Source organism: Dongia sp. (assembly GCF_041910485.1).
Classification (GTDB): domain Bacteria; phylum Pseudomonadota; class Alphaproteobacteria; order Dongiales; family Dongiaceae; genus Dongia.
This window is the reverse complement of record NZ_JAYRQR010000003.1, coordinates 167827-222871: the sequence shown is the minus strand read 5'-3', so window position 1 is coordinate 222871 and position 55045 is coordinate 167827. Positions and strand designations below refer to the sequence as shown.

Annotated in this window: 57 protein-coding genes, 1 tRNA gene, 1 other RNA gene and 1 pseudogene (2 of these 60 running past the window's edge); 39 read left to right on the top strand and 21 right to left on the bottom strand. The window is 61.2% G+C overall.

Annotated elements, in window-relative coordinates; genetic code table 11:
- A protein-coding gene (locus ACE3PP_RS01170) for a nicotinate-nucleotide adenylyltransferase (RefSeq protein WP_374377335.1) crosses the window boundary here: on the top strand, positions 1 to 3 show its final stretch. It extends 621 nt beyond the left edge of the window; only the last 3 of its 624 coding nucleotides appear in the window; its start codon lies beyond the left edge, outside the window; the stop codon is at positions 1 to 3.
- A gap of 20 nt (positions 4 to 23) precedes the next feature.
- On the opposite strand, the gene ACE3PP_RS01165 is transcribed toward ACE3PP_RS01170, so the two are convergent.
- The gene (locus tag ACE3PP_RS01165; RefSeq protein WP_374377334.1) at positions 24 to 275 is read right to left on the bottom strand and encodes a hypothetical protein; all 252 of its coding nucleotides are present in this window, start codon (positions 273 to 275) and stop codon (positions 24 to 26) included.
- Between the two features lie 70 nt (positions 276 to 345).
- Here ACE3PP_RS01165 and rsfS point away from each other — a divergent pair, with 70 nt between their 5' ends.
- The gene (rsfS, locus tag ACE3PP_RS01160; protein ID WP_374377333.1) at positions 346 to 675 is read left to right on the top strand and encodes a ribosome silencing factor; all 330 of its coding nucleotides are present in this window, start codon (positions 346 to 348) and stop codon (positions 673 to 675) included.
- 22 nt (positions 676 to 697) lie between these two features.
- On the opposite strand, the gene ybaL is transcribed toward rsfS, so the two are convergent.
- The gene (gene ybaL, locus ACE3PP_RS01155) at positions 698 to 2347 is read right to left on the bottom strand and encodes a YbaL family putative K(+) efflux transporter (protein ID WP_374377332.1); all 1650 of its coding nucleotides are present in this window, start codon (positions 2345 to 2347) and stop codon (positions 698 to 700) included.
- Between the two features lie 206 nt (positions 2348 to 2553).
- Here ybaL and ACE3PP_RS01150 point away from each other — a divergent pair, with 206 nt between their 5' ends.
- The 3 genes from ACE3PP_RS01150 to ACE3PP_RS01140 all read left to right on the top strand — a co-directional run bounded on the left by ACE3PP_RS01150 (position 2554) and on the right by ACE3PP_RS01140 (position 6671).
- Positions 2554 to 3444, top strand: coding sequence for a DMT family transporter (locus ACE3PP_RS01150; RefSeq protein ID WP_374377331.1), 891 nt, complete (start codon positions 2554 to 2556; stop codon positions 3442 to 3444).
- A 94-nt stretch (positions 3445 to 3538) separates the two neighbouring features.
- Positions 3539 to 5125 carry a peptide chain release factor 3 gene (locus ACE3PP_RS01145; RefSeq protein WP_374377330.1) on the top strand — a complete coding sequence of 529 codons (1587 nt, stop codon included), beginning with the start codon at positions 3539 to 3541 and terminating at the stop codon, positions 5123 to 5125.
- Positions 5126 to 5150: 25 nt separating this feature from the next.
- On the top strand, positions 5151 to 6671 hold the full coding sequence (locus tag ACE3PP_RS01140; RefSeq protein WP_374377329.1) for an acetyl-CoA hydrolase/transferase family protein: 1521 nt from the start codon (positions 5151 to 5153) through the stop codon (positions 6669 to 6671).
- Between the two features lie 12 nt (positions 6672 to 6683).
- Here the strand turns inward: ACE3PP_RS01140 and ACE3PP_RS01135 are convergent, their stop codons facing one another.
- On the bottom strand, positions 6684 to 7208 hold the full coding sequence (locus ACE3PP_RS01135; RefSeq protein WP_374377328.1) for a DinB family protein: 525 nt from the start codon (positions 7206 to 7208) through the stop codon (positions 6684 to 6686).
- Positions 7209 to 7274: 66 nt separating this feature from the next.
- On the opposite strand from ACE3PP_RS01135, the gene ACE3PP_RS01130 reads away from it, so the two are divergent.
- Complete coding sequence (locus tag ACE3PP_RS01130; RefSeq protein WP_374377327.1) at positions 7275 to 7895, top strand: TetR/AcrR family transcriptional regulator; 621 nt, start codon at positions 7275 to 7277, stop codon at positions 7893 to 7895.
- A 139-nt stretch (positions 7896 to 8034) separates the two neighbouring features.
- Here the strand turns inward: ACE3PP_RS01130 and ACE3PP_RS01125 are convergent, their stop codons facing one another.
- The 6 genes and pseudogenes from ACE3PP_RS01125 to ACE3PP_RS01100 all read right to left on the bottom strand — a co-directional run bounded on the left by ACE3PP_RS01125 (position 8035) and on the right by ACE3PP_RS01100 (position 12056).
- Entirely contained in the window at positions 8035 to 8238 is a 204-nt protein-coding gene (locus tag ACE3PP_RS01125) for a hypothetical protein (protein ID WP_374377326.1), read from the bottom strand.
- Positions 8239 to 8542: 304 nt separating this feature from the next.
- Positions 8543 to 9352, bottom strand: a complete 810-nt coding sequence (locus tag ACE3PP_RS01120) for a DUF2927 domain-containing protein (RefSeq protein ID WP_374377325.1) — start codon at positions 9350 to 9352, stop codon at positions 8543 to 8545.
- 132 nt (positions 9353 to 9484) lie between these two features.
- Positions 9485 to 9745, bottom strand: a pseudogene (locus tag ACE3PP_RS01115) (integrase core domain-containing protein); the annotation flags it as partial.
- Positions 9746 to 10051: 306 nt separating this feature from the next.
- Positions 10052 to 11008 (bottom strand): iron exporter MbfA, encoded by a 957-nt coding sequence (mbfA, locus tag ACE3PP_RS01110; protein ID WP_374377324.1) that lies wholly within the window; start codon positions 11006 to 11008, stop codon positions 10052 to 10054.
- An 80-nt stretch (positions 11009 to 11088) separates the two neighbouring features.
- Positions 11089 to 11433, bottom strand: a complete 345-nt coding sequence (locus ACE3PP_RS01105; protein ID WP_374377323.1) for a DUF2218 domain-containing protein — start codon at positions 11431 to 11433, stop codon at positions 11089 to 11091.
- Positions 11434 to 11447: 14 nt separating this feature from the next.
- On the bottom strand, positions 11448 to 12056 hold the full coding sequence (locus ACE3PP_RS01100) for a PadR family transcriptional regulator (RefSeq protein ID WP_374377322.1): 609 nt from the start codon (positions 12054 to 12056) through the stop codon (positions 11448 to 11450).
- 158 nt (positions 12057 to 12214) lie between these two features.
- Between ACE3PP_RS01100 and ACE3PP_RS01095 the strand changes: the two genes are divergently transcribed.
- Genes ACE3PP_RS01095 through ACE3PP_RS01075 form a run of 5 tightly spaced genes read left to right on the top strand, consistent with a single transcriptional unit; the run spans position 12215 to position 15042 of the window.
- Positions 12215 to 12418, top strand: coding sequence for a heavy-metal-associated domain-containing protein (locus ACE3PP_RS01095; protein ID WP_374377321.1), 204 nt, complete (start codon positions 12215 to 12217; stop codon positions 12416 to 12418).
- Positions 12419 to 12424: 6 nt separating this feature from the next.
- A complete protein-coding gene (locus ACE3PP_RS01090; RefSeq protein WP_374377320.1) occupies positions 12425 to 13213 on the top strand; it encodes a prolipoprotein diacylglyceryl transferase in 789 nt (262 codons plus the stop codon).
- On the top strand, positions 13122 to 14531 hold the full coding sequence (locus ACE3PP_RS01085; RefSeq protein ID WP_374377319.1) for a radical SAM protein: 1410 nt from the start codon (positions 13122 to 13124) through the stop codon (positions 14529 to 14531). The genes ACE3PP_RS01090 and ACE3PP_RS01085 overlap by 92 nt, the downstream gene beginning before the upstream one ends.
- Positions 14532 to 14542: 11 nt before the next feature.
- Positions 14543 to 14773: a hypothetical protein gene (locus tag ACE3PP_RS01080; protein ID WP_374377318.1), complete on the top strand. Its 231-nt coding sequence runs from the start codon at positions 14543 to 14545 to the stop codon at positions 14771 to 14773.
- Positions 14774 to 14775: 2 nt separating this feature from the next.
- A complete protein-coding gene (locus ACE3PP_RS01075) occupies positions 14776 to 15042 on the top strand; it encodes a hypothetical protein (RefSeq protein WP_374377317.1) in 267 nt (88 codons plus the stop codon).
- A 1-nt stretch (position 15043) separates the two neighbouring features.
- Here the strand turns inward: ACE3PP_RS01075 and ACE3PP_RS01070 are convergent, their stop codons facing one another.
- Both ACE3PP_RS01070 and mtgA read right to left on the bottom strand, forming a co-directional pair.
- On the bottom strand, positions 15044 to 15661 hold the full coding sequence (locus tag ACE3PP_RS01070; RefSeq protein WP_374377316.1) for a putative metalloprotease CJM1_0395 family protein: 618 nt from the start codon (positions 15659 to 15661) through the stop codon (positions 15044 to 15046).
- 39 nt (positions 15662 to 15700) lie between these two features.
- Positions 15701 to 16387 carry a monofunctional biosynthetic peptidoglycan transglycosylase gene (gene mtgA / locus ACE3PP_RS01065; RefSeq protein WP_374377315.1) on the bottom strand — a complete coding sequence of 229 codons (687 nt, stop codon included), beginning with the start codon at positions 16385 to 16387 and terminating at the stop codon, positions 15701 to 15703.
- A gap of 156 nt (positions 16388 to 16543) precedes the next feature.
- On the opposite strand from mtgA, the gene ACE3PP_RS01060 reads away from it, so the two are divergent.
- Entirely contained in the window at positions 16544 to 17008 is a 465-nt protein-coding gene (locus tag ACE3PP_RS01060; protein ID WP_374377314.1) for an MmcB family DNA repair protein, read from the top strand.
- A 63-nt stretch (positions 17009 to 17071) separates the two neighbouring features.
- Here ACE3PP_RS01060 and ACE3PP_RS01055 read toward each other — a convergent pair whose 3' ends face one another.
- The 3 genes from ACE3PP_RS01055 to ssrA all read right to left on the bottom strand — a co-directional run bounded on the left by ACE3PP_RS01055 (position 17072) and on the right by ssrA (position 18772).
- A complete protein-coding gene (locus tag ACE3PP_RS01055) occupies positions 17072 to 17290 on the bottom strand; it encodes a hypothetical protein (RefSeq protein WP_374377313.1) in 219 nt (72 codons plus the stop codon).
- A 495-nt stretch (positions 17291 to 17785) separates the two neighbouring features.
- On the bottom strand, positions 17786 to 18337 hold the full coding sequence (locus ACE3PP_RS01050; protein WP_374377312.1) for an SspB family protein: 552 nt from the start codon (positions 18335 to 18337) through the stop codon (positions 17786 to 17788).
- A 77-nt stretch (positions 18338 to 18414) separates the two neighbouring features.
- Positions 18415 to 18772, bottom strand: a transfer-messenger RNA (tmRNA) gene (ssrA, locus tag ACE3PP_RS01045).
- A 167-nt stretch (positions 18773 to 18939) separates the two neighbouring features.
- Between ssrA and thyX the strand changes: the two genes are divergently transcribed.
- On the top strand, positions 18940 to 19875 hold the full coding sequence (gene thyX, locus ACE3PP_RS01040) for an FAD-dependent thymidylate synthase (protein ID WP_374377311.1): 936 nt from the start codon (positions 18940 to 18942) through the stop codon (positions 19873 to 19875).
- Entirely contained in the window at positions 19872 to 20432 is a 561-nt protein-coding gene (locus tag ACE3PP_RS01035) for a murein L,D-transpeptidase family protein (RefSeq protein WP_374377310.1), read from the top strand. Before thyX ends, ACE3PP_RS01035 begins: the two co-directional genes overlap by 4 nt.
- A gap of 115 nt (positions 20433 to 20547) precedes the next feature.
- Here ACE3PP_RS01035 and ACE3PP_RS01030 read toward each other — a convergent pair whose 3' ends face one another.
- Together ACE3PP_RS01030 and ACE3PP_RS01025 are read right to left on the bottom strand one after the other, a co-directional pair.
- Positions 20548 to 21732 (bottom strand): aminotransferase, encoded by a 1185-nt coding sequence (locus ACE3PP_RS01030; RefSeq protein WP_374377309.1) that lies wholly within the window; start codon positions 21730 to 21732, stop codon positions 20548 to 20550.
- A gap of 13 nt (positions 21733 to 21745) precedes the next feature.
- Positions 21746 to 23707 carry an acetoacetate--CoA ligase gene (locus ACE3PP_RS01025; RefSeq protein WP_374377308.1) on the bottom strand — a complete coding sequence of 654 codons (1962 nt, stop codon included), beginning with the start codon at positions 23705 to 23707 and terminating at the stop codon, positions 21746 to 21748.
- 202 nt (positions 23708 to 23909) lie between these two features.
- Here ACE3PP_RS01025 and ACE3PP_RS01020 point away from each other — a divergent pair, with 202 nt between their 5' ends.
- Together ACE3PP_RS01020 and ACE3PP_RS01015 are read left to right on the top strand one after the other, a co-directional pair.
- Entirely contained in the window at positions 23910 to 24899 is a 990-nt protein-coding gene (locus ACE3PP_RS01020) for a DMT family transporter (protein ID WP_374377307.1), read from the top strand.
- Entirely contained in the window at positions 24896 to 25780 is an 885-nt protein-coding gene (locus tag ACE3PP_RS01015) for a DMT family transporter (RefSeq protein WP_374377306.1), read from the top strand. Before ACE3PP_RS01020 ends, ACE3PP_RS01015 begins: the two co-directional genes overlap by 4 nt.
- Here ACE3PP_RS01015 and ACE3PP_RS01010 read toward each other — a convergent pair.
- Positions 25777 to 26148 (bottom strand): YkvA family protein, encoded by a 372-nt coding sequence (locus tag ACE3PP_RS01010; RefSeq protein ID WP_374377305.1) that lies wholly within the window; start codon positions 26146 to 26148, stop codon positions 25777 to 25779. The two genes, ACE3PP_RS01015 and ACE3PP_RS01010, sit on opposite strands and share 4 nt — an antisense overlap.
- A gap of 353 nt (positions 26149 to 26501) precedes the next feature.
- Between ACE3PP_RS01010 and ACE3PP_RS01005 the strand changes: the two genes are divergently transcribed.
- Positions 26502 to 27065, top strand: a complete 564-nt coding sequence (locus tag ACE3PP_RS01005) for a tetratricopeptide repeat protein (protein ID WP_374377304.1) — start codon at positions 26502 to 26504, stop codon at positions 27063 to 27065.
- On the opposite strand, the gene ACE3PP_RS01000 is transcribed toward ACE3PP_RS01005, so the two are convergent.
- From ACE3PP_RS01000 to ACE3PP_RS00990, 3 genes are all read right to left on the bottom strand, one after another.
- The gene (locus ACE3PP_RS01000; RefSeq protein ID WP_374377303.1) at positions 27052 to 28989 is read right to left on the bottom strand and encodes an ATP-binding protein; all 1938 of its coding nucleotides are present in this window, start codon (positions 28987 to 28989) and stop codon (positions 27052 to 27054) included. The genes ACE3PP_RS01005 and ACE3PP_RS01000 overlap by 14 nt on opposite strands.
- A gap of 141 nt (positions 28990 to 29130) precedes the next feature.
- Positions 29131 to 29550 (bottom strand): OsmC family protein, encoded by a 420-nt coding sequence (locus ACE3PP_RS00995; RefSeq protein ID WP_374377302.1) that lies wholly within the window; start codon positions 29548 to 29550, stop codon positions 29131 to 29133.
- 15 nt (positions 29551 to 29565) lie between these two features.
- Positions 29566 to 30681 carry an Mrp/NBP35 family ATP-binding protein gene (locus ACE3PP_RS00990; protein ID WP_374377301.1) on the bottom strand — a complete coding sequence of 372 codons (1116 nt, stop codon included), beginning with the start codon at positions 30679 to 30681 and terminating at the stop codon, positions 29566 to 29568.
- 189 nt (positions 30682 to 30870) lie between these two features.
- Between ACE3PP_RS00990 and hflK the strand changes: the two genes are divergently transcribed.
- From hflK to ACE3PP_RS00975, 3 genes are all read left to right on the top strand, one after another.
- Positions 30871 to 32019 carry an FtsH protease activity modulator HflK gene (gene hflK, locus ACE3PP_RS00985; RefSeq protein ID WP_374377300.1) on the top strand — a complete coding sequence of 383 codons (1149 nt, stop codon included), beginning with the start codon at positions 30871 to 30873 and terminating at the stop codon, positions 32017 to 32019.
- Complete coding sequence (gene hflC / locus ACE3PP_RS00980) at positions 32016 to 32903, top strand: protease modulator HflC (protein ID WP_374377299.1); 888 nt, start codon at positions 32016 to 32018, stop codon at positions 32901 to 32903. Before hflK ends, hflC begins: the two co-directional genes overlap by 4 nt.
- 179 nt (positions 32904 to 33082) lie before the next feature.
- Positions 33083 to 34576, top strand: coding sequence for a DegQ family serine endoprotease (locus ACE3PP_RS00975; RefSeq protein ID WP_374377298.1), 1494 nt, complete (start codon positions 33083 to 33085; stop codon positions 34574 to 34576).
- 69 nt (positions 34577 to 34645) lie between these two features.
- Here the strand turns inward: ACE3PP_RS00975 and serB are convergent, their stop codons facing one another.
- Positions 34646 to 35548: a phosphoserine phosphatase SerB gene (gene serB / locus ACE3PP_RS00970; protein WP_374377297.1), complete on the bottom strand. Its 903-nt coding sequence runs from the start codon at positions 35546 to 35548 to the stop codon at positions 34646 to 34648.
- A 21-nt stretch (positions 35549 to 35569) separates the two neighbouring features.
- Between serB and miaA the strand changes: the two genes are divergently transcribed.
- The 19 genes from miaA to ACE3PP_RS00875 all read left to right on the top strand — a co-directional run.
- Positions 35570 to 36535: a tRNA (adenosine(37)-N6)-dimethylallyltransferase MiaA gene (miaA, locus tag ACE3PP_RS00965; RefSeq protein ID WP_374377296.1), complete on the top strand. Its 966-nt coding sequence runs from the start codon at positions 35570 to 35572 to the stop codon at positions 36533 to 36535.
- Positions 36536 to 36630: 95 nt separating this feature from the next.
- The gene (locus ACE3PP_RS00960) at positions 36631 to 38391 is read left to right on the top strand and encodes an acetolactate synthase 3 large subunit (RefSeq protein WP_374377295.1); all 1761 of its coding nucleotides are present in this window, start codon (positions 36631 to 36633) and stop codon (positions 38389 to 38391) included.
- A gap of 98 nt (positions 38392 to 38489) precedes the next feature.
- A complete protein-coding gene (gene ilvN / locus ACE3PP_RS00955) occupies positions 38490 to 38990 on the top strand; it encodes an acetolactate synthase small subunit (RefSeq protein WP_374377350.1) in 501 nt (166 codons plus the stop codon).
- A 58-nt stretch (positions 38991 to 39048) separates the two neighbouring features.
- Positions 39049 to 40068 carry a ketol-acid reductoisomerase gene (gene ilvC / locus ACE3PP_RS00950; RefSeq protein WP_374377349.1) on the top strand — a complete coding sequence of 340 codons (1020 nt, stop codon included), beginning with the start codon at positions 39049 to 39051 and terminating at the stop codon, positions 40066 to 40068.
- A gap of 498 nt (positions 40069 to 40566) precedes the next feature.
- Positions 40567 to 41610: a rod shape-determining protein gene (locus tag ACE3PP_RS00945; RefSeq protein WP_374377294.1), complete on the top strand. Its 1044-nt coding sequence runs from the start codon at positions 40567 to 40569 to the stop codon at positions 41608 to 41610.
- A 153-nt stretch (positions 41611 to 41763) separates the two neighbouring features.
- On the top strand, positions 41764 to 42672 hold the full coding sequence (mreC, locus tag ACE3PP_RS00940) for a rod shape-determining protein MreC (RefSeq protein ID WP_374377348.1): 909 nt from the start codon (positions 41764 to 41766) through the stop codon (positions 42670 to 42672).
- Positions 42669 to 43187: a hypothetical protein gene (locus tag ACE3PP_RS00935; RefSeq protein WP_374377293.1), complete on the top strand. Its 519-nt coding sequence runs from the start codon at positions 42669 to 42671 to the stop codon at positions 43185 to 43187. Before mreC ends, ACE3PP_RS00935 begins: the two co-directional genes overlap by 4 nt.
- Positions 43188 to 43195: 8 nt before the next feature.
- Positions 43196 to 45115 (top strand): penicillin-binding protein 2, encoded by a 1920-nt coding sequence (mrdA, locus tag ACE3PP_RS00930; protein WP_374377292.1) that lies wholly within the window; start codon positions 43196 to 43198, stop codon positions 45113 to 45115.
- Position 45116: 1 nt separating this feature from the next.
- A complete protein-coding gene (gene rodA / locus ACE3PP_RS00925) occupies positions 45117 to 46277 on the top strand; it encodes a rod shape-determining protein RodA (RefSeq protein ID WP_374377291.1) in 1161 nt (386 codons plus the stop codon).
- 105 nt (positions 46278 to 46382) lie between these two features.
- Positions 46383 to 46458 (top strand) — tRNA-Lys (locus ACE3PP_RS00920).
- Positions 46459 to 46629: 171 nt separating this feature from the next.
- A complete protein-coding gene (locus ACE3PP_RS00915) occupies positions 46630 to 47442 on the top strand; it encodes a hypothetical protein (protein ID WP_374377290.1) in 813 nt (270 codons plus the stop codon).
- Positions 47443 to 47459: 17 nt separating this feature from the next.
- On the top strand, positions 47460 to 48218 hold the full coding sequence (locus tag ACE3PP_RS00910) for a response regulator transcription factor (protein ID WP_374377289.1): 759 nt from the start codon (positions 47460 to 47462) through the stop codon (positions 48216 to 48218).
- Between the two features lie 27 nt (positions 48219 to 48245).
- Complete coding sequence (locus tag ACE3PP_RS00905; RefSeq protein WP_374377288.1) at positions 48246 to 49727, top strand: sensor histidine kinase; 1482 nt, start codon at positions 48246 to 48248, stop codon at positions 49725 to 49727.
- Positions 49728 to 49888: 161 nt separating this feature from the next.
- Positions 49889 to 50881 carry a BMP family protein gene (locus ACE3PP_RS00900; RefSeq protein ID WP_374377287.1) on the top strand — a complete coding sequence of 331 codons (993 nt, stop codon included), beginning with the start codon at positions 49889 to 49891 and terminating at the stop codon, positions 50879 to 50881.
- Between the two features lie 5 nt (positions 50882 to 50886).
- Complete coding sequence (locus tag ACE3PP_RS00895; protein WP_374377286.1) at positions 50887 to 52470, top strand: ABC transporter ATP-binding protein; 1584 nt, start codon at positions 50887 to 50889, stop codon at positions 52468 to 52470.
- Positions 52467 to 53600, top strand: coding sequence for an ABC transporter permease (locus ACE3PP_RS00890; RefSeq protein WP_374377285.1), 1134 nt, complete (start codon positions 52467 to 52469; stop codon positions 53598 to 53600). The genes ACE3PP_RS00895 and ACE3PP_RS00890 overlap by 4 nt, the downstream gene beginning before the upstream one ends.
- A complete protein-coding gene (locus tag ACE3PP_RS00885) occupies positions 53593 to 54567 on the top strand; it encodes an ABC transporter permease (protein WP_374377284.1) in 975 nt (324 codons plus the stop codon). Before ACE3PP_RS00890 ends, ACE3PP_RS00885 begins: the two co-directional genes overlap by 8 nt.
- 3 nt (positions 54568 to 54570) lie before the next feature.
- Positions 54571 to 54963 (top strand): cytidine deaminase, encoded by a 393-nt coding sequence (gene cdd, locus ACE3PP_RS00880; protein ID WP_374377283.1) that lies wholly within the window; start codon positions 54571 to 54573, stop codon positions 54961 to 54963.
- Positions 54960 to 55045, top strand: the beginning of a protein-coding gene (locus tag ACE3PP_RS00875; RefSeq protein ID WP_374377282.1) for a purine-nucleoside phosphorylase. The gene runs 712 nt beyond the window's last position; 86 of the gene's 798 nt are visible here — the first part of the coding sequence; the start codon lies at positions 54960 to 54962; the stop codon falls past the right edge of the window. The genes cdd and ACE3PP_RS00875 overlap by 4 nt, the downstream gene beginning before the upstream one ends.

Here is a 55045-nt window from a genome sequence, read left to right as displayed (position 1 = left end):
TGATCGTTTCGTCGTGACGCCGGCTAGAGGAGGAAGAAGGCCATTTCCGAAAAGAACACCGCGGTTCGCCGGAAGACCGCTCTCAAATCCGCCGGCACAGCGAAATCCGCCGCCAAGAAGGCTGCTCCCAAGGTAGCCAAGAAGAGCGCGGCGAAACCGAAAGCGGCCCCGAAGCCGAAGGCAGCTGCCAAGGCCAAGGTCGCGACGAAGCCCAAGGCCGCTGCCAAGTCGAAGAGCGCCGCGCCGAAAGCCGCCGCAAAGGCGAAGACTCCCAAGAAGCCGAGTGCGAAACCTGTTGAAGCCGCGAACGCGGCCGATGCGTTCTCGCGTCAGCTCCTGAAGCTGGTGACCAAGTCGCTCGACGACGACAAGGCCGAAGACATCGTCTCGGTCGATCTCGCCGGCAAATCGGCCATTGCCGATTTCATGGTCATCGCCACCGGTCGCAACACCCGCCAATTGGCGGCGATGGCGCATCGCGTGGCCGAGAAGCTGGCCAAGGCGGGCGCCAAGCCGATCAATATCGAGGGCATGAGCCAGGGCGATTGGGTGCTGGTCGACGGCAACGATATCATCGTCCATCTCTTCCGGCCGGATGTGCGCAAGCTCTACAGCTTGGAAAAGATGTGGGGCCTCGAACTGCCCGAACCGGAAAAGCTGCAAGCCGTCGGCTGAAAGGCCGGTTCGCTCACTCCCGTTAGGCCGTACCGGTCTGGGCGGGGAAGGCTTTTGACAGCATGCCCTGGGCGATCGCTTCTGCGCCGACGACGATGCGGTCGGCGCCCAGGCGTTTGAGGTGGTCGGTCTCGTCGCTTGAAAAGGCGCGTGCGATGATCTCCACCGCCGGATTGGCCTTGCGCGCCTGTTCGACGGCTTGGCCCGCTTCGAACGCATTGTCGATGGCGACCAGCAGGCGCTTGGCCCCGGCGACATTGGCCGCTTGGATCGCCCGCGGATCGGCCGCGTTGGCGGCGATCACCTCGATGCCGTCGCCCCTCAAATGCTTCAGCGCATTCTCCCGGTCCTCGATGACGAGGAACGGCAAGCTCTCCTGCTTCAGATAGTTGATCAGTTCCTTGCCGACCCGGCCGCCGCCGACGATCACCGTATGATTGCTGAGGCTGGTCTTCACCAGCTGGTCCTCGTTGGCGTTTTCGGTCGCTGTCGTGTCGGCCTTCTTCGCCTTCAGGCGGTCGATGGCGGCGAAGAGCAGCGGGTTGGCGAGGATGGAGAGGATGGCGCCGGCCAGGATCAGGTCGCGGCCTTCTTCCGGCAGCAGGTTGAGATCGACACCCAAGGCCGCGAGGATGAAAGAAAATTCACCGATCTGCGCGAGGCTTGCCGAGATGATGAGGGCCGTCCCGCTCGGGTGGCGGAAGGCCCGCACGATGAGGAAGGCCGCCACCGATTTGCCGAAGATGATGATGCCGCAGGTGGCGAGCACCAGCAGCGGACTGGTGACCAGGATCATCGGGTCGAACAGCATGCCGACCGAAACGAAGAACAGCACCGCGAACGCATCGCGCAAGGGCAGCGACTCTTCCGCCGCCCGGTGGCTGAGTTCGGATTCCGCCAGCACCATGCCGGCGAAGAAGGCGCCGAGGGCAAACGAAACGCCGAACAGCATCGCCGATCCGAAGGCGACACCCAGGGCGATCGCGAGGACGGCAAGTCGGAACAGCTCCCGCGATCCGGTATGCGCGATGTAGTGCAGCACCCACGGAATGACGCGCCGTCCCACAACCAGCATGAAGACGATGAAGGCCGTCACTTTCCCCAGCGTGATGAGGAGCGGCATCACGATGTCGCCCTCGCCGCCGGTCAGAATCGCCGCGAAGGGGGGGAGGAGGACCAGGACGAGGACCATCACCAGATCCTCGACGATGAGCCAGCCAACCGCGATGCGGCCGCGATCGGTCTCCAGCGCATGGCGTTCCTGTAGCGCGCGCAGCAGCACCACGGTGCTCGCGACCGAGAGGGCGAGGCCGAAGACGAGGCCGCCCGCCATCGACCAGCCGAGACCCCAGGCCAGCGCCCAGCCGAGCAGGGTCGCAAAGGCAATCTGCAGCACTGCGCCCGGGATCGCTATCGCCTTGACCGATAACAGATCTTTCAACGAGAAGTGCAGCCCGACCCCGAACATCAGCAGGATGACGCCGATTTCGGACAGCTCCAGCGCCAGCCCCTGATCGGCCACATAGCCGGGGGTGAAGGGGCCGACGGCGACGCCGGCCAACAGGTATCCGACCAGCGGCGAGATCCTAAGGCGCTGGGCGATGGCGCCCAGGATGAAGGCCAAAGCGAGGCTGCCGACGATGGTGGCGATGAGCGGCGTGGCGTGGGGCATTGGGCTCCGACGTCGCAAAAGGTGAAAGATTTGACGGAAAAAGGCTACCGAAACTGCTCCTTAAATGGCCCTTGGCGCCGCCCTTTTCAACCGTTTTGCCCTCGGGGGAGACGCATTTTGGCAGAGCTGCATGACGCAATCGCACTACTCAGGCGGTGAGGGGCTGGATAGGGTGCAACCTTCAAGTCCCGATGGGTCCCACCAACATGCTTGCCAATCGCGGCGTCCTCCTGGCGTTCGTCGCCTCCGCCGCCTTCTCGCTGAAAGCCATCTTCGTGAAGCTCGCCTACCACTATGGGGTGGATGCGGTGTTGCTGCTGGCGCTGCGCATGGCCTTCTCGCTGCCGGTTCTGCTTGGTACGGCCTGGTGGTCGGCGCGCAAATCCGAAGCCCGCCTGGCGCCCCGCGACTGGCTCAGCATCCTGTTCCTAGGCTTCGTCGGCTATTACCTGTCGAGCCTCCTCGACTTCATGGGGCTTGCCTATATCTCGGCGGGGCTGGAACGGCTGATCCTCTTCCTCTATCCGACCGTCGTGGTGCTGATCTCGGTCTTCATGTTCGGGAAGAGCATCACCAAGCGCACCATTTTCGCAATGGCCCTGTCCTATGTCGGGATCGGCATCGCCTTCCTGCACGATATCGAGATGACCGGCGATCAGCGGGCGACGGCGATCGGCGGGACACTCATCTTCTTGTGCATGATTACCTACGCGATCTACCTGGTGGGCAGCGGGCAGATGACCCAGCGCATGGGCTCGGTGCAGTTCGCCGGGCTTGCGACCAGTGTCGCGGCCATCGCCTGCCTCATCCATTTCACGATCGCGAGCCCGCTCGTCGCTGCGGTGAGTCAGCCCTGGCAGGTCTATGCCTATGCGGCGGCGATGGCGGGGCTGTCGACCATCCTGCCCATCTTCCTCACGGCCAAGGCGATCCAACTGGTGGGAGCGTCCAAGGTCTCGATCGTGGGGTCGATCGGCCCGGTCGCCACCATCTTCTTCGGCTGGCTGATCCTGGGGGAGAGTGTCTCCATCGAACAGATGGTGGGCGCTGCCTTCGTGCTGGGCGGCGTCATGCTGGTGAGCTCGAAAAAAGCTTAAAAACCAGAATGTTGCGTCCAATCTTTTTGGCTGGAAAAAAGGTGCGAATTGCTTAGATTGCGCCTCGACCACCGCATTCTCCCCGAGTGACCTCATGGCCAATCTGCCGAACGAAGTTTCCCGGCGCCGCACGTTCGCGATCATCGCGCACCCGGACGCCGGCAAGACCACGCTCACTGAAAAGCTGCTGCTGTTCGGCGGTGCCATTCAGCTGGCCGGCGCCGTCAAGGCGCGCGGCGAACAGCGGCGCGCGCGGTCGGACTGGATGAAGGTCGAGCGCGAGCGCGGCATTTCGGTCACCGCCTCGGTCATGAGCTTCGACTATAAGGGCTGTGCGTTCAATCTCTTGGACACGCCGGGCCACGAGGATTTCTCGGAAGACACCTACCGGACGCTGACCGCCGTCGACAGCGCGGTGATGGTGATCGATGCCGCCAAGGGTATCGAAGCCCAGACCCGCAAGCTGTTCGAAGCCTGCCGCCTGCGCGACGTGCCGATCGTCACTTTCATCAACAAGATGGACCGCGAGAGCCGTGAGCCGATCGATCTGTTGAGTGAGATCGAGGACCAGCTGGCGCTCGACGTGACGCCGGCCTCCTGGCCGATCGGCATGGGGAAGACCTTCCGCGGCTGCTACGACCTCATGAAGGATCGCCTGATCCTGTTCGAGCGCGGCGGCAAGCAGGACGAGGATGTCGTTGAAATTAAAGGAATCGACGACCCGGCCCTTGAGCAAAATCTGAAGAGTGACGAAGTGCAGCGCCTGCGCGACGATGTCGAAATGGCGCGCGGGTTGATGAAGCCCTACGACCTCGAAGCCTATCGCGAGGGGCATTTGTCGCCGGTCTATTTCGGATCGGCCGTCAACAATTTCGGTGTCGGCGAACTGCTTGCGGGGCTCGCCGAGATGGCGCCGCCGCCCCGTCCGCAGAAGACGCTGACCCGCATCGTTGAGCCTACGGAGGAGAAGACGACCGCTTTCGTCTTCAAGATCCAGGCGAACATGGACCCCAAACACCGTGACCGTATTGCTTTTACGCGCCTCGTCTCGGGCCGCTATCAGCGCGGCATGAAGATGCTGCATGTCCGGTCCGGCAAGCAGCTGACGCTCCACAATCCGGTCGTCTTCCTGGCCCAGGACCGCGAGATCGCGGAAGAGGGTTATGCCGGCGACATTCTGGGTATCCCCAACCACGGCAACCTGAGGATCGGCGATACGCTGACCGAGGGCGAGGCGCTCCAATTCGTCGGCATCCCCAGCTTCGCGCCGGAATATCTGCAGTCGGTTCGTGCCGACGATCCGTTGCGGGCCAAGCATTTGGGGAAGGCTCTTGAGCAATTGGCGGAAGAGGGTGCCGCCCGCGTCTTCCGCCCCGAGATCGGCACCGACTATATCGTCGGCGTGGTGGGCGCGCTGCAGTTCGAAATTCTCGCCGACCGTATCCGCACGGAATACGGCCTGCCGGTGAAGTTCGAACAGACCAGCCTCCACACCGCGCGCTGGGTCGAAAGCGACGATCCCGTGGCGCTGAAGGCCTTGGTCGACGAGACGCGGGCCAGCATGGCGAAGGACCATAATGGCGATCCCGTGTTCCTGGCCCGCAATGCCTGGCACCTGGACCGCGCGCAACAGGACCACCCCAAGGTCAAATTCCTGAAGGTCAAGGAACAGCCGCACTAAGGGGCGGCCCCGGAGAAGGATCAAGATGACGGATCGATCACGCATCGCCCATGCGGGCCTCGCCAAGAAAATCATGTCGGCGGAGGCCGCAGCGGCGCTGATCGCCCCGGGCAGCATCGTCGGCATGAGCGGCTTCACCGGGTCCGGCTATCCGAAGGCGGTGCCGCAGGCGCTGGCGAAGCGGATCGAAGCGGCCCATGCGGCGGGCGACAAATTCCGGGTCAGCATTTGGACCGGCGCCTCGACCGGGCCGGAACTCGATGGGGCGCTCGCCAAGGTCGACGGGATCGAGCTCAGGCTCCCCTACAATTCGGACCCCGCCTGCCGCGAGAAGATCAACCGCGGCGAAATGCAATATCTGGACATGCACCTTTCCCAGGTGGCGCCGATGGCCTGGGAGGGTTTCCTGGGCGATCTCGACACGGCGGTCATCGAGATTTCGGCTATCCGCGCCGATGGGACCCTGGTGCCGTCCTCCTCGGTCGGCAACAACAAGACCTGGCTCGACCGGGCGCGGCGGGTGATCCTGGAGGTCAATTCCTGGCAGAACGCCGCCCTCGATGGCATGCACGACATCTATTACGGCACGGCGCTGCCACCCAACCGGGTGCCGATCCCGCTCACCAAGCCCGACGACCGGATCGGTGAGCCGCATTTCCGCTGCGACCCCGAGAAGATCATTGCTATCGTCGAGACCGATGCACCGGACCGCAACGCCCCCTTCGAGGCGCCGGACGAAACCGCCCATGCCATCGCCGGGCACCTGCTGGAATTCTTCGGGCATGAGGTGAAGAAGGGGCGCTTGCCGCAATCCCTGCTGCCCTTGCAATCGGGTGTCGGCAATGTCGCCAATGCGGTGCTGGGCGGGCTGGTCAAGGGACCGTTCCACGACCTGACCGCCTTTACCGAGGTGATGCAGGACGGGATGCTGGATCTGCTGGAGAGCGGGCGGTTGCGCATGGCCTCGGCCACCGCGATGTCGCTGAGCCCGGACGCGGCGGCAGCCCTCAACCGCGACATGGCCCGTTTCCGCGACAAAATCATCCTGCGCCCGCAGGAAATCAGCAACCATCCGGAACTCATCCGGCGCCTGGGCTGTCTCGCCATGAACGGCGCCATCGAGGCGGATATCTATGGCAACATCAATTCGACCCATCTGATGGGATCGCGCATCATGAACGGGATCGGCGGGTCGGGCGATTTCGCGCGCAACGCCTTCATCTCGATTTTCATGATGCCCTCCATCAAGAAGGGCGGGAAGATTTCGGCGATCGTGCCGCATGCCTCGCATGTTGATCACATCACGCAGGACGTCCAGGTGATCGTGACCGACCAGGGTCTCGCCGATCTGCGCGGCCTTGCGCCCAAGCAGCGGGCCAAGGTGATCATGGAGAAGTGCGCCCACCCCACCTTCCGTCCGGCCCTGGAGGATTATTTCAACCGCGCGCTCAAGAGCTCGTATGGGCTGCAGACGCCGGTCATCCTGCCGGAGGCGCTGTCCTGGCATCAGCGCTTCGTCGAAACGGGATCGATGCTGGCGAAGTGAGGCGGGGGCCGGTCAAGAAACCGGGGCCGGCGTTGATTCCTGCCGGCGCCGAGACGGCTCAGTCTGGTGCAGAAACACGGCGTAGGTATCCCAAGGCAAGGGGATGTTCAGCCTTTTGAGGATTTGGCCGACTTCACCGCGGTGATAGCCGCCGTGGAGCGTCACATGCGTCACCATTTCAGCGCGTGACATCAGTCCCCTGTCACCGTCGGTGAACGTGAAGGCGATGCGTTCGGCGGCAACGTCCGGGGTCAGTGTTCCGGCATAATCCACAAACCAGCGATCACATGCGAGTAGATCGGTGCGTAGCGCGGCCAGCGCCGGCGTGCCGTCCGTATTGGTCGCGGTGTATCCATGTGCCCGGCCCGCGAGGTGGGCGGCGAAGATGCGACCCACGATATGATAGTGATTAACCAGCCTGATCGCCGCATCGACCTCGGTCGCGTGCAGGACCGGATCGACCTGCGCCAACGTGTCGAGCAGATCGCGATTGGCCCAGGCATTGTAGCCGGCGAGGGTTCGCAATGGGTCGTTCATTCTCATTTCCTTTCCCGCCCGGCAGAATGTGAGTAGTGTCTTCACATTCTTTCCGGAGGTGCCGTTTTGTCTACTCGCATTGCCAAATCCAAGTCCGTGATGCGGAAGGCGCCGAGCCAGTCGCGTTCCAGGGCGACCGTCGCGGCGATCGTCGAGGCGGCTACTCGCATTTTGGCGGCGCAGGGCTGGGCCGCCTTCACCACAAACAAGGTCGCGGAGGCGGCGGGGGTCAGTATCGGCTCGCTCTATCAATACTTCCCGGACAAGCTTTCGCTGATCGAAGCCATCCGCAAACAGCATCTCGACGATTGCCTCGCGGTCCTCAGGCGGGCCGCGGCGGGCGGCAAGACGCAGAGCCAGCTTCTCGAGGATCTGGTCGGCAGCATCATCGCCATTCACAGCATCCATCCTGGGCTGCACCGCGTATTGCTGGACGAGGCGCCGAGTGCCGAGACATTCAGAAATCCGCAGGACGCGTTCGAGCAGGAGTATCTCGCCTGCTACCGCACTTGGGTTGCGGCGTTTCGTGGCGGCAAGGCCCGCGCATCGGACGAAGCGATCGCCATCGTTCTTTCCGACGCGATCGATGGAATCGTCCACAATGCCGCGCGGCGCGGGACGTTGCAGAGCGCCGCAGTGAAGACGGAGTTGATGCGGTTAGTGCGGGGGTATTTGGAGAGCGAGTGAACATTCGCGCCCTGTTGTCATCCTCCGCCGTCGGCGAATGCCGACAGTCGTCGGCTGTGGCGGAGGATCCACGAACTGCTTCTTCTTGTTGCTGACAAACGCGTGGATGGCCCGCCTGCGCGGACCATGACAATTGAGGCTACGCACTGCCGATAAAGATGCCGGCGGCGAAGACAAGGAGGCCGCCGATGAGTGTCTCGGGTACTGGGGCTGGCTGAGCCATGAGCGGCCAAAGAAAAGCATCAATAGCCAAAGCCTTATCCATTGCCTCCCAAATGTCGATGGTTGGCACCGTATCCAGACTCACCAGGTGAGAAACTCGCTCCGGATGATCAAGGGTCAAGCGATAAGCGCCCCCCCGTCTGCGCCAAAAAGTTTAAGCAGCTTTAAAGTTATAGCAAAGCTATCTTACCGACTGTCGGTGCCCTGCCCATGACATCAATATATCTGAATGAGGGCGACGGATTACTTGCGGCGTGAAATTCCAATCCGCTACCGCCAACGACGTAATGCAGCTGGCCGAACCGGCCAGCATTAATGGTGAAAACACCATTGAAGACCGAAAACCCTCTACAATAGTCAGTCACTGCTCGCCCCTACTAGCCGTTGTCTCTTTTCTGCAGCCAAAAACCGTTCAGGCGATCCAGTCAGTTCAGGAGATTCTTGACTATATCGAGAGAAGTTCCTGCCCGGATATTTTTGCCATAAATCGCGTGCACAACCTCGATAAACCATGGTGAAAAGTCCGTGCCTCTCGCCGGAGTCGATGAAAGTGAGAATGCATAGCACTTCGCAAATCGCAACTGAGGAAGCAGCGCTATAGACAGCCCCACTTGAGTTGATGCCATTTGCTCAAGTTCTGACAATGCAGAGATATCAATTGCAACCAGACTACCGGCTACAGCGCCATGATTGTCATACTTCACGTCAATGTATGAGCTAGTTCCTTCCTTTATCATAGCTGATAAAGGCTCTTCAGCACGCACCACTCCATTTATATTGACGGCACTTAGAAACTGATCAAGGTGAGAGATTTCGGCGGCCGTCGATCTTGAATCAACAAAGACCAGAAGAACGTTCCTACGCTGTTCATCATATGAGAGATCGTTAGCCTCGACAGCCTCAATATCTAGTCCTGTGATCTTCGACAAATAGCGAACCTGTTGCTCTGTAACGTACAACCTATCCTCACTCCTTTTGCTCGAGAGGTCGACTACCGCGACACGAATTGGCGATTCCCACCTCATCACGCCGCGCGAATAGAATTCTGAGGCTTTAAATTCTGGCGTTAGAAAGCAATTCCGCGCTTCCTCACGATGCGTATCATCCGCAAGCGCGAATGAGGCCAAGAGCGAGCACACTACCGTTAGCAGCGCGGCGACCGATTTATATGCTCGACGTAGGAGCCGACTATATTTCTCCTCCGATGAATTCAACTCAGTGGAACCGCTCAACATTGATCAACTCCCATCTGATTGAGGCTCTCACAGAAGAAATGGATATTGTCGGAACTGCTTCGCATGTTACATCTAAGGAGTAAGTGGCAAACTGTCCGTCGGCAGAATATTTGAGACACGAGGGGCCGAGGTTTAACAGAGGATCTGGCTCATCTGTTGTTGAGTTTCAGCGGCGGCGTTCAGGTGTTGCAAACGTCGTTGGGCGATGGTGTCGCCTTTGATCCTTTCGCGTTGTTCGATGATAGCTTGATCGCAACCGAAGTAGATATCAGCGGGCGTCAGGTTGTTGATGCTCTCGTGATAACGCTGGTGATTGTAGTGATCGACGAAGGCATCGATTTTGGCTTCGAGTGCTCCCGGCAGACAATAGTTCTCCAGCACGATCCGAATCTTCTCCTCGGCCGAATAGTGCTTCCGGGTGGCCCGCCGGATATCCCTGACCAGCTTCTCTGATGGAGTCTTAGGGTTATTGGGTTTTGGTCGTATCTTCACTCCTAGGTCGTTACGATGAAACCAAACCCCTCCATTCCTCAAGCCCTGCAAAGTGTCTCAACGGCGCTGACGCCGGACAGTTCGGGTGCAATTCACAACCAATTGGCATCCTCGGCCCTCGGCTGTGGAGGAGAATCCAAGACTTGCTTCTTCTTGTTGCTGGCAAACGCGTGGATGGTCCGCCTGCGCGGACCATGACAATTGAGGCTATGCGCTGCCGATGAAGATGCCGGCGGCGAAGACGAGGAGGCCGCCGATGATCACCTGGAGAGCGGCTTTGAGGAAAGGCGTGTCCATATAGCGTTTGCGGATCCAGGAGATGGTGAAGAGTTCCAGGGCGACGACGATGCTGGCGACGGTCGTCGCCACCGCGAAATCGGGGATGAGGTAGGGGAGGGCGTGCCCCAAGCCACCCAGTGTCGTCATGATGCCGCTTGCCAATCCACGCAGCCAGGGCGAACCGCGCCCGGTCAGCGATCCGTCATCGGAGAGTGCCTCGGCAAAGCCCATGCTGATGCCGGCGCCCACCGATGCGGCGACACCGACGAGGAAGGTTTCCCACGTATCATGCGTTGCGAAGGCTGCCGCGAAGAGCGGCGCCAAGGTCGAAACCGATCCGTCCATGAGGCCGGCAAGGCCCGGCTGCACGATCTGCAGAAGAAAGAGACGCCGTTCCGCTTCATGTTCGGCATGGCGCGAGTCGGGCGAAACGAAAGTGGCCTCAAGCTGTTCGGCCTTGGCTTCGTGGCGCCGTTCCTCGGCCGCGAGGTCGCCCAGCAATTGCCGGATCGCGGCATCGGTCGAGCGGCCGGCGGCGCGGGTATAGAAGCGCTTGGTCTCGGCTTCCATGAGTTCCGCCTGCGCCCGCACGGTCTCCAGCCCCAATGGCCGCGACAGCCAGACCGGCTTCCTGGTCACGAAGCCACGTACATCCTGGCGCCGGATGAGCGGGATGCGGTCGCCGAATTTTTCGCGATAGAGGGTCAGCAGCCGGTGGCGGTGCCCGGTTTCCTCCTCCGACATGGCTGCGAACATTTTGGCTGTGTCGGGGTAGGTCTCGCGGAGTTCTTCCGCGAACGCGTCATAGATGCGCGAATCTTCCTCTTCCAACGAGATGGCGAGGGCGAGGAGTTCGCGCTCCGAGAGTTTGGAAAAATCCAACATGCGTGCTCATCGGGTCCGTTGCTTCACCCCGAAAGGTAAAGGCGATCACGGATGAGCACAATCGGACCTTTCGCGGCGGTTCAGGCACCGCGCTGCCAGTTCACGACCAGCTCGTCGCGGAAGCCGAAGCGCACGAGGTGGCGGGCAACTACGTCTTCCATCTGGGCGAGGGTTTCCTCGTCGGCAGCCGAGACATGGATGGCCAGTGCATCCTTGGCTGCCGCGAGTTCGCACACGCCGATGGAGAATTCGATGCGGCCCGTCTCCGCATCGAAGGTCGCCGGGATCTTGTGGGCGAAATGCTTGCACAACTGGCCCATATAGCGCGCCGCCTTGTCGGTCGGCACGCGGGCAACGGAACTGAAGGCCAAGGTGTTTGTGTTGGTCTTGGCGGGCGCGGAAGTGGTGGGTTGGTTCGCGGACATGATCATCCCTATCATCATTTCAAATTCTCGATTTTCTGCGCGGCTTCATCGAGCGCCGCCGCGATGGCGCGGATCTGTTCCTCGGTGAGCGGACCTTGCGACATGCGCAGGCGTGCCGCGATCTTGAGGTTTTCCATCGCCCGCACGAGCTGCGGGGCCGGACCACCGCCATGCGCGGTATGGGTCTCGCTGATGCGGTCGAAGATCGCCGAGATGATCGACTTGTTCTCGGCCAGGAAGGCCTTGCCGGCCTCGGTGATGGCATAGAGCTTCTTGTTGCCCTCGGCCTCGCTCACCGTCGCATAGCCGGTTTCTTCGAGCAGCGTCAGGGTGGGGTAGATGACGCCGGGGCTGGGCGTATAGGCGCCGCCGAGCTTTTCCTCGATCGCCTTGATCACCTCATAGCCATAGCGGGGCTTCTCGGCGATCATCTGCAGCACCACATAGCGCAGGTCGCCATGTTCGAAGATGCGCCCGAAGCGCCGACCGTGGCGACCGAATCCGTGGCGCCCGAAGCCGCCGCGGCCGAAGAAGCCGCCACCGCCGAACTCGTCCCGGGCAAAACGGCGGTCGCCATCGCCCCGGTGGTTATCGCAGTGTTCACGTAAGTGTTTGAAAAACATATATCTGTCCTTTCTGTTTCGATATATCGAAATACAAGATATATCGAAATACAGTTTCGTCAAGTGGTGTGCCGCTGATTTGTTGGGGCTGGGCGCTTGACCTTCCCATCATGGGAGACCCCATATTCGGGTCATCGGATTTGGAGAGGACGTCCCCCATGTTGAATTTGAAGGTCGAAGGCATCCATTGCGGCGGCTGCGCCAGCTCGATCAAGAAGGCGCTGGCCGTGGCCGCACCCGGCGCCGAGGTCGAGGTCGATATCGACAATGGCAAGGTGAAAGTGGGCGGCACCCCCGACCGCGCCAAGGTCGTCGCCGCGATCGAGGATGCGGGCTATGACGTGGCGGGCGATGCGGCGTAAGCCGCCTTGCCGTTCAATCTGCATTTCGTCTCGGACCTGCTGTCGGCAGCGCTCGGCAGTTCTGCCGGCTGGTGGCTTTACCGGCGCTATCTGATGCCGGTGGGGCTCGCGGGCGGCACCCGGCGGGGTCTTTCCTATTGGATGGTGCTGATCGTCTCGGCCGCACTCGGCGCCTATTGGCTGGGGACGCTCAATCTCATCGTCTCGAGTCATCCGGGGATCGGGCGCAGTGTCTTCGGCGCGGTGCTGGGGGCCGTCGTCGGGATCGAGCTTTACAAACTGATCCGCGGCCAGCGCGGCTCGACAGGTGCCGTCTTTGTGCTGCCGCTGGCTTTGGGCCTGGGTATCGGGCGCATCGGCTGCTTTCTCGCGGGCATGGACGACTTTACCTTCGGCACGCCGACCTCCCTCCCTTGGGCGCATGATTTCGGCGACGGCATCCCGCGCCATCCGGTGCAGCTTTACGAGAGCGCCGTTATGCTGGCTTTTGCCGCGTTCTTTTTCTTTTGGGCGAAGGCGCGGCCGGCGCTGGCTTCGGCCTATGGCTTCCACATTTTCATGCTGGTCTTCGCCGCCGACCGCTTTGCGCTGGAGTTCCTGAAACCCTATGGGCGCATTGTGAACGAGTTTACCGTATTCCAGATTGGCGCGGTTCTGCTGTTCCTCTACGCTGCCCTCATGCTTTGGGGGAACAGGCGAGACCATGCGCGATATCAGACCCTATCACTTCTTCGGCCAGACGACGTCACTCTGCGAGACCTGCCTGCTGCCGGTCCCGGCCAAGATCCTCATTGAAGGTGACGCGGTCTATTACCAGAAACGCTGCGGCCAGCACGGCGTGCAGAAGACGCTGGTTTCGACCGATGCCGCCTATTGGCGCCAGCAGCGGGACTGGCTGAAGCCCGGCGACGTTCCGCTCGCCTTCCAATCGCGCACCGATTACGGCTGCCCGTTCGATTGCGGCCTCTGCCCCGATCATGAACAGCATTCGTGCCTCGCCCTCATCGAGATCAACGAGCATTGCAACCTGACCTGCCCGGTCTGCTTTGCCGATTCAGCGCCCGCGCGCTCAAAACAGCTCGATCTCGCCACCATCGAGAAGATGCTGGATGCGCTGGTCGCCAGCGAAGGCGAGCCGGACCTGCTGCAAATCAGTGGCGGCGAACCGACTTTGCACCCCGACATCATCGAGATCCTGCGCGCCGCCAAGCGCCGGCCGATCCGCCATCTGATGATGAACACGAACGGGCTGCGTATTGCCAAGGAACCGGATTTCGTCGCCGCCTTGCAGGAATTCACGCCGGGCTTCGAGGTCTATCTGCAATTCGATTCACTTAACCGCGAGGCCCTGATGGATATTCGCGGCGCCGATTTGCGATCGGTGCGCGCGCAGGCGCTCGACAATCTGGAGCGGTACAATATCGCCACGACCCTCGTCGTCGTGCTGAAGCGCGGGGTCAACGATCATGAGATCGGCGACATCATCCGGCACGCGCTCAAATATCGCTGTGTGCGCGGCGTCACCTTCCAGCCGGTGCAGGATGCCGGCCGCAATGAAGGCTTCGATGTCAAGCGCAACCGCATCGTTCTCTCCGACATTCGCCGGGGTATCCTCGATCAATTCGACCAGTTCGCGCCCGACGACATCATCCCGCTGCCCTGCAACCCGGAATCGATCACCATCGGCTATGCGCTGCGCGACGGCGAGAAGCTGACGCCGATCACGCGCCTGCTGCCGAAGGAGGAGATCCTGCGCGAGGGGCCGAACACCATCGCCTATGAGAAGCATCCGGCGTTGAAGCAGCGGCTGTTCGAATTGATGTCGCTCTCGACCGCCGGCAACAATGCGGCACCGGCCCTGCAATCGCTGCTCTGCTGCCTGCCCGATATCGCCCTGCCGCAGGCGCTGGCCTATGACCGCGTCTTTCGCGTGCTCGGCATCCAGTTTCTCGACCGCTTCAATTTCTGCACGGGGCAGGTGAAGCGCTCCTGCATCCATTTCGTGACGCCGGAGGGGAAGATCATTCCCTTCGACACCTACAATCTTTTCTACCGGCCGGGCCTCGAGGGGCGTCTGGCCACCGGCCGCGCCTGGGCCAAGCGACAAGGATGAAGGGGGGGAAGATGAGCGAGGATCAGAACAATCAGCCGGCCGGCAATGACGGCTTTGCCATGTTCGTCAGCTGGGCGGTCATCATCGGCGGGACCCTAGTGGTGCTCGGTGCCGGCGGCTGCATCCTGGTCTCGATGCCGAACGATGGCGGCCTCGCCATGCTGCTGGGCGGTCCGCCCCTCCTGTTCGGCATCGGCGCCGTCTATGTCGCCTGGCAATTACTGAAGCGGTTGGGGAAGTAGTTTTGGAGCAAGCCCCGAAATCTTCACTACCGGATGGCGGCAATCCCATCTACTGGCTGGTCTTTGCAATCAGTGCTCTGGTAACAGGGATATCTGGCCTGTTCCTGATCTTCGCTGGCAGCTGTGTGCTGGTGACTGGCGATGGCCACTATAGTCTAGACACCCTGATATTTCTCCTCGCCCTGATAGGTATTCCGCTGATCCTCACACTAGGTGGGCTCAAGCTCTGTCAGTGGCTGTGGCGAGAGCTTCATCCGGAAGGGGAATGATCTAGACCTCCTGATTGGCGATTGCGCCAAAGATCTGCGCCGCCAAGTCTTCCGCCTCCTGTGTCGCCTGCGATTGGCGATAGGCTTTTGCTGCCTGCTGGCGGCGCTCGGCTTCCGAGGTTTGTGGGCCGTCTTTTTGCGCGACGAGGGCGGCTGCCGCACCGGCCACGGCCGACGTGTCGCCGGATGAGGGCGATTGCACCGAGACGGCCGCCGCCTGCACGCGGCGCAGGGCCTTCTCCTGATCCTCCGGCGTGCCGCTGACATTGACGGTGATCGGCACCTTGCCTTCGACCGCATAGAGCTTGCCGTCGGGGCCGCGCTTGAAGACATATTGCGGCTGGCCGCCGAACTGGCCGGCGGTGGCGGCATGCCGCTGTTCCTCGTTGCGCACCTCGCGGTCGCGCTGCTGCAATTCGGCGACGACGCGCTTTTCTTCAGGCGACAATTGACCGGGGGCGGGGGCTGCCTTGGTATCGGTGCCGGCGGCCGCATCCGTCGGTGTGCTGGCGTTCCCGGTCTTGCGGACGAGGAAGGATTCGGTCCCTGGTGCACCGCCCGGAACCTTGGCAATGATCTGGCCTTGGCCGTTATTGATGAGAGACCCGATCGTCGGCATGGCGCCTATTTTGCCGCCGGGCGGCGCGGCCTGTCTTGGTTAATTGGCAAGTCCGCGCGGGCAGGGATCGTCGGTCGGGTCGGGGACGTCGTTCATGCGGGCCTGGATCGTGCCGGCGCGGCTGCGGATATAGCCGGTGGGCTTGGAGGCCGACCAGCGGATGGGATTGGGCAGCACGGCGGCAAGGAGCGCCGCTTCGCGCCGAGTCAGATCCTTCGCCGATTTCCCGAAATGCGCCTGGGCCGCGGCTTCGGCGCCATAAATGCCAGGGCCGAACTCGACGACGTTGAGATAGACCTCGAGGATGCGCTTCTTGGTCCAGGTCAGTTCGATGAGGCCGGTGAAATAGAATTCGAGGCCCTTGCGGAGATAGGTGCGGTCCGGCCAGAGGAACACGTTCTTGGCGGTCTGGTTGCTGATGGTGGAACCGCCGCGGATGCGTTTGGCCTTCTGGTTCCGCTTCCACGCCTTTTCGATCGCTTCCCAATCATAGCCGCGATGTTCGCAGAACTTCGCATCCTCGGCGGCGATGACGGCGCGGGCGAGGTTGGGCGAGATGTTCGAATAGGAGCGCCAGCTTTTATGGATCCAATTGCCTTCGAAGACGCGCTCGATCATCAGCCAGGTGACGGGCACGGGGACCCACGCATAGACGGCGGTCGAGACCACCGAGATCATGAAGAAGAGGGCAAGGGCGCGCCAGAAGAGCCGCCATGCGCGTCTCAACCACCCCTCCTGCCGTTTCGATGAAACCTCGATCATCCAGCCCCCGCCTGCCGCCGCCCTGGATATAGGCTTGGCGGACCTGCCGCAAGCTGGGCCGGCTATGGACAAAACAGGAACGAGACGGCAAGCTGCCCGGCGATCATCCGGAGAAGGCAGATGCCCGATAGTCTGTTCCCGGCCGGTGCCGACGGGCCGGCCCAACCGCTCATTGCCGCCGATATTGCGCGCGGGGTGATGCGGCTCTTTGCCGATCTCGGCTATGCGGCGGTGCCTGAAGTGCCGCTCCGCGCCAAGCGGCGGGCGGATATCATGGCGCTCAATGCGGCGGGCGAGTTCGTGATCGTCGAGATCAAATCCTGCCGCGCGGATTTCCGCGCCGACCAGAAATGGCCGGAATATCTGGATTTCTGCGACCGCTTCTATTTCGCCGTGGCGGCCGACTTTCCGCGCGAGATCCTGCCCGAAGATCGCGGGCTCATCATCGGCGACCGGCACGGTGCAGCCATCCTGCGCGAGGCGGTGGCGACGCCGCTCAATGGCAACCGGCGGCGCGCGCAGACCTTGCAGCTGGCGATGCTGGCGAGCCAGCGCCTGGCGCGGGTGATGGAGATGGTGGGATAGGAAGATCCGGGAGCAGGGCGGAACCTGCCCCCGGAATACCTCTTACATCGAAGACCTCTTACATCAGACGCGATCGAGATCGAGGCCGATGTCGCGACGCAGATGCGCCGAGAGCAGCCTGATATCGACCGTTGGAGGTGCCTGACCGCGCCTCGGTCTTTCGCGCTCGGCCTCGCCATGCGAGACGCCGCTTAGGCCGATGGTGGTCAAAACGTTCGGTTGGCGCGAACGGCCGAGCCAACGGGTGAGCATGACGGTCCAGAGGTTGAGATTGATCGGCATGATGATCGTTCCTTCTTTCTTTGGGTGTGTGCCCTTGCCATGCCGGCAAAGCTCCGCCGTTCCGTCGAACGCACCTAAAAAGGGCGAAACGACCGGCGACAAAGGCGCGGGGTTTGTGGGTTGCTGAGATGCGACGACGGTGCGACGCCGTCCCAAGCGGGACGGGCGATTGCGTGCCGGTGATCCTTGATTGACCCGGAATGACGGACCCTGATCTGACGCGGACGACAGGCCCAAAAGGGGACGATCGGTCAGCGACGGATGAAGTCCGACGTTACGCGGTTAGAGTTGAACGGAATTCCGGGAGGAACAAGGGATTGGTGACACGCCATCGGCGCGTCGGCCGAGGTCGAATCTCAGGCTGCGTGGCAGCTCTTTCGGGTGACATGGTTCATTCGACGGTCCTCCTCCTCGTTCAAGAGGTGCGGCGAAAATACGCAGCAGCTGCCGGACCGTCAAGCAGCGAAAATGTCTCGAAGCAATTTTTCGGCGAAGCTACTGCTGCTTCTTGCGGAAGGCGTCGAGGGCCACGACCGTACCGCCGGTCGGCGCTCCGCCTTGCTTCTCGGGATCGGCGTCGCCTGACGCGGGCTGACGCTGATCGGCCAAAGCGGGTTTGGCTTCCGGCTTCTCGAGAGCGAGAACGGTTTCGCCCGTCTCCTCGCCTTCGATTTCCTCTTCCTCGTCACCCTCGCCGGAATCGAATTGCAGGGCGAACTTCACCGATGGGTCGGCGAAGCTGACGATGGTTTCGTAAGGAATGAAGAGCGGTTCGTGCTTGCCGCCGAAGCTCAAGGTCACCGTGAAGCTGTCATCGGTAACTTCGAGGCCCCAGAACTGGTGCTGCAGCACGATCGTCATCTCGCGCGGGTATTGTGCCTTGAGGTGCTGCGGGATACGGACCAGCGGATGATCGGTGCGGAAGGTGATGTAAAAATGATGGTCGCCGGGCAGGCCGGAAACAGCCGCCTCGGTCAGCGCCCGGCGCACAACACCGCGCAGCGCATCTTCCACCATCTGATCGTAGCGCAACCAATCCTTCGCCATAACGCCGTCCCAACTCCCCTCTTGTCACCCGCAGTTTATCCGCCGGCCCCCGCGGCGGCGATGAGTATCTTTAAGCGGGTGGGGGGCTTTCTGTTGCCCGGCGCCCCCCGGGTACCGCGTTCTTGTAAGCTACTTAGAGCCCGTTAGGGATCTTAGGCAGCCATACGAAGATCGGATGCAACGTTGTCGTTGGCATCTCTAGGTTTGGCCCGATAACGGCGGGTACCATACCGAGCAAAAGCTTTGTCTTTACCGCGCACGTCGATCCTATTTCGCCCCCATGAGACCTGCCAACACATTGGTCGGCAAGGAATTATGGTGGAGGCGCCGGGTACCGCCCCCGGGTCCGCAACGCTTATTCCACAAAACGTTTATCGCCATAGTCGGTTGCCCGACACCCCTAATATAGGCGCCGCCAGCGCGCGGGGAAAGTCCCGGCGGGAAGATTCGTTAAGCATTTAACTTCCCCCGGGCTTTGATCGCGAATTTACCGATGCTTGTTGAGGGCGCGGCATCCGGGTAAAACGCGCGACCGGCTTGGGGCCGGGAAGGGGCGAGTCGCCTCTTATTGGCGATTTTTCAACTCCGAGGCGGGATCCGGCATGTCCTTATCTCCTGAGCAATTGGCGGCAATCGACGAACAGCGCGCGGCCTCGCTGCCCACGCGTCGCGCCGTGGCGCCTGCTTTGGAAGAAATTCTCTATCAGCCGATCGAATTGCTGGATCACGGCCTGATCCGCGTCATCGATTATATGGGTGACGACAATGCCGTCGTGCAGGCGGCGCGCGTCTCCTATGGCCGTGGCACCAAGAAGGTCACGGAAGACCAAGGCCTCATTCATTATCTGATGCGTCATCGCCACTCGACGCCGTTCGAAATGTGCGAGATCAAGTTCCACGTGAAGATGCCGATCTTCGTGGCGCGGCAGTGGATCCGCCATCGCACGGCCAATGTGAATGAATACTCGGCACGCTATTCCATCCTGGATCGCGAGTTCTATATCCCGGCGCCGGAAAATCTCGCCGCGCAATCGTCGGTCAATCGCCAGGGCCGCGGCAATGTGCTGGAAGGCGCCGAAGCACAGCGTGTGCTGGATCTGCTGAAGCGGGATTCCACGCAGGTCTATGACCATTACGTCGACATGCTGAACGAGAACGAGGCGGGCGAGCCGGCGGATCCCAGCCGCCCGGGTCTTGCACGTGAACTCGCGCGCATGAACCTCAGCCTCAACTTCTATACCCAATGGTATTGGAAGATCGATCTGCACAATTTCATGCACTTCCTGTCGCTGCGTGCCGACCCGCATGCGCAATACGAGATCCGCGTCTATGCCGATGCGATGATCGATGTACTGAAGCGCTGGGTCCCGCTTTGCTACGAAGCCTTTGTCCAGCACCGTTTGGGGGCCGCGACCCTTTCCAAGAATGCGCTCGCCGTCGTGAAGCGGCGCCTTGCCGGCGAAACCGTGACCCAGGAATCGAGCGGCATGGGCAAGCGCGAATGGAACGAATTGCAGGCGCTGCTCGAGGGGAAATGAGCGAACTCGTCCTCGATAGCGTCGGCTGGGTTGCCGCCACACCGCCGCGCTGGCTGAAGCATGGCGCCAAGGCGTTGGCGGTCATCGCCGTTGCCTGGGCGATGCTGACCTATCTGCCGGGCCCGGTCATGGCGTTGATGATCGGCCCGGTCGACAAGGTCCTGGTCGACAAGTCGGCACGTACGATCTCGCTGTTGCGCGCGGGCAAGACGGTATTCTCGGCGGATATCTCGCTGGGTAAGAACCCGGTGGGGCAGAAGGTGCGCGAAGGGGATCAGCGGACACCCGAAGGCAAATACAAGCTGATCTGGGGCAATGATGCCTCGACCCATCACAAGGCGCTGCTGGTTTCCTATCCCAACAAGTCGCAAGCGGCGCGCGCGGCGGCAAAGGGTGAAGCCGCCGGCGGTGGGATCATGATCCACGGCCAGCGGCAATGGTGGCGCTTTTTCACGCGCTCACCGCTCACCAATGGCTGCGTCGGCGTCTCAAATTTGGCGATGGACGTGATCTGGTCGGCGGTCGATCTGGGAACACCGATCGAAATCAGGCCTTAGGCCCGTCTTTTCTCGTCATGCCCGGGCTCGACCCGGGCATCTGTCAGAATCTGATAGCTCTCACCCAGTCGAACCTGATCCCCGGGTCAAGCCCGGGGATGGCGTAGTGATGGAGTTACCAGCCTGTCGCCGCATCCGCCGCGAGGCGGGCGGCGATTTCCGGCATTTTGTCGGCATCGACATTGGCGAAGGCGACGCGCAGGAAATCTTCCTGACCGGGGCCGAACATCGAGCCGGGGAGGGCCAGCAGGTTCTGCCGGTCCGCGAGGCGCTTGGCGACATCGGTTGCCTTGCGGCCCGTATGTGGATGTTTCACGAAGGCAAAATAGGCGCCGGCACTGACGACTTCGTAACCGAGATCGTTGCGCGCAAAGGCCTTGGTGAGTGCCGCCAAGCGATCACGCATGAGTTTCGTGTTGCCGCCGCGCCAGTCGCCGAGAGCTTCGAGGCCACGGCGGGCGGCAATCTGGCCCAAGCGCGGCGCGCAGATGGCGACGCAATCCATCGATTTGCCGATTTGGTCGAGCAGCTTCGGGTCGCCGACGATGGCGCCGACGCGGTGGCCGGTCAGGCAGAAAACTTTCGAGAAGCTGTAGAGATGGAGGAGGTTCTGTTCCCACCCGTTTTCACGGAAGAGACCGTGCGGGGCCTCGTCATGCGGCATGAAATCGCGATAGGTTTCGTCGAGGATGAGCGCGATGCCGGTTTCGCGGCACAGCTTCAAGGCCGCGCTGAGGAACTCCGGCGGATAGACCGAACCCGTCGGATTGTTGGGCGAGATCAGGACCAGCGCCTTTGTCTTGGGATTGATGACGCTGCGGATTTCCTGGAGATCCGGTTGGCCGCCGGCTTCGGGCCGGAAGCGGACATGGCGCGCGGTGACGCCGATCATGTCCAGCCACATCTGGTAATTGAAGTAATAGGGTAGGGGCAGGATGATCTCATCGCCGGCACGGGCGAGGGCCGCCGTTGCAAGGCAATAGGCCTGATTGCATCCGGCCGTGATGAGCACATTCTCCGCCCGCACCGCGCCGCCATAGACGCGGTTGATGTCGCCGGCAAGCGCCGCGCGCAGGTCGGCCAAGCCTTCGATGTCGGTATAGCGATGTGTCGTCGGATTCTTCAGCGCCTCGGCCATATAGGCAACGAGTGCGTCGGGCGGCGCATAGCCCGGCACAGCCTGGCAAACGTCGATGAGCGGCTTGTCGGCCGGAAAGGTCCGGCCTTCGATCCAGCCTTGCGCCTCGGCGATCGGCGGAACGGCAACAGCGGCAAGCCAGGGATTGGCGGCAAGCGTCACGATAGAAACCTCTTCACGATTGCAGCGCGGGCAGATTGGCGTAGAGCTCGAGTGCCTCGGGGTTCGCGAGCGCTTCCTTGTTCTTGACCGGGTTGCCATGCACGACCTCGCGCACGGCCAGTTCGACAATCTTGCCGGACTTGGTGCGCGGAATGTCGGTCACGGCCACGATCTTGGCGGGCACATGGCGCGGCGTCGTGTTGTTGCGGATCTGGGCCTTGATCTTCTTCTCCAAGGCCTCGTCGAGGGTGACGCCGGGGCGCAGTCGCACAAAGAGGATCACGCGCACATCACCCTGCCAATCCTGGCCGATGACGATGCTTTCCAGGATTTCGTGCAACTGCTCGACCTGGCGGTAGATTTCGGCCGTACCAATGCGCACACCACCCGGGTTGAGCACGGCATCGGAGCGTCCGTAGACGACGATGCCGCCATGCTCGGTCAGTTCGACATAGTCGCCGTGATGCCAGATGTTGGGATAGCGCTCGAAATAGGCGGCCTTGTACCGCTTGCCGCCCTCATCATTCCAGAAGCCCACCGGCATGCAAGGGAAGGGGCGGGTGCAGACGAGTTCGCCTTTCTCGCCCGTCACCGGCTTGCCATTGTCGTCCCAGACCTCGACCTTCATGCCGAGGCCACGCATCTGGATTTCACCGCGCCAGACCGGGCCGGTCGGATTGCCCAGCATGAAACACGAGACGATATCCGTGCCGCCGGACAGCGAGGAGAGACACACATCCTTTTTGATGTCGCGGTAGACGTAATCGAAGCTTTCCGGAACCAGCGGCGACCCAGTCGAGCCGATCGTGCGCAGGTGACTGAGGTCGTGCGTCTTCATCGGATGGATGCCGCCCTTGAGACAGGCGTCGATATATTTTGCCGAGGTGCCGAAGAAGGTACATTTCTCGGCATCGGCGAAATCCCACAGGATGTTGCCGTTCGGCGCAAAGGGCGAGCCATCGTAGAGCATCAGTGTGGCGCCCGAACCCAGGCCGGAGATGAGCCAGTTCCACATCATCCAGCCGCAGGTGGTGAAGTAGAAGACGCGGTCGCCGGGCTTCACGTCGGAATGGAGGCGGTGTTCCTTCAAATGCTGGAGCAGCGTGCCGCCCTGGCCGTGCACGATGCATTTCGGCACGCCGGTCGTGCCGCTGGAAAACATGATAAAGAGCGGATGATTGAAGGGGACGCGCTCATACTTGGCCTGGGCGCCCTTGTTGGCCGCGATCACATCGCCGATGAGCCGCGCGTTGGGCAGCTTCGAAATGTCGGGATGCTGGCTGATATAGGGAATGACCAGGACTTCCTCGACGCTCGGCAGTTTTTCGAGGATCTCGGCAACCCGGTCGAGGCAGTCATGGCTCTTGCCGTTATACCAATAGCCATCGGCGGTGATGAGAACCCGCGGCTCAATTTGGCCGAAACGGTCGAGGACCCCCTGGACGCCGAAATCGGGCGAGCAGGAAGACCAGACACAGCCCAATGAGGCGGCAGCGAAGGCGCCCATGATGCTTTCGGGCATGTTCGGCACGAAGCCGGCAACGCGGTCCCCCATCTTGAGGCCGATACCCCGGAAATGTGCCGCGAGGGCCGCGACGCTGTCGTGCAGTTCGCCGTGGCTCACCCGGCGCTTCACCTTGTCCTCGCCCCAGAAGATCAGCGCGTCCTGCGCGTCGCCGCTCTTGGAGAAGCGCAGCAGGTTTTCGGCGATATTGATCCGGGCATTGGGGAAGAACTGGGCGCCGGGCATCTTGTCGCCATCGGCCAGGACCGGCTGGTGTGGCCCATCAGCGATGACATCGCAGAAGCGCCAGAGGGACAGCCAGAATTGCTCGATCTCGTCGACCGACCATTGCCAGAGGGCTGCCGTGTCGTGGAGATTGACCTGCCAGTCTCGCGCGACCTGGGTCCGGAACTTGGTCATGTTGGCGCCGGCGATCGTCGCCTCGCTCGGTTGCCATAGCAAATCGTCCATTCGCTCCATCCCTTGCCACCGTGGCGCCCGCGCGCCGCATTTCAGGGGCCAGACTGGCCGGCCTTGCGGAATTTGCAAGGCTTGGCCGCATTGTCGACCCTTTTTCTTGCCGTTGCGGCCCCTTACTGTGGCCGCAACCTGTTTTCCGGGGCGCATCTTCTGGGGGCGCGCCCCTCCTGGCAAGACGATTCCCGACATACACATGACAAAGTTCGACCACAAGAGACGCGGCCTGCCGGATCATCTGCTGGTCGCCGTCCTGGCTTTGGCGGCTTGTGTCTTTTTTGCCGGGCTGAGCACCACGGTAAAGCATCTGTCGGGTGAACTGCACGGGTTCGTCATCGTTTTCTGGCGCAACCTGTTTGGTTTCGTTTTCATGATCCCCTGGCTGTGGCGCCACGGTTTCGGGCGGCTCAGGACCGGTCGCCTCGGCGCTTATCTGCTGCGCTCCTCCATCAGCGTCGTCTCGATGATGTGCGGCTTCACCGCCCTGGGCTACATGCCCATCGCCAATGCAACGTCATTGAGCTTCACCGCACCCCTTTTCGCCACGATCCTTGCCGTCCTGCTGCTGAAGGAGAAGGTCCGGCTGCGGCGCTGGAGCGCCACGCTCATCGGCTTTGCAGGCGCCATGATCGTCCTGCAGCCGGGATCGTCCGGCGGCATCGGCCTTGGCGAGATGCTGGCGATCGGCGGTGCCTTCCTGACCGCGATGGGGACGATCATCGTCAAGACCCTGTCCCGCAGCGAAAGCTCGCAGGCGATCGTCACCTACATGGTTCTGTTATCGACGCCGCTCGCCTTCGTTCCTGCGTCATTCTATTGGTCCTGGCCCAGCCTCGATGCCTGGCCTTTCGTGATCGCGCTCGGCTTTTTCGGCACGCTTGGGCATCTCTGCTGGACCCGCGCCTTTGCCATCGCCGACGCCTCGGCGGTGGTGCCGTTCGACTATTCGCGCCTGATCTTCACCACCGGCATTGGCATGATTTGGTTCGGCGAGCAGCCAGACCATTGGTTCTGGGTCGGCTCCGTCGTCATCATCGGCGCCGGTCTCTACATCGCCCAGCGCGAAGCGGTCTTGCGACGCCGGCAAGCCAGCGCTGCTGTGGCGATACAGGCCAGCGCCGACAGCGCGCAACCCGGCATTGCCACGGAAATCAGCGTTTCGCAGAGCGACAGGAAGAATTCATGAGATCGGGTTTTCTGAAGCTCTCGGGCAACGCGCAGGGGTGCATCTGGATGGCACTCTGCGGGCTCGGCTTCTCGGTTATGGCGGCTTTCGTGAAGCTTGCCGGCCAGTCGCATATGAACATTTTCGAGATCACCTTTTTCCGGGTGCTGATCGGCTTTCTGATGCTGGTCCCGTTCATTGCCCGTTCGGGCCTCGGCTCGCTGCACACCCAGTACATCAAGGCCCATGCCTTGCGGGCGGTGCTGGGTTTTGTCGCCATGATCTGCGCCTATCTCGGCATCGCCAAGCTGGAACTGGCAACCTACACCGCGCTCAGCTTCACCAAGCCGCTCTTTGCCGTCATCCTGGCCGTCATCATCCTCAAGGAGGATGTGCGGTGGCGGCGCTGGGCGGCGACCATCGTCGGCTTCATCGGCGTGCTGGTGATGATGCAGCCGGGCAGCAACACGTTCAATCCCTGGGCCCTGCTGGCGCTGGGCGATGCCATGTCGATCGCGCTGCTGATCACGATCCTGAAGCGTCTGCCCGCCAGTGAGACGCCGCTGGTCATGCTGTTCTATTACGGGCTGATCGGAACATTGATGATCGCCCCGTTTGCGATCTATCAATGGCAGTGGCCGACGTCCACGCAATGGCTCTATCTGCTGGCTATCGGATCGACCGGCGCGCTGTCACAATATTGGTGGATCCTGGCCTTCAAGGCCGGTGAGGCCTCGGTCGTGGCACCCTTCGATTATTTGCGCCTGCTCTTTGCCGGCATGATCGGCTTCGCGATTTTCGGCGAACTGCCGGATCATTGGACGCTGATCGGCTCGGCGATGATCGTCGGCAGCACGGTCTATATCGCCCAGCGCGAGGCGCGGCGCCGGGGCGCCTCTTAAGCAGAGAGCTTGTCGAGGGCGGCGCGCGCCTTGTCGCGATGGGTGGGCGTGATGTGCTTGGCGACGGTCTTGATGGCGGCATAGATGACAGCCGCATCGTCGGCAAAGCCGAACAGGGCCAAGAAGTCGGGGACGGCGTCGAACGGCAGGACGAAATAGGCCAGCGCCCCCATGAGGACGGCTTTCACCTTGAGGGGCGAGGCGGGGTCGACCGCGCAGAAATAGGCTGCCAGCAGTTCGTCGGCGAAGGGAAGGCGGCCGGCCAAGCGCCGGAGCTTTGGCCAGAAGCCGGCTTCCACCCGGGCGCGGTCCCGCTCAAACTGGCGAGAATCGACGGTATCGGTCTCGGAATTGCGGGGTTCGGCCAAGGATGGCTCCTGTCCAATCGGTCCGGGGGCATTGCTCTGAACGGAAAAATGGTGTGGCGGGGCGGCGCAAACAAGATATCGCCGCCTGACACCCTCGGATTCAGGCATTCACAACGGATTGTGACCCCAACTGGCCCGGAAAGTGCTAATTTCCATCCGGTTTCAGCATTTTGGCCGCCATGAGAACGCCTTTTATCCTGATTTCGACCCTTTTTGCCTTGCAGGCCGGATGGAGCACGGCAGCGCTTGCCCAACAGGCGACGCCCTTGCCGCCGCCCCCGGGCATGAGCGCATCTCCCGTTGGGCCTGTTGCGACCCCGGGAACAACCGATAGCGCGGTTGCGGGGCCGGCATTGCCCGCGGGTGCCATTGCCGATGGCGGCAGGGTCTGCAAGCAGACCGTGATGGTCGACGGCGTTCCCTATACCTGGGACAAACTCGAACGGGACACGGACGACGCCTGGCAGGAGTACAGCAACGGCCAGTTCACCAGCTCCGTCCCTGTGTTCATGAAGCTGGCGAAGATCGGCCATCCGGTGGCGCAACGCCTGATGGGGATCGTCTATTTCTATGGTCAGGGCGTCCCGCAGGACTATCGCACCGCGCTCGACTGGTTCGAGAAGGCGGCGATGCAGGGCTGTTTCGAGGCCTTCGTGCCGGTGGCGCAGATGTATGAGAAGGGCATGGGCACTCCTGCCGATCTCGGCCAAGCCTATATGTGGTACAACATCGCCGTCGGCCGTCTGCCCCTCGGGCCGGATCGGCGCGATATGGAGAAGGCGCGCGAGGCGGTGGCCGCACAGATGACGCCGGCCCAGATCGAGGCGGCGCAGAAGCGGTCGTTACAGTTCCAGCCCAAGCTGGTCGTGCCGCCGGACGTTTCCGAATTGCCCGAGGATTTCTTCAAGCGGCGTTGACGCCACCTGTCGGCGGCTTCGGCATGCTCACCTCGACGCGCGTGCCCTGGCCCGGCTTGCTTTCGATGTTGAGGTGGCCGCCCATTGCTTCGACCAGACGCTTCACCAAGGTCAGGCCGATGCCCGACCCACCAACTTCGGCGCGCATCGTGTCGCCGAGGCGGGTGAAGGGCTGCATGGCCTTTTCGATTTCCTCCGCCGTCATGCCGACGCCGCTGTCGATCACGCAGAAGGTGAGCGTGGCACCATCATCCCGCGTCGAGATCTCAATCCGGCCGCCTTTCTTCGTGTACTTCGCGGCATTGCTGGCCAGGTTGAGGATGACTTGGCGGAGCAGACGGCGATCGGCGAGGCAGGCCCCGGCGGCCCGATCGACAATGTCGAGATGGTGCTGGCGCTCCTTGGCCATCGCTTCGGCTAAGGCACGGCAATCGGCAAGCACGTCGGCCGACTGCACGGCTTCGTGCTTGACCTCGATGCGACCGGATTCGACGGCGGAAAGATCGATGATGCCGCCGAGGAGATCCAGCAATTGCTGGCCGCTCTGGTGGATGTCGTCAATATAACCCTTGTAAGTCGGGTTGTTGATCGGCCCGAACACTTCGCGCTGGATGACGTCGGAAAATCCGATAATGGCATTGAGCGGTGTGCGCAGTTCATGGCTCATCGTCGCCAGAAATTCCGATTTGGCGCGGTTCGCGTCCTCGGCCGCGCGCAGAGCCCGGACCAACCGAATCTCCGCTTCCTTGCCAGCGGAGATGTCGAAGACATAGCCGCCGATGGCAATCACCTGGCCCTGTTTGTCGAGGACCGGAAACTTGATCTCGCGTTCCCAGCTATAGGCCTGTCCCTGCTTGCTGTTGCGTTCGGTGCGGACAACCTCGCCAGCGCGCGCTTTCAGATCATCTTCGAGAAGATCCGATGAGAGGCTTTGGTCGAAGAAATCCTCAAGCCGATGACCGGCATAGGGTTGGTCGCCGACACGGAAAGCGCGCCTTGCCTCGGCGTTGAGGTCGATGTACCGGCCATCCACATCCTTCACATACATGGCGACCGGTGCGTTCTCCATGAAGGCGCGCAAGAGGTCGCGACTGCGGTTGGCTTCGCTTTCAAGTCTTTGTCGTCGGTCGGCATAGGCGGCGATGACGAAGAAGAGGGCCGCGCATGTAATAGCGGCGACGAGCGTGAGCAGATGTGGAGTCGATTCCGGGCCGAGCTTGGACGGTGGGATAAGGGCGGCAACATGCCATGCGCCATCTGGGAAGGGTATCTCGACCGCAACGGCGTCACCGGCGAACACTGAAGGGTCGCCGAGCAGCACTTCCGGTGCGAGAGTCGCGTTGCGATTGCCTCGGATGGCGAGCTTGATGAACTGGCTGGCATCGGTGATGCCGGCCTGGGCAAAGAGGCCCTGCATGCGCAGCGGCATGCTGAGGGCGCCCCAGAAAACGGGTGGATGGTTGGCGCTGCGCATGATGATGGGTATGCGGACGATGATCGACCAGCCGCCCTGGATGAGGTTGGCTGGCCCTGCGACATCGGGCTGCCCCGTCCGTCGCATGCGTTCGAAAGATTGCCATTGATCAGGATGATCACGCAAATTGATGCCGATCGTACCGCGATTGGGTCCCAGCGGGCAGTTGAAAGTGATTTTTGATCCGACGACGAGTGCGACATTGCGGATTTTGACTTCATCCCGGAGAAGCTGTGCGCATGCGGCGTCGAAGCTGCCCGAGGTAATCCCTTTCTGGGCCGCGATAACAGCTGCCAGCCCACGACCCAAATCGACACTTTTTTCGATCTCGGTTCGAAGGTTGTTGGCGAGGACGGTGAGTTCAGCCCGCAGCGTACTGCGCGCCGCAGTATCAGCGCGCCGCCGCTCCAGCCATTCGCCGCCGGCCAGGACGACCACGGCGATTGCCAAGGATATGACGCCAATCAGCGCGTGCTTTGCACGGTTTGGAAGCGGTAAGAATGATTTCCTGGACGGCCCATCAATGAAGTCATTGGGCCGCGCGCGCGCGTTCCTGTCAACTCGCTTTGGTGCAAAGCCGCGTGCAGCGCCTCAATCGGCGTCGACGATTTCGAAGCTGTGGGTGATCTCGGCCATCTTGCCGAGCATGATTGACGCGGAACAATACTTTTCCGCCGACAGGTCGATCGCGCGCTGCACCGTATCAGGTTTCAGGTTTTTGCCTGTTACGACGAAGTGCATGTTGATCTTGGTGAAGACCTTCGGGTCGGTGGCGGCCCGCTCGGCGTCCAGGCGGCATTCGCAGCCGCGAACGTCCTGGCGTCCCTTCTGCAGGATCATGACGACATCGACCGAGGTGCAGCCGCCTGTCCCGAGCAGCAGATATTCCATCGGCGATGGCGCGGTCGTGACACCGCCAGGAGTCGTCGAAGCAGCCATGACCACGGCGTGGCCGCTGTTGCTCTCACCGAGAAATGTGCTGTTCTCGATCCACTTGACGCGCGCTTTCATAATTCGTGCTGTTCCTTACTGCAGGACGATGCGCGGCGCCGAGCGCTGTGGTGTCGAATCCAGTTTCTGCCAGACCTTGCGGGCGATTTCGGCATACGCGAGGGCATGTGCCGAGGTGGGCTCGCTGGCGACGATCGGCTTGCCGGCGTCGGACGTCTCGCGGATGACAATGTCGAGCGGAATTTCGCCGAGGAAATCGACGCCGAACTTCTCGGCCTCGCGCTTCGCGCCGCCGTGCGCGAAGATGTCGGTGCGATGACCGCAATTTGGGCAGCAGAAATAGCTCATGTTTTCGATGAGGCCGAGAACGGGTACATCCACCTTGCGGAACATATTCAGTCCCTTCTTGGCGTCGAGAAGGGCGATGTCCTGCGGGGTCGAGACGATCACGGCACCGGACAGCGGTACCGACTGAGCCATCGTAAGCTGCGCATCGCCCGTGCCCGGCGGCAGGTCGCAGACAAGAATGTCGAGTTCGCCCCAATTCACTTCGCGCAAGAGCTGGGTGATGGCGCTCATGACCATCGGTCCGCGCCAGATCATCGGTGTGTCCTCTTCGATGAGGAAGCCCATCGACATGACCTTGACGCCGAAGCTTTGCTTGGGTTCCAGCGTCTTGCCGTCGCGGCTTTCCGGACGGCCGCTGAGACCCATCAGACGCGGCTGCGAAGGGCCGTATATATCGGCATCGAGAAGGCCGACCTTGAGGCCCAGAGTGGTGAGGGCGAGGGCGAGGTTGGTGGCCGTGGTCGACTTGCCGACGCCACCCTTGCCGGATGCGACGGCGATGATGTGCTTGACGCCAGGAACGAGTGCCTTGTTGCCGGCCGGGCGCTGGCCCGGCGCGGGTGCGGCAGCTGGTCGCTGCGGTTGCGCTGCGGCACCGCGATGCGCGGTGAGAACCGCCGTCACCGACAGGATGCCTGGAAGCGCCATGACGGCAGCCTCGGCCGCTTTGCGCAGGGGTTCAAGCTGAACGCCCTGGGCCGGGTCGACCTCGATGCTGAAGCCGACATGGCCGTCGCGCAGCACCAGGCCCTGAATCATGCCGCGCTCGACGAGGTTGCCACCGCCAGGAGCGGTAATTGTCGACAAAACCGAGCGAATTTCCGCTTCAGTGGTCTTGGCCATCCTTGAAATTCCCTCTTCGCACCCCGATATGTTGCCCCGCGCCATCAATTCGTTGCGGGGGCCGAATCCGGTGCGAACCCCTCACATTGCGATGGTGCGGCGGCTGTCATATAAGGCTTTGGCGCGCCCTTTAAAAGGGCGCTCGCGGGCCGGCAGCGGTCTCATTCTAGACCAGTCTTGAGGATCCTTATGGCGTGGAACAATCAGGGTGGTCCCTGGGGCGGCGGACAAAGCCCCTGGGGTCGCGGCAGTGGCGGCGGTAATCAACCCCCCGATTTCGAGGAAATGATCAAGCGCGGACAGGATCGTATGAAGTCGATCCTGCCGGGCGGTTTCGGATCCGGACGCGCCATTGCTCTGATCGTTGCTGCAGCCATCGTGTTGTGGCTGATCACGGGTTTTTATGTCGTCAACCCGGGGCAAGTCGGCGTCAACATGCTGTTCGGGCGGTTTGTCAGCCAGACACTACCAGGGTTGCGTTGGAATTGGCCGGTGCCGATCGGCGACCATTTCACCCCTGATGTGGCGACGCGTAACCGCGTCGAGGTGGGATTCCGCGCCGAGACGGCCAGCGGTTCTGACCGGGATGTGCCGGAAGAGAGCCTGATGCTGACCGGCAATGAGAATATCATCGATGTGCGCGCGGTCGTTTTGTGGCGCATTAACAATGTCGAGCAATATCTGTTCGGCATCGGCGATCCGGAAGCCAGCGTGAAGAACACGGTCGAAGCCGCCTTGCGCGAGATCATCGGCCAGTCGACGTTCGAATACGCTATCACCGAAGGTCGCGGCTCGATCGAAGTGAAAGCGCGCGATTTGGCCCAGCAGATGCTGGACAGCTATCGCATGGGCAATGGCAACGGCGGTGCCATCACGATCGAGCAATTGTCACTGCAAAAGGTGGACGCGCCGAGCGAAGTCATCGACGCATTCCGCGACGTGCAGAAGGCTCGGGCGGACAAGGAGGCAGCCATCAATGATGCGCAGGCCTATTTCAACCAGGTGACCGAAGAGGCGATCGGCCAGTCGACTCAGATCGTAAAGCAGGCTGAAGCATACAAGGCCGAGAAGGTCGCAGTTGCACAGGGTGACGCGCAGCGTTTCCTGTCGGTCTACGAGCAGTACAAGCAAGCGCCGACCATTACCGAGCGTCGTCTCTATCTGGAGACCATGTCAGGGCTTCTGGGCGATATGAACAAGATCATCATCGACGATAAGGCTTCCGGTGGCGCCGTACCCTATCTGCCGCTCGATCAGTTGCTGAAGTCGCAGAAGGCGGGCAGCGCAGACAATGCTGGCGGCACTGCTGGCTCGAACAATGCGGGAGCCGGTCAATGAATCAGGGCAAGGTCATTCTTCTTGCCATCGTTGCCGTGTTGGCGGCGATCGCGGTCTATAGCTCGACCTTCGTGGTGCAGCAGGCGGAAAGCGCCATCGTGTTGCGTTTCGGCAATCCGCAGGCTGTCATCGACGAACCGGGCCTCAAGTTCAAGATTCCGGTTGCCGATACGGTAATCCTGCTGGATCGTCGCGTCCTCAATTTCGACGCGCCGGCCCAGGAACTGTTGACGCGCGACCAGAAGCGCGTGGTTATCTCCGCCTTCGTGCGGTACCAGATCGTCAACAGCTTGAAATTCTATCAGGTGGGTCGAACTTACTCGAACGCGGAAAGCCAAATCCGCAGCGTGCTCGGTTCGACCTTACGCAGCGTTATTGGCAACGTCGCCCTGGCGGACACCTTGACGCCCAAGCGTGCCGATATCATGCGGCAGATTCATACCGAACTTACGCGCCAAGCAGCTGAACCTTACGGGATCAAGATTATCGACGTGCGTTTCAAGCGCGTGGATCTGCCGGCGCAGAATAGCGATGCGGTCTTCAACAGCATGCGCAAGCAGCGTGCTCAGGAAGCTGCCCGCATTCGTGCCGAAGGCGCTCGCGAAGCGCGTCAGAAGACGGCCGAAGCGGACAAGCAGCGGGTCGTGGCACTGGCGGACGCCCGCAAGCAGTCGGCCATTTTGCGCGGACAGGGCGATGCTGAAGCTACTCGGATCTATAACGAGGCATTCGGCAAGGATCCGGAGTTCTTCGATTTCTATCGATCGCTGCAGGCGATGCAGGATGCCCTGAAGGGGAGCTCGACGACCTATGTCGGGCCGGCAACCGGTGATTTCTTCCGTTTCTTCGGAAATGAGGCCGGCAAGTCAGCGCCTAAACCATAGGGGGCGTTGGCGGCGTGGCCATCGCGTTGATCGAGCATAGTTGAATGGTTGGCAAAACCGATCGGGCGTCTTGCCCGGTCGGTTTTTGCGCTATACTGCACAGCGAAATAGGCGTCCAAATTCGTCCGAATTGACAGGATTTGAGCCGCCGAAATGGCGTCAAAGAGGTAGAGACAGCGATGCATAGCAAGCCGAGACGGCCCCGGGCGCGGGCAATTGCCCTGGCGAAAACTGGCGATATGGGCCGGCAGATTTCATGGGCGCTGTTGGTGTTCCTGGTGGTGTTGCTGGCTGGCCTCAAGCTGGCTAACGCCCGATCGGCGCCGGAGAGTTTCGCCGATCTCGCCGAGAAGTCGCTGCCGGCGGTCGTGAACATTTCGACGACCCAAACGGTGACGGCCGACAGCCAGATTCAGGATCTCGACGACATGTTCCGGGAGTTCCTCGATCGGCAGAACGGCGACAAGCCGAAGCCTCGGAAAGCAACCTCCCTGGGTTCGGGCTTCATCATTGATCCGTCGGGTTATGTCGTGACCAACAACCACGTCGTCGAAGGTGCCGAGGAAATCACGGTCATCACGCACGACAATGAGGAGTTGAAGGCAAAACTGGTTGGGCGCGACGAAAAGACCGACCTGGCCTTGCTGAAGGTCGAGACCAAGGAACCGCTGCCCGCGGTGAAGTGGGGCGATTCCGACAAGCTGCGCATCGGCGATTGGGTGTTGGCGATCGGCAATCCGTTCGGCCTCGGCGGTACCGTGACGGCGGGTATCGTTTCGGCCCGCCAGCGCGATATCAACGCCGGGCCCTATGACGATTTCATCCAGACCGACGCCTCGATCAATCGCGGCAATTCCGGCGGTCCGATGTTCAACATGGATGGCGATGTCGTGGGCATCAACTCGGCCATCTATTCGCCGTCGGGCGGGTCTGTCGGCATCGGTTTTTCGATCCCTTCGAACCTGGCCAAGGGTGTCATCGCCCAGATCAAGGAATTCGGCCACCCGCGGCGCGGCTGGCTTGGCGTGCGCATCCAGACCGTCAGTCCGGAACTTGCTGAGGGCTTGCGCCTTCCCGAAGCCAAAGGCGCGCTGGTGTCGAGCGTGTCGACCGGTGGGCCGGCGGACAAGGCCGGTATCAGGCAGGGAGATGTGATCCTGGAGTTCGACGGTCATGAGGTCGCCGACATGAAGGCGCTGCCGCGACTGGTCGCAGATACCCAGTTCGGTAAATCCGTGCCGGTCAGCATCTGGCGCAAGGGTGCCAAGACCTCGGTCACGGTCGAGCTCGGCGAACTCGATGAGAAGGCCGAGGCATCGTTGCAGTCGACCCAGCCGGAAGAGGAGACGGATCAGCCTGCCGATACGGGTGACAAGATCGCGCAGCTGGGCATCCAGGTCGGCAAGATCGACGATGCGGCGCGTGGCAAGTTCGATCTGCCCGAAGGTGCCGAAGGTGTCGTGGTCTTGTCGGTCGAGGAAGACGGCCCGGCGGCGGAAAAGGATCTGCGCGCTGGTGATGTGATCGCCGAGGTGGATCAGAAGGCTGTCTCCTCGCCGCAGGATGTCCATGAAAGGGTGAAGTCGGCGCAGGAGAACGGCTATCGGCTGGTCACTTTGCTGATCAATCGGCAGGGCGATTTCCAGTGGATCGCCGTAAAGATCGCGCAATAGGATTTCACTGGCATGGTGAGGGCGACGCCCGGACCCGGTCCGGGCGTCTGCTTTTTGGGAACGGCTCGTTCAGGCGAATTCGCCGCGCCGATAGCCCATGTAAAAGAGCAGGCCGGTCAGGTCCGCAAAGTTGAGTTGGCATGCGATGGCAGCGCGGACCTTGGGTTTGCCGCGATAGCCGCAGCCCATGCCGGCGGCGACCAGCATCGGAATGTCGTTGGAGCCGTCGCCGATCGCGGCCGTCGCCGAAAGATCGATGCCGCATTCGCGGGCAAGAAAGTGAAGTCGGCCGAGCTTTCCGAACTCGCCATCCGGATCGACGATGGGTGGCACCAGCTTGCCCGTCGTCTTGCCGTCGGCCATTTCGAATTCGTTGGCGATGTCGATGTCGAAACCGACGCGCGCGGCGACACGGCCGGTGAAATAACGGAAGCCGCCGGAGACGAGGGCCGTATAACAGCCGTCACGGCGCAATGTGCGGATCAGGGTTTCGGCGCCCGGCGATACCTCGACCTTCTGATAGGCGGCGGCAAATTCGGCTTCGGTCAGGCCCTTCAGCAGGGCGACGCGGGCAATGAGGCTTTGCGTGAAGTTGATTTCGCCCTTGATCGATTTCTGCGTCAGCGCGTCGATCTCGGCTTTGTCGTTGGCGAAGACGGAGAGATCGTCCAGCGTCTCAGCCGTGACGATGGTGGAATCCATGTCACAGAGCAGAAGTTTCTTGCGGCGACCGACCACTGTCTGGGCGTAGGCATCGATGGGCGCGCCACCCAGCATGGCATGGGCGATATCCTGCGCGGTGCGCGGTTCTAGGCCCTGGAAGGGGAGGTCGCAGGCAAAACCGGCGTCGAGCCAGTGTGCTGCATCGACCGTGGCCCCGGCGCGCGTCAGCGCGGCCGCGATGCCTGCCATCAGGGCGGAATCAAGCCGGGCTTTGTCGGGAGCGGAAACGAGGGTAAGAACGAGATCCATGACGGTCGGGCTATAGAGGAAATGGCAGAGAAGAACAAGGCAGGGAGCGTGGTGGTGCTGGCTGGTCCGACGGCCAGCGGCAAATCGGCGCTGGCGCTGGACCTTGCCGAGGCTCTCGGCGGCACGATCATCAACGCCGATTCCATGCAGGTTTATCGCGATCTGCCGATCCTGAGCGCCCAGCCGGATGCGACGGACATGGCGCGCGCGCCGCACCGGCTCTACGGCTTCTTGGCCCTCGACGATGCCTGTGACGCGCAGCGTTGGGCGGAACTGGCAGCCCAGGAGATCGATGCCGCGCACGCCGAGGGTCGCGTGCCGATCATCGTCGGTGGCACCGGCCTCTACATCCGCTCGCTGGTGAGCGGGTTCAGCCCACTGCCCGACATTCCGGCGGAGGTGCGATCTGCAGCACGGGCTCTCGTCAAGGAAGCGGGGGCGGAGGAGGCGCATCGGCGCCTCACCGCGCGGGACCCCGAGACCGCCGCGCGCCTCCGCCCTACTGATCCACAGCGCATTGCCCGGGCGTGGGAGGTGCTGGAGGCGACCGGCCAGCCCTTATCTTGGTGGCAGGCGCAGCCGCCGGTACCACCGACACCGCATCGGTTCCAGGCGTTTGCGATTACGCCCGAGCGCGCCGAACTATATACGGCGGCCGATGCAAGGTTTCTCGCCATGCTGGAGCGGGGCGCGCTGGAAGAGGTCAGCCGGGCCGCAGCCTTAGCGCCGTTCAGCGACGGTGGGGGGCGAAAGGCCCTCGGCTATGCCGAACTGGCCGCCGTTTCAGCTGGCACACTTTCCCTCTCCGAGGCCATTCCTGCGGCGCAGCAGGCGACACGCCGCTATGCCAAGCGGCAGCTCACCTGGTTCCGGCACCAATTGCCGCAGGCAAATTTTATATCGCCGGACAATCGAGCTATGAAATTTTCGCAAAGTTATACGGCACAATTGCGCCAGAAAATTCGCGATTTCTTATTGACCCCTTGAGGGTCACAAACTAAGGTCCGGCCACCGCAGCGCGAAAAGCGCGCTGCGAAAGGATTTCTTTGTGCCGAAAGGGCGCGGGAAAGAAGGATCGGATCATGGCCACGGAACCCATCACTGGTGCAGAAATCATCGTCAAAGCCCTTATCGATCAGGGCGTTGAGGTAATTTTCGGCTATCCGGGCGGGGCCGTACTTCCGCTCTATGACGCCCTCTTCAAGCAGAACAAGGTGCGGCACATTCTTTGCCGGCACGAACAGGCCGCCGTGCACGCGGCGGAAGGCTATGCCCGTTCGACGGGGAAGGTCGGTGTCGTCCTGGTGACGTCCGGTCCGGGTGCCACCAATGCGGTGACGGGTCTGACCGACGCCCTCATGGATTCCATTCCGATCGTGTGCCTGACCGGCCAGGTGCCGACCCACCTCATCGGCAATGACGCCTTCCAGGAGGCCGATACCACCGGCATCACGCGCCCCTGCACAAAGCACAATTACTTGGTGAAGTCGGTCGAGGATCTGTCGCGCAAGGTGCATGAGGCCTTCTATGTCGCCCGGTCGGGCCGGCCCGGTCCCGTGCTGCTGGACCTCCCCAAGGATGTGCAGCAGGCAAAGTACGAATATGTGAACCATGCCGGCCAGCGGCATCGGTCCTATAACCCCGCGCAGAAGCCAGACCGGGCGCAGGTGGAAAAGGCCGTCGAACTGATGGCCAGTGCCAAGCGGCCGATCTTCTATGTCGGTGGTGGTGCGGTGAACTCGGGCCCGTTGGCCTGCAAGATGCTCACCGATTTCATCCATCTGACGGGCTTTCCCTGCACCCAGACGCTGATGGGGCTCGGCGCGTTCCCGGCCAACGATCCCTTGTCGCTGGGGATGGTCGGCATGCACGGCATGTATGAATCGAACCATGCGATGCACGATTGCGACGTGATGATCAATATCGGCGCCCGCTTCGACGATCGGGTGACCGGTCGCCTCAATGCCTTCTCGCCGGGATCGAAGAAGATCCATGTCGACATCGATCCCAGCTCGATCAACAAGAGTGTGCGCGTCGATATTCCCGTCGTCGGCGATGTCGGCCATGTGGTCGAGGAGATGATGCGTATCTGGAAGGCGCGTCAGGTGAAGGTCGACCAGAAGTCGCTTGCCGCCTGGTGGGACCAGATCAACAAGTGGCGCGCCCGCGACTGCCTGAAGTATCGGGCGTCCGACACCATCATCAAGCCGCAATTCGCCCTCCAGCGCCTCTATGAAGCGGTGAAGGACAAGGATTTCTACATCACGACGGAAGTGGGCCAGCACCAGATGTGGGCGGCGCAGTTCCTGAAGTTCGACAAGCCCAACCGCTGGATGACCTCGGGCGGCCTCGGGACAATGGGCTATGGCTTGCCGGCGGCCTACGGCGTGCAGGTCGCTCACCCGGAAGCGGTGGTGGTCGATGTGGCCGGCGAAGCGTCGATCATGATGAACATTCAGGAAATGGCGACGCTGGTGCAGTACCGGCTGCCGGTGAAGATCTTCATTCTGAACAACAAATGGATGGGCATGGTGCGCCAGTGGCAGGAGTTGCTGCATGGCGGGCGCTATTCGGAATCCTACAGCGATGCGCTGCCCGACTTCGTGAAGCTCGCCGAGGCTTTCGGCGCGCATGGCCTGCGCGCGACCAAGCCATCCGAACTTGACGATACCATCAAGCAAATGATGGAAATCAAGGGACCGGTCATGGTCGACGTGTGTGTTGACGAGAAGGAAAACTGCTTCCCGATGATCCCGTCGGGATCGCCGCACAACGAGATGCTGCTGGGGCCGGACGATCAGTCCGCCAAGCCGATCTCGGAAGAGGGCATGGTGCTGGTCTGATGAGCGATATCAGGCGCCGCAACACGGGAAATTTCTCTGGCACGCGGGCCGCGTTCGGCGGTCCGGGCCAATCGGGGGAGTCACTGAGCGTGAAGGACATGACGATCGAACGCCATACGATGTCGGTGCTGGTGGACAATGAATCCGGCGTCCTCGCCCGTGTCATCGGCCTGTTTTCGGGCCGTGGCTACAATATCGAAAGCCTGACCGTGGCCGAAGTGGACGCGGCGCAGCATCTTTCGCGCATCACCGTCGTCACCACCGGTACGCCGATGATCATCGAGCAGATCAAGAACCAGTTGCAGCGTCTGGTGCCGGTGCACAGCGTCACCGATCTCACGGTCGAAGGGCCGTCGCTGGAGCGGGAAATGGCTCTGGTCAAAGTCTCCAGCACGGGCGATAAGCGCGTGGAGGCACTCCGCATTGCCGACATCTTCCGCGCGCGCGTGGTCGATGCGACGATCGAAAGCTTCGTTTTCGAGATGACGGGGTCGACCGAGAAGCTCAACGCCTTCATCGCGCTCATGCAGCCCCTGGGGCTGTCCGACGTGTCGCGTACCGGCATCGTCGCAATGAAGCGCGGTGCACAGGCCGATTAACGCCGCGTTTCCCGCGAGAGGGAGCCGGACCAACTTGTTTGACTGAAAGGGAATGACCATGCGTGTTTATTACGATCGCGACGCCGATGTGAACCTGATCAAAGGCAAGAAGATTGCTGTTGTCGGGTTCGGCAGCCAGGGCCATGCCCATGCGCTCAACCTCAAGGACAGCGGCGTCAAGGACGTGCGCGTGGCACTCCGTCCGGGCTCTGCCTCGGCTGCCAAGGCGACCTCACAGGGCCTCGAAGTGATGAGCCCGGCGGACGCGGCGAAGTGGGCAGATCTCGTCATGATTCTCACGCCGGACGAACTCCAGGCCAAGCTCTATGCCGAGGAATTGGCGCCGAACCTGCGCAAGGGTGCGGCCCTCGCTTTCGCCCACGGCCTCAACATTCACTTCAAACTCATCGAGCCGCGCGCCGATCTCGACGTCGTCATGATCGCACCGAAAGGCCCGGGCCATACCGTGCGCGGCGAATATGTGAAGGGCGGCGGCGTTCCCTGCCTCGTTGCCGTGGCGCAGAACCCCTCCGGCAATGCCCTGGAACTGGCCCTTTCTTACGCTAGCGCCATCGGCGGTGGTCGTTCGGGCATCATCGAGACCAACTTCCGCGAAGAGTGCGAAACCGATCTCTTCGGCGAGCAGGTCGTTCTGTGCGGCGGTCTCGTGGCGCTCATCCAGGCCGGCTATGAAACGCTGGTCGAAGCCGGTTACGCGCCGGAGATGGCCTATTTCGAGTGCTTGCATGAAGTGAAGCTGATCGTCGATCTGATCTACGAAGGCGGCATCGCCAACATGCGCTACTCGATCTCGAACACCGCCGAATACGGCGACTATGTGACCGGCCCGCGCATCATCACCGAAGAGACGAAGAAGGAAATGAAGCGCGTGCTCGAAGACATCCAGTCGGGCCGTTTCGTGCGCAATTTCGTGCTCGAGAACGCCGCCGGCCAGCCGAGCTTCAAGGCGACGCGCCGCCGCCAGGCCGAGCACAACATCGAGGAAGTCGGTGCGAAGCTGCGCGGCATGATGCCCTGGATCGCCAAGAACCGCTTGGTCGACAAGACCAAGAACTAAGGCGGCAGGTCTGTCGGTTGACGAAGGAGGGCTCGCAAGGGCCCTCCTTTTTCGTACCCGCAACAATCGTAATAAGAGTATTATATATTGCAAAATTAACGCTAAACATGCGCTGTGATGTTTGGTTGGCTGGGTGACTGAGGGCGGATGTCGCCGGGCACGGGGCTCCGTCACCACGTTGCCCCTTGTGCAAATCTCTTCAGAAAGTCCCGTCACTCGGTTGGAATTCCATCACAATCCTCTTGTCCCGCTTGGGCACGGGCGGTAAAAGCAAGCCCGGACCGGGCCGTGAAGGTTTCCGGAGTCGGGGCGTGTTCCGGACCGCTAAGGCGTGAGAATCCCAGGAATATTCCCAGAAAATCGGAGTCTCGCCGACCAAACGGCAGCGGGCTCGGAAAGTGGCTCCACGGAAATCGCGCCATTGGCCAACCGGCGCACGTCAGCAGGCGTGCGGAAAAGAACAATAACGCCGCGTGTCGCGGCAAGCAGGTGGTACTGATGCTTTCCAAGTTCATGAGCATGTTCTCCGCCGATATGGCGATCGATCTCGGTACCGCGAATACGCTGGTCTACGTCAAAGGCCGTGGGATCGTGCTCAACGAACCATCCGTCGTGGCGATTGCGGACGTGAAGGGTAAGAAGCACGTGCTCGCAGTCGGTGACGAGGCCAAGCTGATGCTGGGCCGTACGCCGGGCAACATCCAAGCCATCCGACCCTTGCGCGATGGCGTGATCGCCGACTTTGAAGTTGCCGAAGAGATGATCAAGCACTTCATCCGCAAGGTGCATAACAATCGCCGCAGCTTCGCGCGGCCGCAGATTATCGTCTGCGTACCCTCCGGCTCCACCGCCGTTGAGCGCCGTGCCATCCAGGAATCAGCGGAATCCGCTGGCGCCAGCAAGGTCTATCTGATCGAAGAGCCGATGGCGGCGGCGATCGGTGCCGGTCTTCCGGTAACCGAGCCGACCGGTTCGATGGTGGTCGATATCGGCGGCGGCACGACGGAAGTCGCGGTTCTGAGCCTCGGTGGCATCGTCTATTCGCGTTCGGTCCGTGTCGGTGGCGACAAGATGGACGAGGCGATCATCGCCTACATCCGCCGCAACCATAACCTCCTCGTTGGCGAGGGTTCGGCCGAGCGCATCAAAAAGGAAATTGGTTCGGCCTGCCCGCCGGAAGACGGCGAGGGCCGGGTGATGGAAATCAAGGGGCGCGACCTGATGAATGGCGTGCCCAAGGAATTGGTGATCACCGAGCGGCAGGTGGCCGAAGCCCTGGCCGAGCCGGTCGGCGCCATCATCGAGGCGGTGAAGGTAGCTCTTGAGCACACGGCCCCGGAACTGGCGGCCGACATCGTTGACAAGGGTATCGTGCTCACCGGTGGCGGCGCGCTGCTTGCCAATCTGGACTTCGTTCTGCGCCACGCGACCGGCCTGCCGGTCTCGATCGCCGACGACGCACTGTCTTGCGTTGCCCTGGGGACCGGCCGCTGCCTTGAGGACATCAAGGCGCATCGCCACGTCCTCATCAACATGTACTGATATTTCACGGCGGGGACGCAAAATATTCCCCAATGTTGCGGCTTGGTAATTGCGCTTTAACCCTTCCTGTGGAAAAATGGCCTAAGTGATTGATTGGCTTCGAGTCATCGGCCAATCCCTTGGGTTTGGGAGGAATCATAGGTGAACAAGCGTATGGGATCGATCGGGGCCGCAACTGCGACCCGCTCCTGGACCCATAGGTTCACTTTTGTTCTTCTCGTCGCCTTCGCCTTCGGTCTGATGTTGATCGGCAAGCCGGATTCAGTCTTGGTCAGCCGGCTTCGTATGATGGTCACCGATATCACCGCGCCGGTTATCAGTGCTGTCTCGCGGCCTATCGACGCCGCGCGTGAAACGGCAAATGACGTCCAGGATTATTTCGCGCTCAAGGCTGAAAACGAGGCCCTGAAGCGTCAGAATGACACCTTGATGGAGTGGCAGCGCGTTGCGCGTGAGCTGCAGGCGGAAAATGCCAGCCTGCGCGACCTCCTCAATTTCCAGGCCGGCCCGAAAGTGAGTTTTGTCACCGCCAGCGTCGTTGCCGACGCCTCGTCGAGTTTCGTCCGTTCCCTGATCGTCCTGGGCGGTACGAAGGCAGGCGTTGCCAGGGGGCAGGCAGCTGTGACAGGTGCCGGTTTGGCTGGTCGCGTTCTCGAGGTCGGCGATCGATCGGCGCGCATACTGCTGATCACCGACATCAATGCGCGCGTCCCAGTTGTAGCAGAACGTAGCCGCGATCAGGCCGTGCTGGCCGGGCGCAATTCCGATTTGCCAGAACTGCTCTATCTGTCGCGCGACAGCGACGTGAAGGTCGGCGACCGGATCGTAACGTCTGGTCAAGGGGGGGTGTTCCCGGCTGGATTACCTGTCGGTGAAGTCGTCGCGACAAAGGATGGCCATGTCCAGGTTCAACCTTTTGTCGACTTCAGCCGCCTGGAGCATATCCGCCTGATCGACTACAGCTTGCCGGGCATACTGATGCAGGATTTCGGCGTCGATTCGACGAAATCGCTGAGCCCGAGCAATAAGCCGCAATCCTCCTCGACCGAGGCGACCGAGTGATCAGGCCCAGTTTTGGCCAACAAGCGGATATCGCGTGGCGCGCGGCACTTCCGGTTGGCCTTACCATCATCCTCCTGTTCGCGGCTTTGTTGTCCTGGCACTTGCCGCGTTTGGGTATGATTGCTTCGGCCCTTGTCCTCATATCTGTCTTCTTCTGGACTGTGCACCAACCGGGTCTGATGAGCATGTGGGGCGTGCTGTCGATCGGTCTCATTCATGATTTTCTGATGCTGGCGCCGTTCGGCGTGGGGCTCCTGGTCCTGCTGCTCGTGCATGGAGTCGCTCTGTGGCAACGCAAGGCACTGAACGGCATGCCGTTCTTCTTGATCTGGGCGGTGTTTGGGCTGGCGGCGGCAGGTTCTACCTTGCTGACGTGGCTTCTGGTTTCATTTCTGCAGGAAACGCTGGTCAATCCCGCGCAGGCGTTCGATCTCTTCCTGCTCGAATTCATTTGCTATCCGCTGCTCGCCTACGTCTTCGCCTGGATCGAGCGTCGGCTGCTGCCGACTGATTGAGGCGCATCATGGCAGGGAACAAGCAGCAGGTTCAGAATCAGGCAAAGGTCTTCTCGCGGCGCGCCATGATCATTGGCGGCATGCAGGCGGGCTTGGTCGGATCGCTGATCGCGCGCCTCTACTATCTGCAGGTCATAGAGTCTGAGAAATACCGCCTGCTAGCTGACGAAAACCGGATCAACCTGCGATTACTGCCGCCCTCCCGCGGGCTGATTCTGGATCGGTTCGGTGTTCCGATCGCGGCGAATTTTCCGAACTACCGCGCCATCCTGGTTGCCGAGCAGACGAAGGATCTGGAGCAGACGCTGGGGGATTTTGCTCGTCTGGTGCCGCTTACCGAACGTGAGCGCGCCAAGGTCATGCGCGAGTTGAAGCGCAATCGCGCTTTCACGCCGATCCCGGTCAAGGAAGACCTGTCCTGGGAGCAGATGAGCCAAGTTGAACTCAATCTGCCGGATCTCCCAGGCATCTCCATTGAAGAGGACCAGAAGCGCTATTATCCCTTTGCTGGCCTCACGGCACATATTCTCGGCTATGTGCAGACCGCTTCTGAATCCGAGGTCGCTGCCGACCCGGATCCGCTTCTGACGCTGCCGGGCTTCCGCATCGGCCGCAACGGGCTGGAGAAGACCTATGACAAGTCTTTGCGCGGTTCGGCCGGCAAGAGCGAGATCGAGGTCAATTCAGTCGGCCGCATCATCCGACAGCTGTCGCGCGTCGAAGGAAAGCCCGGCGCTGATCTTGTGACAACGATCGATATCGGCCTGCAGGAATTTGCGCAGCAGCGTATTGCCGCAGAGCAATCCTGCTCGACCGTGGTCATGGATATCTTCACGGGCGAGATTCTCGCCATGGCCTCTACGCCGACTTTCGATCCGGCATCCTTCTACCGCGGCATTTCCGGGGACGAATGGCGGACTTTGAATGCCGACATGTTCCGGCCGCTGACCAACAAGACGGTGTCTGATGGTTATGCGCCGGGCTCGACCTTCAAGATCATCACCACCATGGCGGCCCAGGCCGCTGGCATTAGCCCCAATTTCAGCGTCTTCTGTCCCGGCTTCTATACGTTCGGGCCCATGCGGTTGCATTGCTGGAAGAAAGAGGGGCATGGGCATGTGGCCATGGCCGATGCCCTCAAACATTCCTGCGACGTCTATTATTACGACGTGGCCAAGCGCGTCGGGATCGATGCGATCGCCGAGATGGCCCGAAAGTTCGGCCTGGGTCGACCGACCGGTGTCGATCTTCCTGGCGAGAACCCGGGAGTCATTCCCGATCAGCAATGGAAGATCAGCACGCTCGGTGAGAAATGGTACCCGGGTGAAACGCTGGTGGCGGGGATCGGCCAGGGCTTCATCCAGGCGACGCCTCTGCAACTCTGCCTGATGACGGCCCGCGTCGCCAATGGCGGCTATGCCGTTCAGCCGCGACTCTTCAAGCGATTCGGGTCGGTTGGGGGCGCCGGACCTGCACCGTCACCGACCATTGTAAATGCGTCCCTTGAAGCCGAGGCGGCGCCCAAGATGGATGTGAAGCCGGAGCATCTTGCCATGATTCGCCGTGGCATGGATCTCGTCACCAACGACCAGCGTGGCACGGCCTACCGGCGACGTATCGATATTCCGGGTATGGAAATGGCTGGCAAGACCGGGACCAGCCAGGTGCGTCGCATCACCATGTCTGAACGCGCAACCGGCGTTCGCAAGAACGAAGACCTCCCCTGGCCGCAGCGCGACCATGCGCTCTTCGTCGCATTCGCCCCTGTTCATCAGCCACGCTATGCCATTTCCGTCGTCATTGAGCATGGCGGCGGCGGTTCGACTTACGCTGCTCCGATTGCGCGCGACATTCTGATTGAGTGCCAGCGGCGCGATCCGGCGCGGCGCAATCCGAATGACGAAGGTGGCCGTCGGGAGATGCCCTGACATGTTCGCCATGACACCGATGGGCAACAAGCAGAAGAAGATCTCGCTCGGCGAGAAGCTTCTGCAGTTGAATTGGAGCTTGGTGCTTCTGGTGACTGCGGTCGCCTCGATCGGTTTTGCGATGCTCTATTCGGCTGCTCATGGCAGTGCCGAGCCTTGGATGGATGCGCAGATCAAGCGCTTTGCGCTGGGCCTAGCTGGCATGCTGATCCTTGGCCTCATCGATCTGCGCTATTACATGCGCTTTGCCTATTTGTTCTATGGCGTGGCCTTTGTGCTTCTTGTCTATGTCGAATTCCTCGGCGAGATCGGCATGGGTGCACAGCGTTGGATCAACCTAGGCTTCATGCAGTTGCAGCCATCGGAAATGATGAAGGTCGCGATGGTCCTCAGCCTCGCACGCTATTTTCACGGTGTGGATTGGGAGGCGGTCGGCAAGCCTTGGGTTCTCATCCCGCCCACATTGCTGGCAGTGGCGCCGGCGGGCCTCGTCATGAAGCAGCCCGACCTTGGTACAGCGGCAACGCTGATGATCGTCGGCGGTGCGATGTTCTTTGCCGCTGGCGTGCGCTGGTGGAAATTCGCCATCATCATCGCAATGGGTGTCGTCGGCGCTTACTTCGCTTGGAATTCGGGTCTTCTGCACGACTATCAGAAAGCCCGTATTCTGACCTTCCTCGACCCGGAATCGGACGTTCGTGGCGCGGGCTATCATATTATTCAATCCAAGATCGCCCTCGGTTCCGGTGGGGTATGGGGGAAGGGTTTCCTGCAAGGCACCCAGAGCCATCTCGACTTCCTGCCAGAGCGGCAGACCGACTTCATCTTCACCATGTTTGCCGAAGAATGGGGGTTGGTCGGGGGTGTTGTCCTGCTCTCGCTTTATTCCATGCTGGTCTTGTACGGCGTCGTCATCGCCCTGCGGTGTCGCAGCCAGTTCGGGAAGATGATGGCCTTTGGCCTCAGCTTTAACCTGTTCACCTATTTTTTCATCAACACCGCCATGGTGATGGGGCTCATTCCGGTCGTCGGCGTGCCACTGCCCCTGATCTCGTATGGTGGTACGGCGATGATGACGGTCCTGGCCGGATTCGGGTTGATGATGTCCGCCTACGTCCACCGGGATGCAAAGATCGGCCGATCCGGCCGCGAAGAAAGCTGAGTTCACTGGGCGGCAGATAAGCCCCGGTGAGAATTGCTAAATTTAGCTATCGACAGGCCATCAGGCGTTTGCTATACCCCGCGCCGACCGACGTTAACGGTTCGCGGGCGCATAGCTCAGTTGGTAGAGCAGCTGACTCTTAATCAGCGGGTCCAAGGTTCGAGTCCTTGTGCGCCCACCATTCCTCTCCGCGAAATTCGACAGGACTGCCGGCCGGAACATCCCGGCTGGTGTTGGTCTTTTTTTGTGCAGGCGCTGGAACTCCAACTTCTCCGCAATGTTTCGTCTGGTGTGATTTCTGTGACATTTCCTCTAGGGCATTGTCGGGAAGCGCGGGCGATTGATACCAACAATGCCGGTTCTGCCACATTCTGGTGTTGCCGCACGGTTCGAGCCTGATCACTATCTTGTAGTGATCGGCTTGGCTGGGTATCAGCAGGCCGCTTTGTGCCGAAAAGACAGTTCCGGCAACGCCAAGAGTGATGACATGAAACGACGCCTTCTTTCCCATCTAGCTAACGGAGTTGTCGCGGTAATGCTGCTTTCGGCCTGCGCTGGCACCGACAAGGATGTGAAGAAGCCAGTGGTTGTGGCGGCAAAGCCGGCCGCGAAGGCGCCGCTGCCGGAGGAACCGATTCTGCCCAAGCTCAAGCCAAAGACCCAGAAGAGGAAGCCGGCGTCGCCGAAGCTCACTGATGACGATGCGGCGGGAGCGCCCGCGGATCAGGCCCCCGCAGCCGATACGCACCAGCAACTGATCTCCGATCAGGGAGCAGCGAGTCTGCCGCCGTCCGAGGAGAATCCGACAACAGAACCGCTTGAGAGCGACGGTGCTTCCGCGCAATCGGCCGCATTGCCGCCACCCTCGGTCGTGCCGGCCGAACCCGAACCTGTTCCGGCCTGGGGAAATCCAGACGAACTCAAGAGCAAGGCCGAATCGGAGGTTTCCAAGCTGCTCGGCCGTCCAATCTCTGTTCGCCGGGAGGGTACCGGTACGATCTGGACTTACAGAGCCGGAACTTGCTCGCTCGACGTCTATTTCTTCCTAGATGTGGCCGACAATCAACGACGTGCGTTGAGCTATGAATTCTCGCCCGAAGGCGCGGATGATGCGGCGGTTTCTTCCTGTTACAAGGTCCTGAAGGAGGCCAGTCATGCGCCATGATGGAATGGGCTGCCAACATGGCTGAACCGACGCGCATAGTCGTCGTTGACGACGACGATCTCTTTCGCCCCATGCTTGTCGGAAATCTTTCGGAAGCGGGATTTGCTGTTCGGGAGTTCTCTGCCCCGGACGTGGCGCTTGAAGCATTGAGTGCCGATGCCGTGGCGCCGGAAAGCACCATCGATCTGCTGATCCTCGATTGGAAGATGCCTGGCCTCACCGGCCTCGAATTGCTGCAGAAGTTGCGCCAGTCCGGCTTGATGACCCCAGCGATCTTTCTGACATCGCTCGACGACGTGATCTATGAAGAAGCCGCGCTCAAGGCGGGCGCTATCGACTTTGTAGGCAAGACACGTAGCTTCGCCATCCTGCAGCGCCGTATCGAACTCGCACTCAGCCGCAGTGAGGCTGCCGAAGCGACTGCGTCGCCGGGAGAGCCGGGCGATGGCCTGTTGCAGGTGGGACCGTTGATGCTTGACGCCGGTTCGCATGCCGTCACTTGGCGAGAGCGTGCGGTCAGCTTGACCTTGGGCGAGTTCAAGTCGGTTGCGCTCATGGTGCGTGCGGGGCGTGATGTCAGCTACCGTGAGATCTACGACGCTTTGCGCGGCGAGAACTTCGCGGCTGGACAAGGGCCAGATGGCTATCGCGCCAATGTGCGCGCTCTCATCAAACGCGTCCGGCAGAAATTCATCGCCGTCGATCCGAGTTTCGACGCAATCGAGAATTTCCCTGGCTTCGGCTATCGCTGGCGCGCCGCCAGCAAAGATAGCTGACGCTTAGAGCGGCTCACGGGGGAGGGGATGCTGCGCGCATTGTTCGGATCGGTCTTGATAAAGATGGTGCTGCTGGGGTTCGTCTTCCTGAGCGTGCCAATGATCCTCTATGCGCGCTTTGCGACTGTGGATGAGGAAAGGCAATTGCTGCTCCTCGGCAATCTGCAGAACCAAGGCTATCTGTTGGCGCAGGGGCTCGAACTCGCGTTGCGTGCCGAGGGGGCTAGAGCACCAGTTGCGGCGGCTGATTGGGTTGCGCGCCTTGGTACCAGCAGTTTGCGCATCAAGCTGCTGCTGCGGCCCGCTGGCGAAAATAAAAGTTTCTATTACGTAGCTTCCTTTCCTGCGGTCGATGCGGCCTATCTAGACGCCGAGCGAGCCGCTCTCGTTGCCACCGGTATCCTCGGCAAGGTCGAAGAAAGCTGTGCCGGCAACAGCAGCTTGAGCCAGAGCTTCACCGGGCCCACTGGCACCGCCGAAATTTTGACCTCCATTTCGCCCTTCCACACGGAAGTCGGTTGCTGGGCGGTCATTACCGCCTATGCCGAGAGCGATCCCGCCGGAACGACCCTGGCGCGCCCCTTCGCTTCGGCACCGGAGGTGCGCTGGGCCGGTATCTTCTATGCGATGATGGCCTTGCTGATTCTTGCGGTTGCAGTTTCGGTTGCGATGGGACTTCGGCGCTTTGCGCGGCTGGCGCGTCTTATTCGCCATACTCCCGGTCGTCGTCAGATCAGCTTTGCCAACGCAACCCCGGTCCCGGAACTGAAGCCGGTCGCGGTCGAATTCGACAGTCTGGTTACAACGCTGGAAACCTCGGCGCGCTCCATCCGCGAGGCCGCCGAGGAAAATGCGCATGCGCTGAAGGCGCCGATCGCGGCGATGGCCCAAGCGGTCGAGCCGATCCGGCGCATCGCCAACAACACCAATGATGACCGTGCCAAGCGGGCAGTCGAAACCATTGAGCGGGCGCTGGAGCGGATGGAGGATCTGGTGGCATCGGCACGGCGGATCGACGAAGCCATCGCCGAAATGATCGATGCTCCCGCGGCACCGATCCGGCTTTCTTCCTTGGTCGAGAATGTGGCGCGCGCCTTCGCCGAAGCACATGGGAGCAACGTCAAGATCGTTGCCAGCGTCGAGGCCGGTATCAAAGTGGCGGCCAGCGAGGAGGCCTTGGAAACGGCCATCGAGAACTTGGTCGACAATGCGGTGAGTTTCGCCCCACAAGGATCGACCGTTCGCCTGGAACTCAAGCAGGGGGGTGGTCGGGCGCGGCTGGCGGTGATTGACCAGGGGCCTGGCGTCCCAATCGACCTGCTGCCGGCCATCTTCGAAAGGCACATGTCGCACCGGCCCAACGGCAACGGTGCGGCCGGAGGCCCGCATTTTGGGCTTGGACTTGCCATCGTGCGCCGGAATATCGAACTCATGGGGGGCCGGGTCGCTGCCCGGAACCGCCCGGAAGGCGGGTTCGAGGTGACGATCAGCCTGCCTTTAGCCAGCTAGATGCGGTGCCGCCTTTCCCCAGTCTGGCCATCAACATATCGAGGTTGATTCCTGTCCGAAGGGTCAGCATTATTCCATCAATCGCGGTGCTGTGTTGGTCTACTAGGACATGCCGCGCAAGAATTTTGGGACGGCTGAAAGTCACTTTCGGGAGACAGGAAATGAGCAAGCAGATGCTTCGCCTTGCGACGGCAACCGCCATCATGTTTGCCGCCGGCACGGCCTTCGCGGAACCCGCTGTTGTCTATGACGCGGGTGGCAAGTTCGACAAATCATTCAATGAAGCGGCTTTCAACGGCATCGAAAAATACAAGGCCGACACGGGCGATTCGTATCTCGAGTTCGAAGTGCAGACCGATGCGCAGCGCGAACAGGCCTTCCGCCGCATGGCGCAGAAGGGCGCCGATCCGATCATCGGCATCGGCTTCAGTCAGGCCGACGCCTTGACCAAGGTCGCCAAGGAATTCCCGGACAAGCATTTCGCGATCATCGACATGGTTGTGGATCTGCCGAACGTGCAGTCCATCGTCTTCAGCGAGCATGAAGGTTCCTTCCTGGTCGGCATGTTGGCCGCTATGGCCAGCAAGTCCGGCAAAGTCGGTTTCGTCGGCGGCATGGATATTCCGCTCATCCGCCGTTTCGAATGCGGCTACGAGCAGGGTGCCAAGTTCGCCAACAAGGATGCGGCTGTGACGGCCAACATGACCGGGACGACGCCGGCTGCGTGGAACGATCCCACCAAGGGTACGGAACTAGCCAAGGGCCAGTTCGATCAAGGCGTCGACGTGATTTTCGCTGCAGCTGGTGGCACAGGAACCGGCGTCTATCAAGCAGCCAAGGATGCGGGCAAGCTCGCCATAGGCGTCGACAGCAATCAGAACCATCTGCATCCCGGTACCATGTTGACCTCAATGGTCAAGCGCGTCGATGTTGCCGTCTACAATTCGGCGAAGGCCGCGAAGGATGGCAGCTGGAAGCCGGGCGTCACGGTGATGGACCTCGCTCATGAGGGTGTGGGGTGGGCTCTTGACGACAACAACAAGTCGCTGATCACCGATGACATGAAGGCCAAGGTCGAGGCCGCCAAGGCTGACATTATCGCCGGCAAGATCAAGGTGCACGATTACATGGCGGACAATACCTGCGCCTACTGACGGATATGCGGATCGCCCAATCCGGGCCAGACGAGAAGGCGGCGGCAGGTCATCTGCCGCCGCCCGCGCTTGAGCTTTCTGGCATTTCCAAGCGCTTCGGTACCGTTCAGGCCAATCAGGACGTCTCTCTGCGTGTCGCCAAGGGGACCATTCACGGCATTGTTGGAGAGAACGGTGCCGGCAAATCGACCTTGATGTCGATTGTCTATGGCTTCTACACGGCGGATGCCGGCCGGATCCTTGTCGCTGGCCAGGAAGTCAGGATAGGAACGTCGGCAAAGGCCATCGAGGCTGGCATTGGCATGGTGCATCAGCATTTCATGCTGGTTGAATCTTTCACTGTTCTTGAAAACGTCATGCTCGGCGCGGAGGGTGGGGCGCTCCTCCGCGCTGGAGCGGTCAAGGTGCGCGCAGAACTCAGTCGGCTCGGCCGGGAATTCGGGCTGATCGTCGATCCCGATGCGCGTATCAGCGATCTGTCGGTCGGCGACCAGCAGCGCGTCGAGATTCTGAAGGCGCTCCTCCGCCATTGTTCCATCCTCATTCTCGATGAGCCGACCGGGGTCCTCACGCCGCAGGAAACCGATCAGCTCTTCCGTATCCTGCACGCGCTCAAGGCGCGCGGTGTAACCATCCTTCTGATTACCCACAAGCTGAAGGAAGTGCTGGCCGTCACGGACAATGTGACGGTGATGCGCGGTGGGCAGGTCGTCGCCGATCGCGTGACCAGCGGCACGACGGCAGATGAATTAGCGGAGTTGATGGTCGGCCGGAAGGTTCGCTTGACCCTGGAAAAGGGCAAGACGTCGCCGCGGGCCCCAGAACTTGCGGTCGAAAATCTGTCCCTGGTTGATGAGCGCGGCATCGCGCGCCTTGCCGATATCAATCTCTCGGTGCGCGGTGGCGAGATTGTCGGCATAGCTGGCGTTTCTGGCAACGGCCAGAGTGAATTGCTGGAAGTCCTTTCCGGGATGCGGGCGCCGACCGGCGGTGCCATCCAGATCGGCGAGACGCGGATAACATCGACGCAAAAGGTCGATCCGGCGATCATGCGGCGCATCGGTTTGGCACATGTCCCCGAGGACCGTCATCGACTGGGCCTTGTGTCTGGGTTTCCGGCCGCCGAATCCGCTATTCTGGGCTATCAGCGTGATGCGAACCTTGGCGGTCGCTTCCTGTTCGATCGGCACGCGATTTTCGAGCGTTGCGCCAGACTGATGCAGAATTTCGATGTGCGACCGCCGCAGCCGCTGCTCGGCTCTTCGAAGTTCAGCGGCGGCAATCAACAAAAGCTGATCCTGGCGCGTGAGATGAATTGCCGGCCACGCGTGCTGCTCGTCGGCCAGCCGACCCGTGGCGTCGATATCGGCGCGATTGAATTCATCCATCGCGAGATCATCGCGCTGCGCGACGCCGGTGTCGCCATCCTCCTCGTTTCCGTCGAACTGGACGAGATCATGGCGCTGGCCGACCGGATTCTTGTCATGAACCAAGGCCGTCTTGTCGGTGATTTGGCAGGTGGCAGCTGCGACGAACGTGAGATCGGCCTGTTGATGACCGGTGAGAGCCAAGTGCAGGCCGCACCATGAGCAGTCGGCCGAGCCAGTTGCCCCATTGGATCGAAATCGGCGTCTTGCCGATTCTCAATATCCTCATGGCGCTGGCCGTGGCGGGGTTAATTCTCTGGGTGATCGGCGCCAATCCTTTCTCGGCGGTTGCCATCTTGATCGACGGAGCCTTCGGCAGCGGATATGGCTGGGGTTACACCCTTTACTACGCGACCAGCTTCATCTTTACGGGGCTTGCCGTCGCGGTGGCATTCCATGCCGGACTGTTCAATATCGGCGGCGAAGGCCAAGCCGTTATCGGCGGTCTTGGCGCTGGGCTGGTTGCCTTGGCCTTTGATCATCACCTCCCGTCCGTCGTTCTGCTGCCACTGGCGATTGCCGCGTCGGCCGTTTTTGGCGCCGCCTGGGCGATGGTGCCTGGCTATTTGCAGGCCTATCGCGGTAGCCACATCGTCATCACCACGATCATGTTCAATTTTCTTGCCGCGGCGTTGATGGTCTATCTCCTGGTCGATGTCTTTCGTGATCCGGGCCAGATGTCGACCCAAAGCCGAACGTTCGAAGAGAGTGCAACGCTCCCCGAGATTGCCCGCCTGTTCGGCTGGTTCGGTATCACCATTCCGTCGACCCCGCTCAACCTATCTTTCATTTGGGCGCTGATCTGCTGCGTGCTGGTGGAGATGTTCATCTGGCGATCGCGCCTGGGATACGAACTGAGAGCCACAGGCCTTTCACCGCGTGCGGCGATCTATGCCGGCATCAAGCCGGCCAGGATTGTCCTGATCGCGATGGCCGTGTCCGGTGCCCTGGCCGGCTTTGTTGGTGTCAACGAGATATTGGGCGTCCAGCATCGGTTGCTGCTGGAATTCGTTGCCGGTGCCGGCTTCACCGGTATCGCGGTGGCCTTGATGGGACGCAATCATCCCTTTGGCATCGTTCTCGCCAGCATTTTGTTTGGCGCGCTATACCAGGGCGGCGCGGAGTTGGCGTTTGAGATCCCGACCATCACGCGCGAAATGATCATTACGATTCAGGGATTGATCATTCTGTTCTCGGGCGCCCTTGCCTATATGAACCGGCCCTGGGTTGAACGGCTTTACCTCTACCTTGCGTCCAATCGGCCGGGAGGGGAGGCGCCAACGCATGGATGATCTCTTCCTCATCGCCCTGTCTACGCTTGCCGCGACGATCCGAATGGCGACACCCTTGATCTATTGCGCGATGGCCGGAATCTTTTCCGAGCGATCGGGTATCATCGACATTGGCCTCGAAGGAAAAATGCTGGCTGCAGCTTTTGCCGCAGCGGTGATTGCTGCGGAAACGGGGTCGCCATACCTGGCGCTTTTCTCTGCCATCATCGTTGCGGTGCTGCTCTCTCTTGTGCATGGCTATGCCTGTATCACCAGCCGAGGTGATCAGGTCGTTTCCGGCGTGGCGATCAATATTGCAGCTGCCGGGTTGACTGTGGTGCTGGGGCACGCATGGTTCGGCCGAGGCGGCAACACGCCGGACCTCGCACCCGACCAACGTTTCATGCCGATCATTCTGCCTGGTGTCGACACCGTCGATTCCCTGCCCATTCTGGGTTCGATCTACCGGCATATAGTCAGCGGGCATTCGCTGCTGACTTATTTGTCGTTGGTTCTGGTCCCTGTCGCTTGGTTTGTGCTCTACCGCACCAGATTTGGCTTGCGCCTGCGCGCGACCGGTGAAGCGCCGGCCGTCGTCGATACGGCGGGAATCCCTGTTATGCGCATGCGTTATGCCGCCGTCATGATAGCCGGCGCGCTTTGCGGCGTGGCCGGAGCTTTTCTCTCAATCTCGCAGAACGCGACCTTCCAGAAAGAGATGACGGCCGGGCGGGGATTTATCGCACTGGCGGCGATGATCTTCGGCAAGTGGCGACCGTTCCCGGCTTTCTTCGCTTGCCTGCTGTTCGGGTTCTTGGATGCGATCGCCATCAGGCTGCAAGGCGTAGCCCTTCCAGGCATCGGCCAGGTGCCGGTTCCTCTTATTCAGGCATTGCCCTATATGTTCACCGTCATTCTGCTGGCCGGCTTCATCGGCCGCGCGGTGGCGCCAAAGGCGCTGGGCACTGCCTATATCAAGGAGCGATGAACGATGGATTCCAGATTGTTAGAAGCGGCGCGCCGCGCTTTGGCGCATGCTCATGCCCCCTATTCGAAATATCGTGTCGGCGCGGCTGTTCTCGCCAATGATGGTGCCATTTATGCTGGGTGCAATGTTGAAAACGCCTCGTTTCCAGAGGGCTGGTGTGCCGAGACATCAGCCATCGGCAGCATGGTGACAGCGGGAGGACAGCGCATCAAGGAAATCGCCGTCATTGGCGAAGGAGAGGGGCTCACGACGCCGTGCGGTGGATGCCGCCAGCGTATTGCCGAGTTCGCTAATGCCGATACACCTGTCTACATCTGCGGGCCAGAAGGTGTGCGCAAGACCTTCACGCTCGAAGATTTGCTGCCGGCCTCTTTCGGTAAGGACCATCTGTCATGAGCGCCGCAGCCGTCAAAGTCGTAAAGCGGAAAGCGAAGGGATTTCGCGCCGAGGTCGGCATGATCCTCGGCTCCGGCATGGG

What these genes read in the sequence shown, in the direction of transcription:
- ybaL (WP_374377332.1), bottom strand. Translation starts at nt 2,347, where the DNA reads ATGCCCCACGCCACGCCGCTCATCGCCACCATCGTCGGCAGCCTCGCT.
- ACE3PP_RS01150 (WP_374377331.1), top strand. Translation starts at nt 2,554, where the DNA reads ATGCTTGCCAATCGCGGCGTCCTCCTGGCGTTCGTCGCCTCCGCCGCC.
- ACE3PP_RS01145 (WP_374377330.1), top strand. Translation starts at nt 3,539, where the DNA reads ATGGCCAATCTGCCGAACGAAGTTTCCCGGCGCCGCACGTTCGCGATC.
- ACE3PP_RS01140 (WP_374377329.1), top strand. Translation starts at nt 5,151, where the DNA reads ATGACGGATCGATCACGCATCGCCCATGCGGGCCTCGCCAAGAAAATC.
- ACE3PP_RS01135 (WP_374377328.1), bottom strand. Translation starts at nt 7,208, where the DNA reads ATGAACGACCCATTGCGAACCCTCGCCGGCTACAATGCCTGGGCCAAT.
- ACE3PP_RS01120 (WP_374377325.1), bottom strand. Translation starts at nt 9,352, where the DNA reads ATGTTGAGCGGTTCCACTGAGTTGAATTCATCGGAGGAGAAATATAGT.
- mbfA (WP_374377324.1), bottom strand. Translation starts at nt 11,008, where the DNA reads ATGTTGGATTTTTCCAAACTCTCGGAGCGCGAACTCCTCGCCCTCGCC.
- ACE3PP_RS01105 (WP_374377323.1), bottom strand. Translation starts at nt 11,433, where the DNA reads ATGTCCGCGAACCAACCCACCACTTCCGCGCCCGCCAAGACCAACACA.
- ACE3PP_RS01100 (WP_374377322.1), bottom strand. Translation starts at nt 12,056, where the DNA reads ATGTTTTTCAAACACTTACGTGAACACTGCGATAACCACCGGGGCGAT.
- ACE3PP_RS01095 (WP_374377321.1), top strand. Translation starts at nt 12,215, where the DNA reads ATGTTGAATTTGAAGGTCGAAGGCATCCATTGCGGCGGCTGCGCCAGC.
- ACE3PP_RS01085 (WP_374377319.1), top strand. Translation starts at nt 13,122, where the DNA reads ATGCGCGATATCAGACCCTATCACTTCTTCGGCCAGACGACGTCACTC.
- ACE3PP_RS01080 (WP_374377318.1), top strand. Translation starts at nt 14,543, where the DNA reads ATGAGCGAGGATCAGAACAATCAGCCGGCCGGCAATGACGGCTTTGCC.
- ACE3PP_RS01070 (WP_374377316.1), bottom strand. Translation starts at nt 15,661, where the DNA reads ATGCCGACGATCGGGTCTCTCATCAATAACGGCCAAGGCCAGATCATT.
- ACE3PP_RS01060 (WP_374377314.1), top strand. Translation starts at nt 16,544, where the DNA reads ATGCCCGATAGTCTGTTCCCGGCCGGTGCCGACGGGCCGGCCCAACCG.
- ACE3PP_RS01055 (WP_374377313.1), bottom strand. Translation starts at nt 17,290, where the DNA reads ATGCCGATCAATCTCAACCTCTGGACCGTCATGCTCACCCGTTGGCTC.
- ACE3PP_RS01050 (WP_374377312.1), bottom strand. Translation starts at nt 18,337, where the DNA reads ATGGCGAAGGATTGGTTGCGCTACGATCAGATGGTGGAAGATGCGCTG.
- thyX (WP_374377311.1), top strand. Translation starts at nt 18,940, where the DNA reads ATGTCCTTATCTCCTGAGCAATTGGCGGCAATCGACGAACAGCGCGCG.
- ACE3PP_RS01035 (WP_374377310.1), top strand. Translation starts at nt 19,872, where the DNA reads ATGAGCGAACTCGTCCTCGATAGCGTCGGCTGGGTTGCCGCCACACCG.
- ACE3PP_RS01025 (WP_374377308.1), bottom strand. Translation starts at nt 23,707, where the DNA reads ATGGACGATTTGCTATGGCAACCGAGCGAGGCGACGATCGCCGGCGCC.
- ACE3PP_RS01020 (WP_374377307.1), top strand. Translation starts at nt 23,910, where the DNA reads ATGACAAAGTTCGACCACAAGAGACGCGGCCTGCCGGATCATCTGCTG.
- ACE3PP_RS01015 (WP_374377306.1), top strand. Translation starts at nt 24,896, where the DNA reads ATGAGATCGGGTTTTCTGAAGCTCTCGGGCAACGCGCAGGGGTGCATC.
- ACE3PP_RS00995 (WP_374377302.1), bottom strand. Translation starts at nt 29,550, where the DNA reads ATGAAAGCGCGCGTCAAGTGGATCGAGAACAGCACATTTCTCGGTGAG.
- ACE3PP_RS00990 (WP_374377301.1), bottom strand. Translation starts at nt 30,681, where the DNA reads ATGGCCAAGACCACTGAAGCGGAAATTCGCTCGGTTTTGTCGACAATT.
- hflK (WP_374377300.1), top strand. Translation starts at nt 30,871, where the DNA reads ATGGCGTGGAACAATCAGGGTGGTCCCTGGGGCGGCGGACAAAGCCCC.
- hflC (WP_374377299.1), top strand. Translation starts at nt 32,016, where the DNA reads ATGAATCAGGGCAAGGTCATTCTTCTTGCCATCGTTGCCGTGTTGGCG.
- ACE3PP_RS00975 (WP_374377298.1), top strand. Translation starts at nt 33,083, where the DNA reads ATGCATAGCAAGCCGAGACGGCCCCGGGCGCGGGCAATTGCCCTGGCG.
- serB (WP_374377297.1), bottom strand. Translation starts at nt 35,548, where the DNA reads ATGGATCTCGTTCTTACCCTCGTTTCCGCTCCCGACAAAGCCCGGCTT.
- miaA (WP_374377296.1), top strand. Translation starts at nt 35,570, where the DNA reads ATGGCAGAGAAGAACAAGGCAGGGAGCGTGGTGGTGCTGGCTGGTCCG.
- ACE3PP_RS00960 (WP_374377295.1), top strand. Translation starts at nt 36,631, where the DNA reads ATGGCCACGGAACCCATCACTGGTGCAGAAATCATCGTCAAAGCCCTT.
- ilvN (WP_374377350.1), top strand. Translation starts at nt 38,490, where the DNA reads ATGACGATCGAACGCCATACGATGTCGGTGCTGGTGGACAATGAATCC.
- ilvC (WP_374377349.1), top strand. Translation starts at nt 39,049, where the DNA reads ATGCGTGTTTATTACGATCGCGACGCCGATGTGAACCTGATCAAAGGC.
- ACE3PP_RS00945 (WP_374377294.1), top strand. Translation starts at nt 40,567, where the DNA reads ATGCTTTCCAAGTTCATGAGCATGTTCTCCGCCGATATGGCGATCGAT.
- mreC (WP_374377348.1), top strand. Translation starts at nt 41,764, where the DNA reads ATGGGATCGATCGGGGCCGCAACTGCGACCCGCTCCTGGACCCATAGG.
- mrdA (WP_374377292.1), top strand. Translation starts at nt 43,196, where the DNA reads ATGGCAGGGAACAAGCAGCAGGTTCAGAATCAGGCAAAGGTCTTCTCG.
- rodA (WP_374377291.1), top strand. Translation starts at nt 45,117, where the DNA reads ATGTTCGCCATGACACCGATGGGCAACAAGCAGAAGAAGATCTCGCTC.
- ACE3PP_RS00915 (WP_374377290.1), top strand. Translation starts at nt 46,630, where the DNA reads ATGCCGGTTCTGCCACATTCTGGTGTTGCCGCACGGTTCGAGCCTGAT.
- ACE3PP_RS00910 (WP_374377289.1), top strand. Translation starts at nt 47,460, where the DNA reads ATGGCTGAACCGACGCGCATAGTCGTCGTTGACGACGACGATCTCTTT.
- ACE3PP_RS00905 (WP_374377288.1), top strand. Translation starts at nt 48,246, where the DNA reads ATGCTGCGCGCATTGTTCGGATCGGTCTTGATAAAGATGGTGCTGCTG.
- ACE3PP_RS00900 (WP_374377287.1), top strand. Translation starts at nt 49,889, where the DNA reads ATGAGCAAGCAGATGCTTCGCCTTGCGACGGCAACCGCCATCATGTTT.
- ACE3PP_RS00895 (WP_374377286.1), top strand. Translation starts at nt 50,887, where the DNA reads ATGCGGATCGCCCAATCCGGGCCAGACGAGAAGGCGGCGGCAGGTCAT.
- ACE3PP_RS00890 (WP_374377285.1), top strand. Translation starts at nt 52,467, where the DNA reads ATGAGCAGTCGGCCGAGCCAGTTGCCCCATTGGATCGAAATCGGCGTC.
- ACE3PP_RS00885 (WP_374377284.1), top strand. Translation starts at nt 53,593, where the DNA reads ATGGATGATCTCTTCCTCATCGCCCTGTCTACGCTTGCCGCGACGATC.
- cdd (WP_374377283.1), top strand. Translation starts at nt 54,571, where the DNA reads ATGGATTCCAGATTGTTAGAAGCGGCGCGCCGCGCTTTGGCGCATGCT.